The organism is Domibacillus epiphyticus (genome assembly GCF_001975785.1).
Taxonomy (GTDB): domain Bacteria; phylum Bacillota; class Bacilli; order Bacillales; family Domibacillaceae; genus Domibacillus; species Domibacillus epiphyticus.
Genome location: NZ_MSFI01000022.1, coordinates 1 through 57,671, shown reverse-complemented (window position 1 = coordinate 57,671; position 57,671 = coordinate 1). Strand labels below are relative to the sequence as shown.

The 57,671-nt window shown below is 40.3% G+C and carries 50 protein-coding genes and 1 rRNA gene (1 of these 51 running past the window's edge); 10 read left to right on the top strand and 41 right to left on the bottom strand.

Annotated features, from left to right (window positions below; genetic code table 11):
• From BTO28_RS13340 to BTO28_RS13325, 4 genes are all read right to left on the bottom strand, one after another.
• Positions 1–2,890, bottom strand: the 5' portion of a protein-coding gene (locus tag BTO28_RS13340) for a biotin/lipoyl-containing protein (protein WP_076767072.1). 299 nt of this gene lie to the left of the window's left edge; 2,890 of the gene's 3,189 nt are visible here — the first part of the coding sequence; the start codon lies at positions 2,888–2,890; its stop codon lies off the left edge, out of view.
• Positions 2,891–2,933: 43 nt separating this feature from the next.
• Positions 2,934–3,626, bottom strand: a complete 693-nt coding sequence (locus tag BTO28_RS13335; protein WP_076767069.1) for a coiled-coil domain-containing protein — start codon at positions 3,624–3,626, stop codon at positions 2,934–2,936.
• Positions 3,627–3,890: 264 nt separating this feature from the next.
• Positions 3,891–4,286, bottom strand: coding sequence for a phosphate-starvation-inducible protein PsiE (psiE, locus tag BTO28_RS13330; protein ID WP_233129885.1), 396 nt, complete (start codon positions 4,284–4,286; stop codon positions 3,891–3,893).
• A 168-nt stretch (positions 4,287–4,454) separates the two neighbouring features.
• Positions 4,455–5,327 carry an SDR family oxidoreductase gene (locus BTO28_RS13325; protein ID WP_076767065.1) on the bottom strand — a complete coding sequence of 291 codons (873 nt, stop codon included), beginning with the start codon at positions 5,325–5,327 and terminating at the stop codon, positions 4,455–4,457.
• Between the two features lie 229 nt (positions 5,328–5,556).
• Between BTO28_RS13325 and BTO28_RS13320 the strand changes: the two genes are divergently transcribed.
• Positions 5,557–5,994 carry an Rrf2 family transcriptional regulator gene (locus BTO28_RS13320; protein ID WP_076767062.1) on the top strand — a complete coding sequence of 146 codons (438 nt, stop codon included), beginning with the start codon at positions 5,557–5,559 and terminating at the stop codon, positions 5,992–5,994.
• A gap of 981 nt (positions 5,995–6,975) precedes the next feature.
• On the opposite strand, the gene BTO28_RS13315 is transcribed toward BTO28_RS13320, so the two are convergent.
• From BTO28_RS13315 to BTO28_RS13275, 9 genes are all read right to left on the bottom strand, one after another.
• Positions 6,976–7,737: an ABC transporter ATP-binding protein gene (locus tag BTO28_RS13315; RefSeq protein ID WP_076767060.1), complete on the bottom strand. Its 762-nt coding sequence runs from the start codon at positions 7,735–7,737 to the stop codon at positions 6,976–6,978.
• Positions 7,730–8,785, bottom strand: coding sequence for an ABC transporter ATP-binding protein (locus BTO28_RS13310; protein WP_076767058.1), 1,056 nt, complete (start codon positions 8,783–8,785; stop codon positions 7,730–7,732). The genes BTO28_RS13315 and BTO28_RS13310 overlap by 8 nt, the downstream gene beginning before the upstream one ends.
• Positions 8,786–8,806: 21 nt before the next feature.
• On the bottom strand, positions 8,807–9,598 hold the full coding sequence (gene nikC / locus BTO28_RS13305) for a nickel transporter permease (protein WP_076767093.1): 792 nt from the start codon (positions 9,596–9,598) through the stop codon (positions 8,807–8,809).
• A 65-nt stretch (positions 9,599–9,663) separates the two neighbouring features.
• Positions 9,664–10,608, bottom strand: coding sequence for a nickel ABC transporter permease (gene nikB, locus BTO28_RS13300; RefSeq protein ID WP_076767056.1), 945 nt, complete (start codon positions 10,606–10,608; stop codon positions 9,664–9,666).
• A gap of 2 nt (positions 10,609–10,610) precedes the next feature.
• Complete coding sequence (nikA, locus tag BTO28_RS13295) at positions 10,611–12,188, bottom strand: nickel ABC transporter substrate-binding protein (RefSeq protein ID WP_076767053.1); 1,578 nt, start codon at positions 12,186–12,188, stop codon at positions 10,611–10,613.
• Between the two features lie 114 nt (positions 12,189–12,302).
• Positions 12,303–13,181, bottom strand: a complete 879-nt coding sequence (locus BTO28_RS13290) for a DMT family transporter (RefSeq protein WP_076767051.1) — start codon at positions 13,179–13,181, stop codon at positions 12,303–12,305.
• Positions 13,178–14,482: an opine metallophore biosynthesis dehydrogenase gene (locus tag BTO28_RS13285; protein WP_076767048.1), complete on the bottom strand. Its 1,305-nt coding sequence runs from the start codon at positions 14,480–14,482 to the stop codon at positions 13,178–13,180. The genes BTO28_RS13290 and BTO28_RS13285 overlap by 4 nt, the downstream gene beginning before the upstream one ends.
• Positions 14,483–14,484: 2 nt before the next feature.
• Positions 14,485–15,318 (bottom strand): nicotianamine synthase family protein, encoded by an 834-nt coding sequence (locus BTO28_RS13280; protein ID WP_144289487.1) that lies wholly within the window; start codon positions 15,316–15,318, stop codon positions 14,485–14,487.
• A gap of 316 nt (positions 15,319–15,634) precedes the next feature.
• Positions 15,635–16,090, bottom strand: a complete 456-nt coding sequence (locus tag BTO28_RS13275) for a YfmQ family protein (protein ID WP_076767044.1) — start codon at positions 16,088–16,090, stop codon at positions 15,635–15,637.
• A gap of 325 nt (positions 16,091–16,415) precedes the next feature.
• Here BTO28_RS13275 and xerS point away from each other — a divergent pair, with 325 nt between their 5' ends.
• The gene (gene xerS, locus BTO28_RS13270; protein WP_076767042.1) at positions 16,416–17,537 is read left to right on the top strand and encodes a tyrosine recombinase XerS; all 1,122 of its coding nucleotides are present in this window, start codon (positions 16,416–16,418) and stop codon (positions 17,535–17,537) included.
• A gap of 556 nt (positions 17,538–18,093) precedes the next feature.
• On the top strand, positions 18,094–19,020 hold the full coding sequence (locus BTO28_RS13265) for an SDR family oxidoreductase (protein WP_076767040.1): 927 nt from the start codon (positions 18,094–18,096) through the stop codon (positions 19,018–19,020).
• An 88-nt stretch (positions 19,021–19,108) separates the two neighbouring features.
• Here the strand turns inward: BTO28_RS13265 and BTO28_RS13260 are convergent, their stop codons facing one another.
• Positions 19,109–20,638: an amidase gene (locus BTO28_RS13260; RefSeq protein ID WP_076767038.1), complete on the bottom strand. Its 1,530-nt coding sequence runs from the start codon at positions 20,636–20,638 to the stop codon at positions 19,109–19,111.
• A gap of 285 nt (positions 20,639–20,923) precedes the next feature.
• Between BTO28_RS13260 and BTO28_RS13255 the strand changes: the two genes are divergently transcribed.
• The gene (locus BTO28_RS13255) at positions 20,924–21,862 is read left to right on the top strand and encodes a LysR family transcriptional regulator (RefSeq protein WP_076767036.1); all 939 of its coding nucleotides are present in this window, start codon (positions 20,924–20,926) and stop codon (positions 21,860–21,862) included.
• Here BTO28_RS13255 and BTO28_RS13250 read toward each other — a convergent pair.
• From BTO28_RS13250 to BTO28_RS13220, 7 genes are all read right to left on the bottom strand, one after another.
• Complete coding sequence (locus tag BTO28_RS13250; RefSeq protein WP_076767034.1) at positions 21,857–23,071, bottom strand: MFS transporter; 1,215 nt, start codon at positions 23,069–23,071, stop codon at positions 21,857–21,859. The genes BTO28_RS13255 and BTO28_RS13250 overlap by 6 nt on opposite strands.
• 64 nt (positions 23,072–23,135) lie before the next feature.
• Positions 23,136–23,879: an isochorismatase family protein gene (locus BTO28_RS13245; protein WP_076767032.1), complete on the bottom strand. Its 744-nt coding sequence runs from the start codon at positions 23,877–23,879 to the stop codon at positions 23,136–23,138.
• 71 nt (positions 23,880–23,950) lie between these two features.
• Positions 23,951–24,988: an ABC transporter substrate-binding protein gene (locus tag BTO28_RS13240; RefSeq protein ID WP_076767030.1), complete on the bottom strand. Its 1,038-nt coding sequence runs from the start codon at positions 24,986–24,988 to the stop codon at positions 23,951–23,953.
• 17 nt (positions 24,989–25,005) lie between these two features.
• Positions 25,006–25,872, bottom strand: coding sequence for an ABC transporter permease (locus BTO28_RS13235; RefSeq protein WP_233129884.1), 867 nt, complete (start codon positions 25,870–25,872; stop codon positions 25,006–25,008).
• Positions 25,873–25,900: 28 nt separating this feature from the next.
• Positions 25,901–26,701: an ABC transporter ATP-binding protein gene (locus tag BTO28_RS13230; protein WP_076767028.1), complete on the bottom strand. Its 801-nt coding sequence runs from the start codon at positions 26,699–26,701 to the stop codon at positions 25,901–25,903.
• Positions 26,702–26,972: 271 nt separating this feature from the next.
• Positions 26,973–27,203, bottom strand: coding sequence for a DUF1450 domain-containing protein (locus BTO28_RS17945; protein WP_076767026.1), 231 nt, complete (start codon positions 27,201–27,203; stop codon positions 26,973–26,975).
• A 1-nt stretch (position 27,204) separates the two neighbouring features.
• Positions 27,205–28,173 carry a cupin domain-containing protein gene (locus BTO28_RS13220; protein WP_076767024.1) on the bottom strand — a complete coding sequence of 323 codons (969 nt, stop codon included), beginning with the start codon at positions 28,171–28,173 and terminating at the stop codon, positions 27,205–27,207.
• A 116-nt stretch (positions 28,174–28,289) separates the two neighbouring features.
• Between BTO28_RS13220 and BTO28_RS13215 the strand changes: the two genes are divergently transcribed.
• A complete protein-coding gene (locus BTO28_RS13215) occupies positions 28,290–29,162 on the top strand; it encodes a LysR family transcriptional regulator (RefSeq protein ID WP_076767022.1) in 873 nt (290 codons plus the stop codon).
• A gap of 75 nt (positions 29,163–29,237) precedes the next feature.
• On the opposite strand, the gene BTO28_RS13210 is transcribed toward BTO28_RS13215, so the two are convergent.
• The 6 genes from BTO28_RS13210 to BTO28_RS17940 form a co-directional block, all read right to left on the bottom strand.
• Positions 29,238–30,956, bottom strand: a complete 1,719-nt coding sequence (locus tag BTO28_RS13210) for an ABC transporter ATP-binding protein (protein WP_076767020.1) — start codon at positions 30,954–30,956, stop codon at positions 29,238–29,240.
• An 8-nt stretch (positions 30,957–30,964) separates the two neighbouring features.
• Complete coding sequence (locus tag BTO28_RS13205) at positions 30,965–31,975, bottom strand: FecCD family ABC transporter permease (RefSeq protein WP_076767019.1); 1,011 nt, start codon at positions 31,973–31,975, stop codon at positions 30,965–30,967.
• Positions 31,972–32,976, bottom strand: coding sequence for a FecCD family ABC transporter permease (locus tag BTO28_RS13200; protein ID WP_076767017.1), 1,005 nt, complete (start codon positions 32,974–32,976; stop codon positions 31,972–31,974). The genes BTO28_RS13205 and BTO28_RS13200 overlap by 4 nt, the downstream gene beginning before the upstream one ends.
• A gap of 64 nt (positions 32,977–33,040) precedes the next feature.
• On the bottom strand, positions 33,041–33,859 hold the full coding sequence (locus tag BTO28_RS13195; RefSeq protein WP_076767015.1) for an ABC transporter ATP-binding protein: 819 nt from the start codon (positions 33,857–33,859) through the stop codon (positions 33,041–33,043).
• 12 nt (positions 33,860–33,871) lie between these two features.
• Positions 33,872–34,831 carry an ABC transporter substrate-binding protein gene (locus BTO28_RS13190; protein WP_083711590.1) on the bottom strand — a complete coding sequence of 320 codons (960 nt, stop codon included), beginning with the start codon at positions 34,829–34,831 and terminating at the stop codon, positions 33,872–33,874.
• A gap of 799 nt (positions 34,832–35,630) precedes the next feature.
• Positions 35,631–35,759 (bottom strand): FCD domain-containing protein, encoded by a 129-nt coding sequence (locus BTO28_RS17940; protein WP_408606675.1) that lies wholly within the window; start codon positions 35,757–35,759, stop codon positions 35,631–35,633.
• Positions 35,760–36,622: 863 nt separating this feature from the next.
• On the opposite strand from BTO28_RS17940, the gene BTO28_RS13175 reads away from it, so the two are divergent.
• A complete protein-coding gene (locus BTO28_RS13175) occupies positions 36,623–37,828 on the top strand; it encodes a quaternary amine ABC transporter ATP-binding protein (protein WP_076767010.1) in 1,206 nt (401 codons plus the stop codon).
• 4 nt (positions 37,829–37,832) lie between these two features.
• Positions 37,833–39,560, top strand: coding sequence for a glycine betaine ABC transporter substrate-binding protein (locus BTO28_RS13170; protein WP_076767009.1), 1,728 nt, complete (start codon positions 37,833–37,835; stop codon positions 39,558–39,560).
• 78 nt (positions 39,561–39,638) lie between these two features.
• Here BTO28_RS13170 and ald read toward each other — a convergent pair whose 3' ends face one another.
• The gene (gene ald / locus BTO28_RS13165) at positions 39,639–40,760 is read right to left on the bottom strand and encodes an alanine dehydrogenase (RefSeq protein WP_076767007.1); all 1,122 of its coding nucleotides are present in this window, start codon (positions 40,758–40,760) and stop codon (positions 39,639–39,641) included.
• 25 nt (positions 40,761–40,785) lie between these two features.
• Positions 40,786–42,129 (bottom strand): aminotransferase family protein, encoded by a 1,344-nt coding sequence (locus BTO28_RS13160; RefSeq protein WP_198936775.1) that lies wholly within the window; start codon positions 42,127–42,129, stop codon positions 40,786–40,788.
• A gap of 290 nt (positions 42,130–42,419) precedes the next feature.
• Here BTO28_RS13160 and BTO28_RS13155 point away from each other — a divergent pair, with 290 nt between their 5' ends.
• Positions 42,420–43,844 carry a sigma-54 interaction domain-containing protein gene (locus tag BTO28_RS13155; protein WP_076767003.1) on the top strand — a complete coding sequence of 475 codons (1,425 nt, stop codon included), beginning with the start codon at positions 42,420–42,422 and terminating at the stop codon, positions 43,842–43,844.
• Positions 43,845–44,129: 285 nt separating this feature from the next.
• Here BTO28_RS13155 and BTO28_RS13145 read toward each other — a convergent pair whose 3' ends face one another.
• The 9 genes from BTO28_RS13145 to BTO28_RS13105 all read right to left on the bottom strand — a co-directional run bounded on the left by BTO28_RS13145 (position 44,130) and on the right by BTO28_RS13105 (position 53,534).
• Positions 44,130–45,107 (bottom strand): 5-oxoprolinase subunit C family protein, encoded by a 978-nt coding sequence (locus tag BTO28_RS13145; protein WP_076767001.1) that lies wholly within the window; start codon positions 45,105–45,107, stop codon positions 44,130–44,132.
• Positions 45,108–45,992: a 5-oxoprolinase subunit B family protein gene (locus tag BTO28_RS13140; RefSeq protein WP_076766999.1), complete on the bottom strand. Its 885-nt coding sequence runs from the start codon at positions 45,990–45,992 to the stop codon at positions 45,108–45,110.
• Between the two features lie 13 nt (positions 45,993–46,005).
• Positions 46,006–48,063 carry a sigma 54-interacting transcriptional regulator gene (locus tag BTO28_RS13135; protein ID WP_076766998.1) on the bottom strand — a complete coding sequence of 686 codons (2,058 nt, stop codon included), beginning with the start codon at positions 48,061–48,063 and terminating at the stop codon, positions 46,006–46,008.
• Positions 48,064–48,234: 171 nt separating this feature from the next.
• On the bottom strand, positions 48,235–49,059 hold the full coding sequence (locus BTO28_RS13130; RefSeq protein ID WP_076766996.1) for an STAS domain-containing protein: 825 nt from the start codon (positions 49,057–49,059) through the stop codon (positions 48,235–48,237).
• A gap of 224 nt (positions 49,060–49,283) precedes the next feature.
• Positions 49,284–50,048, bottom strand: coding sequence for a LamB/YcsF family protein (locus BTO28_RS13125; protein ID WP_076766994.1), 765 nt, complete (start codon positions 50,046–50,048; stop codon positions 49,284–49,286).
• A gap of 16 nt (positions 50,049–50,064) precedes the next feature.
• The gene (locus BTO28_RS13120) at positions 50,065–51,411 is read right to left on the bottom strand and encodes an acetyl-CoA carboxylase biotin carboxylase subunit (RefSeq protein ID WP_076766992.1); all 1,347 of its coding nucleotides are present in this window, start codon (positions 51,409–51,411) and stop codon (positions 50,065–50,067) included.
• A gap of 23 nt (positions 51,412–51,434) precedes the next feature.
• The gene (locus BTO28_RS13115; RefSeq protein WP_076766989.1) at positions 51,435–51,677 is read right to left on the bottom strand and encodes an acetyl-CoA carboxylase; all 243 of its coding nucleotides are present in this window, start codon (positions 51,675–51,677) and stop codon (positions 51,435–51,437) included.
• Complete coding sequence (locus tag BTO28_RS13110) at positions 51,670–52,668, bottom strand: 5-oxoprolinase subunit C family protein (RefSeq protein ID WP_076766988.1); 999 nt, start codon at positions 52,666–52,668, stop codon at positions 51,670–51,672. The genes BTO28_RS13115 and BTO28_RS13110 overlap by 8 nt, the downstream gene beginning before the upstream one ends.
• Positions 52,665–53,534: a 5-oxoprolinase subunit B family protein gene (locus BTO28_RS13105; protein WP_083711588.1), complete on the bottom strand. Its 870-nt coding sequence runs from the start codon at positions 53,532–53,534 to the stop codon at positions 52,665–52,667. The genes BTO28_RS13110 and BTO28_RS13105 overlap by 4 nt, the downstream gene beginning before the upstream one ends.
• Positions 53,535–53,853: 319 nt before the next feature.
• On the opposite strand from BTO28_RS13105, the gene BTO28_RS13100 reads away from it, so the two are divergent.
• Positions 53,854–54,714 (top strand): manganese catalase family protein, encoded by an 861-nt coding sequence (locus tag BTO28_RS13100; RefSeq protein ID WP_076766984.1) that lies wholly within the window; start codon positions 53,854–53,856, stop codon positions 54,712–54,714.
• Positions 54,715–55,561: 847 nt separating this feature from the next.
• Here the strand turns inward: BTO28_RS13100 and hepT are convergent.
• Together hepT and mntA are read right to left on the bottom strand one after the other, a co-directional pair.
• Entirely contained in the window at positions 55,562–55,966 is a 405-nt protein-coding gene (gene hepT / locus BTO28_RS13095; protein ID WP_076766982.1) for a type VII toxin-antitoxin system HepT family RNase toxin, read from the bottom strand.
• Positions 55,956–56,363 carry a type VII toxin-antitoxin system MntA family adenylyltransferase antitoxin gene (mntA, locus tag BTO28_RS13090; RefSeq protein ID WP_083711587.1) on the bottom strand — a complete coding sequence of 136 codons (408 nt, stop codon included), beginning with the start codon at positions 56,361–56,363 and terminating at the stop codon, positions 55,956–55,958. Before mntA ends, hepT begins: the two co-directional genes overlap by 11 nt.
• A 409-nt stretch (positions 56,364–56,772) precedes the next feature.
• Here mntA and BTO28_RS13080 point away from each other — a divergent pair, with 409 nt between their 5' ends.
• Positions 56,773–57,366, top strand: coding sequence for a YitT family protein (locus BTO28_RS13080; RefSeq protein ID WP_076766978.1), 594 nt, complete (start codon positions 56,773–56,775; stop codon positions 57,364–57,366).
• A gap of 90 nt (positions 57,367–57,456) precedes the next feature.
• Here the strand turns inward: BTO28_RS13080 and rrf are convergent.
• Positions 57,457–57,572: ribosomal RNA gene (gene rrf, locus BTO28_RS13075) — 5S ribosomal RNA — on the bottom strand.
• Positions 57,573–57,671 lie beyond the last annotated feature (99 nt).

Genomic DNA, 57,671 nt, shown 5'->3' with positions numbered 1-57,671 from the left:
TTTTCGCTCTTCCAAGAAAGTACTTAAACTTTGATTCGTCATTTACAATATTGTGGTCAATAACTTTTATACTACCGCCTTTTCTGCTTTGAACAAGTCCGAAGGCAACACCTGTTTTTCCCGTAGGCGCAGTTAAAATGTTATGGTTAACCACTCTGTTTCTTTCCTCTTGTTTTAAATAAGCAGCTTCCGTTCCTAGCGGTGGAAAAACTTCAAAAAAATCACCAGACACCTCTCCCCAATTTTGAACATTTTGCACTTCTTCTTCAATCCATTTATTAAACAGATTCATCACGACTGGAGATTTACTTGAATTGCCCGCAAGCAGGATAATCAATTTATTTATTTCGCTGTGTTCTGACCGAGTAAAAGCGCGTCGTAAAGACTCAAAGAAATTTTTAATTCCTTTTTCAATTCTTTCTTCAATCAGTTGCTCCAATTCATCTTGATTGACCAAAAGTTCAACATTGAGTTTTGCCTGGCCGGCTTTGTCGAACAGATCCGCCCGTATCATGCCATGTTCAAACTGTTCATCATACCCTTCTTGTCTTTCCCAAAGAGGTCTTAATTTTTCTACCAATTGTTTCATATTTAAATTCGATTCTTGCGACTCATTAATCAACGTTTCACTTCCAGGAAATTTCGTGCATTCTGCGGGAAGAGTACATGAGATATTCAATTCACGCATTGTTTTTTGGTTATGTTTAAACACTTGGAATGCTAAAAACTCCAGTATGTTTTCTCCACCTAAATAACGGTCTCCGCCCGCCCCGAAATGCTCAATAACATAGTCATATCTTCTTTCCTTTAAACCTGCCTCACGCCAAATACCAAAATCAAAATCTGTCGTTCCTCCACCAAAGTCAAATACGCCATAATACGTTTTTTCATCTTCTTCCGGTTCAAAACCATATTCTTGCAAGGCACAAATTGCATAAGCTGCTGGTTCACTTGCACCCGCTGTGACACGGAATTTTTTCATCAATTCTTCATCCTGCTGAATCGGAATGGGAAGCGTCTTTTTTAATCCCTGCTCGAAACTCTTTAGGATTTTTTTTCTTACTTCTTTTTCATATGTGACCGGGAAAGATAATGTGTAGTCTAAATAAATTCCATTGTGCTGGTTGTTGATATACAAACCGAGGTAGTAGGCATATAACTCAATCGGATTAATTTCCTGCTCTGTTAAGTCTAAAAAGGAGCGAAGCACAACGGCATACCCCTTTTTGTCTTTTAATCGGAGATGGTTTTTCTTTTCTCCAGCCCACTGCTTGAGATTATTCAAGATAGAATAGTAATGGTCACTTTTTCCATTCATCAAGCTATTAAACGCCGTGTGGGAAACGGTAACATCCTGCCATTTCGTCTCGGGTCTTCCTTCCTTTTCTAGATAAAACTCCATGAAATTTTTTAGATCAATAAACTCCATAACAGTTGGATTTTCATAATGCCAATCTTGTACTTCAGTATTATAGTAGCCAACCCCCACACGCATTGGAAGCGTAACGTCACTTTCCTCTTGGTAAACGACTACTGTACTTTTCGTTCCAAAATCAATGCCGACTACGCCATCCTCCCGAATATCCATCTTAGGGTTTCTGGCCATTATTTCATCATTCAGTTTTATCATTAAAGGTTTATCTTCATGAAGGACAGGCCATAAATCCCAATGTCCCCGATTTGGATCTGTTAACATCTTTTCATCATATGTAACGATATCCGCCCTTACTTTTTCAGAGTTTAACAGTTTCTCAATGATCGCCTTAGAATCAATACTGATGGACGGTAATTCTTTCTGGAACGTTTCATGATCTAAATCCTTTAATAGATACAATGTCAGCAAATAATCATATTCTTTTTGGCGTTCTGCGCTTAATCCGCTTGGTACTAAACCGTTTTCCAGCCATAGTTGGAGAGCCTTTTGATCACTAATTTCAAAGGCATTTTCCCCATTTAACCGGAAAACAGGAACGAAAAATCCTTTCCCCTGCAAATCAGTTTTTTGATTTACTACATCGTAATGTTGAATGTCATACTCATTGACTTTGAATGCTATTGATTTAGGAGAGTTCGCTGCTGTATTGGCAAATATTCTTGAAACAGAAGGATTTTTCCCCGAGGAGAAATCGTCTAAAGCCATTATTTTCTTAAATACAGGATGTTCTGTTGTATCAAAACTGTTGGAAGCTTCTTCATGCGTCATGGCATCACCATTAAAACCGGAAACATCCAAATGCTTTTTGTAATCAAAATCATCTTCCACCAGTGGATAGTGTTTTCGATATGGAAATAAAGCTGCAATGCTGTGATCATAAACAACATTTACATTATTCATGTAAACCCATCTAGAACGAATCAGCTTTTTAATGTCTTGAAAGAAGCTTGATTCAACCTTAAAAAAGGTTTCTTCTGCTCTCTGATATAAATGGCTGATTAATGACCTTACTTCTTTATAAGTCATGGAAATGGCAGAGACAGGAACGGTTTGTGCGTCAGGTGAAAATAATACCCGCTCGTCATTCTTTTCCATTAAGTGAATAGGACTGTCTTCCAAACTTTTTTCATCTAAAGTTGTTGTTACGCTCTCAAGAGATTTTTTAACTTCCGCTGCTTCTTGTTTTTCGATTTCCGTTAAGGATTCTGCAGAGAGAGCATCACCAGACTCCATGCGGCATATGATATCGCCAATCTTGACTAGAGTGTCTTCACCTGCAGACAATTCTTTAAGAGTGCCTTCTGTTTCTGAAAAGAGGTCAAATTCAATATCCCCACTGCTGAATTTTGCTAAAGCATCGCCCACTGAAATATAGTCTCCGGGCTGTTTATACCATTGAACAAGAAGAACTTTTTCAATATCCTCTCCAAGCTCTGGAATCGTAATGGATGTCATGTCAATTTCCCCCTAGTTATCATTCTATTTTTCGCCTGCTATATTATATTCTCACAACTGATTTTTTGATGACTTTGCCATTAATACTTACATACCCTGGGAGAAGGATTTCCGTAATGTTCCCGGATAATTTGCTGTTAAGGGTCCTTATGTACAGGTCTTCTCTAAAGACCTCGTTCATTTTCACTTCCTGTGTTTTATACAAAGGGGTGTCATATGTTTTACTGTATTCTTGAAAGAAATACTGAAAAAGAGCGAGCAGGGTTTCTCTTTCTTGTTCTCGCCCTTCCATAATCTCGTTTTTTATAAAATCCCACAAAGATGATATATTTTCATACTGTACACCACAAACAATAAATTCTTGCACTGTATTCCCTTTGAAAATTCCTTTTAAGGAGTTTCTGGTGGTTTCTGATAACTGTTGAACAGCCCTATAAAGTTCTTCTGCTTCTTGATAGTCTGCTCTTCTCTTTTCTAATTCATTGAAATAGGAATCAATTTTCTGATTTAGATAGTGGACTTTTAATTGGAAATCCTTAATTTGCTCTTTTTTAGACTCAATTTCTTGCTGGAGTCTTGCTATTTCTTTTTCTTTTTCTTTCAGCAGCTCCACAGGTTCTCTCATTTGGTTAAACAAGTTAGCTTCTGCTATTTCTTTTATCTTTTCAATAACCCTTTTGTCTTGAAGGGAAACCATTAGTGCATTAATAAAGCTGTCATCTAGTTCTTTATCCATCTTTAAACTCCTTTAAAAGATATCAACACTAACCATTCTAAATTTAAGTAAAGTGTTCTGATGAAGAACTGAAACGTTTTTTCTGCCCAGTTTCTTCTCATGTCTATTTTACAGTCTTTTTCCCTCCGTAAATAGCTTAAAGCGCTTTGTCTGCACTTTAAAGATCCAAAAGGAGGCTTTGTAAAAAGATTTTAGCAGGTCAGTAATCCCGGTCTCTATACGAAAAAAAGATAGCGGGAACCTTATCCCGCTTTAGACCTCTTATTACCTTTTCGACGAAGATTTGATTATATAGTAACCAATTATTAACACAAGTATAGCCAATGTATGCAAAAGTGTATTAACGGGATTATCATGCTCCACAATTACAAGGCGTATCATCGCTGTTATGCCGATATAAAGAAAGTAGCGCAGCGGAAAGTGATAATTCTCCTGAAAATATTTGACGATCATTGCAATGAATTCAAAATATAAAAAGAAGATAAGGATCCTCTCAAGAAGAAGATAATGTTGATCAAAATCATGTGTAAAAACAGATAAATGAACAAAATAGATGATTTCTTTCCCGAGCAAAATACATAATGCACTGGCAAGTAAGATCAATGCTGCATTTAAGGAAAACTGAAGAATTTCAGAAAGCTTGATTTTATATTTTTTCAAAATTTGAACCCTCCATAAGACAGTAGCACGCTAATTGCCATGTTTACCACAGTTAACGCAAAGTAAACCACCAATTGTATCCATCCCTTTTCCCTCTATATCCTTCATTACGTTATTTTGACGTTAAAAAACCGACCTTTCTAATTGAAGAATGGTCGGTTTTAAAGATCAAATATTATTTTTGATTCCATTAACGATTTGAGTTAATCCCTCGTTAATTGGTGCAGCTGGACGCCCGAGAAGTTTTTCGAAATCATTGCTTTCAATTTCTAATGTACCCTCTCGAATGTCTTTTTGGATGCCAACAAGCATAGGAATAAGGAAATCTGGTACGCCAGCACCTTTCATAATTTCGGCATAGGCAGAATCATTAACCTGTTGTACAAGTACTTCTTTACCCAATATAGCACCCAATGCAGAGACTAATTCATCCTGTGTCAACAGCTTACCAGAAAGCTCGTAGACCGTATTTTCGTGTCCCTCACCTGATAACACAGCTGCAGCAGCCTCCGCATAATCTTGTTGTAATGCCCAGCCCACTTTTCCAGTTCCTGCAGAAGTCACCCATGGAGCCCCTGCTAGTACACCTTGAATGCTTGAGCTTTCATTTTCCAAGTACCAATTGTTGCGGAGGAATGAATAAGGAATGCCTGTTTTTAAAATCGCTTCTTCAGTTGCCTTATGTGTAGGCGCAAGAAAATTTTTGCTTTCCATAGCATTCGCTATGCTAGTATAAGCGATAAACTTGACTCGAGCACGCTCTGCTGCAGCTACCGCATTCGTATGCTGCCTGATTCTTGTTTCATTATCTCCATCCGCTGAAATCATTAAGAGCCTGTCAATTCCTGCAAAAGCAGCATCCAATGTTTCTGGACGGTCAAAATCTCCTATGCGAACTTCAACTCCACGACTTCGTAATTCTTCTGCTTTCTCCGGGTTGCGTACACTTAAAGCCAATTGATTTGCTGGCACAGTATTCAATAAGGTTTCTACAACTTTCGTTCCCAGTTTTCCTGTTGCTCCTGTTACTAACATTTTCATATTATATTCCTCCGATTATATTGTTTAACTATCTTTCTTAAATATTCACACTCATCTTGTATTCAACTTAAATACCTGTATTCAATATAGATACTTCTTGTTATTTTGTCAATTAAATACCTTTTTAATTTTTTCCGTATTTTAAGGTATAATACGTTGTATTCAAATAAAATTACATGCTTATTCTATATAATAAATTTTGTAATCATATATAAGGCAGGTGATTGATATGTCTATCAGCAGCCGATTTACAGTTGGCGTTCATATATTAGCTCTTATTGAATTAAATGAAGGGATAAGCTCATCTGAATTTTTAGCAGGCAGCGTAAACACGAACCCAACTTTAATAAGGAAAATTATTGGCATGCTAAAAAAAGCAGGGTTAATCGAAGTACGCCCGGGTATTGCAGGCGCAAATCTGGCCAAGGAACCATCTTCTATAACATTCCTTGACGTTTACAAAGCGGTCGATGTAGTAAAGGAAAAGGAATTATTTAGTGTGCATGAAAATCCGCATCCTAATTGTCCTGTGGGCAGGAACATTCAAGATTCTATCACTCCTGTATTGGCAGCAGCTCAATTAGCATTGGAAAAGGTATTAGGAAATGTAACAATTGAAGATATTGTTAAGGATATTGTTGAAAAGGAGAAATTAAAAATAAACTAATAAAAGACATTCTAGAAACCAGAATGTCTTTTTCGTTGTTCGAAGCCATCTTTGGCCTAGCTGACCTTTGTTTAGAAACCCCGTTTCTTTTTGTTCTTCCAACTTGTACTTCTACTCCACATGCTGCTGCATATTTTGCCCACTTTTAACAGAAACACTTTATTGCAACTCCGTATTTGAATATGCAAATAAGTAAATTCCTTAATATCTTATTATGATTTAAACAATTTGAATTTTGCACATAATGTATTAAAAATATTCGAGTCCTGCCTTTTAATCTCGTGAGAAACAGCCGTTTTCTCAAAGGACGTCCATAGAGAGACTTCTTCTGCATTGAGTAAAATAGTAGAGCCAACCTAAAGAGTAGGTTGGCTCTACTATTTTACTGCCCAGCTCACTGGATCCTGTGTTTTTCACTTCTGTGTATTGCATTGGCGCGTTGTCATCTTTTATTGTAACTGCTTGTGCTACCATTTAGCAGCATCATTTAATCCATATTTATGAATCAATTCTTCTGTGTCATCAAGCCAAGCGTGTTAGGACTAGCAGGATTTTGCCAGCGCTTAATGAATTCTATCTCTTCCTCTGTGCGGTTCTCTGTCAATTTCTTAAATCTTCTAATTCTTTTTTTGTTTCAGCAGACCCATTCAGGTGCTTCTACTTTGAACGAGCTTCCGCCCTTGAATCCAACAGGTAAAGCACTAAAGCCAAAATAATCTAGTTTCGAATAGAGGCTGTTTCCGCTGCGCCTATTGATACAATAAACAAAGTAAATGGGGCTCCCCATATTCGAATGCTGAAATAATCAGAGGCAACCGTGTGAACATCATCGTCTGGATATATTAAATTAAAGACAGCTGCTCAATAGAGCCTTGTAACAAAATAAATCCCCTGTTTTGATAAGAACAGCCATTATAATTGGTCTTGTAAGAGCTTAAATTCCTTGAATATCACTGTTTGCTGATTAAAGAAATTTTTTTATTATTCTAATGCAGCATCTATAAGTTCCTTAGTGTAAGGATGCCGATCTGCTGAAAAGAGATCTTTTGTTTTAAATAAATCAACCAGCCTTCCCTCTTTTAAAACCGCTATTCGTTCACTTATATATTGTACGGTGGCTATATCATGTGAAATGAACAAATAGGACATATTGATTTCACTTTTCAAATCCTTCAGCAAATTTAAAATTTGTGCTTGAATGGATACATCTAAATTGGAAGTTGGTTCGTCAAATATAAGTAAATTGGGCTGAAGGCTTATTCCCCTCGCAATGGCCACTCTCTGCCGCTGGCCCCCGCTGAGCTGATGAGGATACCGATCAAGCAAGCCAGATTGAAGACCCGCCTTTTCAAATAGAATTTCAGCCATCTTACGTTTCTCATTTCTTACTTCTTTTAAAAAAGATGGTGACGCTTCCGGATAATTTTCAAGAGGTTCTATAACCGATTTCCAAACAGGCAGCTTGGGGTTTAACGATGCAGACGGATCCTGAAACACCACCTGTACATGGCGTCTTGCTTTTCTGAGCTCACGGCCCTTTAACTGGCTAAAATCAACGTTATTTACTATAATTTGTCCAGAATCAGACCGATCCAGCGCTAAAATCAGCTTCGCGATCGTGCTTTTTCCGCTCCCGCTTTCTCCGATCAAACCAAGGCATTCTCCTTGCTCCAAATGAAAAGAAACATCGGTCAAAACGGTATTTGACCGATACGATTTAGAAACATTTTTCACTTCAAGCATTTGTATCCACCTTCTCCCTATCTACAGCTTGACAGGCGGTCCATTGGAAACGTCCGGCAGGCTGCATCGCAGGCACCATATAGCATTGTTCAAATGACAGCGGGCATCTAAGGGCAAATGTACATCCCTCTTTAGCAATAAGACCCGGTTCTCCTGGTATGGCAGCAAATTTCTCGAGTGCTGTATAACGTAAAATTGGCCGTGCCTTCAGCAGAAGCTTTGTATAGGGATGTCTTGGATTTTCCCTGAGGCTCTTTGTTGCCCCTTTTTCGACGATCTGTCCTCCATACATAACCGCCATTGAATCTGTTCGCTTTAATACATGCTTCAAATCATGAGAAACAAGAAGGACTGCACAATTTAACTCTTTTTGAAGGCCGGCAAGAAGATCTAAAACTTTTTCCCCTGTCAAAACATCAAGAGCAGTTGTTGGTTCATCCGCAATAATCAAAACTGGTTCAAACATTAAAGCAGCTGCAAGCGAGGCTCTTTGAAGCTGTCCTCCGCTCAGCTGGTGAGGGTAGCTTGAGAAAATCTGCTCCGCTGGCAGCTTTACGCGTTCAAGCCACAAAAGGGCTTGTTTTTTTGCTTCTGGTTTACTGATTTTGTCATGACTTCGAAGCGCTTCAACAAGCTGCCTTCCAATTTTGATAAAGGGGGTAAAACTGTCCTGATAATTTTGAAAAATGTACGCAATCTCTTTCCCGCGAAGGTGGCCCATTTCTTTTTCTGACAAATTTAAAAGGTCTTGGCCACGAATCAATATTTGACCTTCTGAAACACTTAAAGATTTAGGAAGCAAGCCAAGGATAGCAGAAGCTGTCAGGCTTTTTCCGCTCCCGCTTTCACCTGCAAGACCCAGCATTTCACCTGGCCGAATGCTGAGGTTTAGCTTTTTAACCAATCTGTGTTCTTCGCCCCCTTTGTCCTCATACAAGGAAATAGAGAGATTTTTTATTTCCAGCACAGGAGAAGTTCGAAATAAAGCATCTTTCTCGTTTTCTTTTTCTGTTGCTATTTCTTTAGTAAGCGTCATAACGGCAGACATCTTAACCCTCCTGTTTCTTTGTTAACTGCTTTTTACATCAAGCTTATCCCGCAGCCCCTCTCCAATTAAATTGCAGGATAATACAACAAGGAAGATAGCCATTCCCGGATAAACCATCAATTCAGGAACGGTTTGAAAATACGCTCTTCCGTCATTTAACATTGCTCCCCATTCCGGTGCAGGAGGCTGAGCGCCTAAGCCTAGATAAGATAAAGAAGAGATAATTAAAATAACTTTGCCGACATCCAGCGCGGCAAGTACAAAAACCGGGGAAATGATCTGGGGAAGCAAATGTCTCGCAATAATCTTCCATGTTGGGCACCCTCCGACTTTGGCAGCCAATACATATTCTTTTTCTCGCTCTGACAAAACGATGCCCCTGACAATACGGGTGTAGCTGACCCACTTTACCAACACAACAGAAATCATTAAATTCATTAAACTTGGACCTAGAAAACCTGCAATCGCAATCGCTAAAATAAACTCAGGCAATGCAATGAGGCCATCTGCTATTCGCATCATGAATGAATCAAATCGCCCCCCAATATAACCTGAAAGCAAGCCAATGGGAATGCCAATTAAAAGTACTGTAATGATAACCAAAGCCGTAATCCCGAGTGTTGCCCTAGAACCATTAACAAGTCTTGAAAAAATGCATCTTCCCATATGATCTGTCCCGAAAGGATACGTTAAACTCGGGGAAGCAAGACGCTCCGCCATATTTGCTGATAATGGATCGTTCGGTACAAGAAACGGTCCAATAATGGTCATCAATATAATAATTGTAAGAAGAAATATGCCCCAAAGAGTCATCGGTCTGCTGCTTTTTAAATGCCATTGCAAAGCAAAAGGATTTTTTTGTAAAGCAAATGAGATTTTCAACCGCTTTCCCTCTTTCCTTGATTAATACGTGGATCAATTAGATAGTAGGACAAATCCACAAGCAGGTTCAATACTACGACGAGTACACCAGTTAACAAGACATAGCCTTGAATAACAGGATAATCACGGCTCAAAATGGCATCAACCGCCATGCTTCCCAGTCCTGGCCATGAAAATAAAATTTCAACCACCACTGCTCCCCCCAGCAAGCTTCCCAAGCTTAAACCGAAAACCGTCATTACAGGGATCAGGGCTGCTCTAAATGCATGCAGCCAAAGAAGCCTCCATTCCTTTACGCCTCTTGCTCTTCCAGCCCGGATATAATCCTTAGAGAGGGTTTCAATAAGTCCAGCACGAAGAAGCCTGGCATATACAGCTGCCAGTGTGAATCCCAATGTAATAGAAGGCAGTATCATTTGAGAAACCGAGCCCATCCCTCCGGAAGGAAAGATCTGGAACTTAAAAGCGAAAATGTAAATGAGCATCAAACCCAGCCAAAAACTTGGAATTGATGCTCCAATCAGGGCAAAGATCCGTCCGATTTGATCAGGCCATTTCCCTGGATAACGGGCAGAAAGAACACCCAGCGGAACGGATATGCCCACCATGACCAAAAGCGCTCCGGCAGTAAGCTGAAGGGTGATCGGCAAGCGTTCTGCTATTTCATTCCATACAGGTTTTCCGCTCATATAGGACGTTCCGAGGTCCAGTTGCATTACGCCAATCATCCACTGCCCATATTGAACATAGATGGGCTGATCAAATCCAAGGCTGCTGCGCAGCTTCGCTTGATCAGCATCTGTAACGATCATTTCATCCGAATTTAAAATGGCGAGCACCGGGTCACCAGGAGCCATTTTCATTAACCCAAAAGTAAAGATGGACAAGAAAAGAACAACCAAAACCAATTGAAAGAGCCTTTTTCTAATAAAGGACAACAACTTTATTTCACATCCATGGAGTGGGTAAGAATATAATACTCTTCCGCCGTTGGCTCCCAGTTTGTAATGCGTTTGTTTACACCGACAATAATATTGGGATAAACAGCATAGCTATGGACAGCATGTTCATTGATAATATTGGCGGCGTCCTTTGTTAAATTGGTTCTTTTCTCAGCATCATTTGTTGTATTTAATTCTTGAATAACGTCATTTAATGCCGAGATATTGATTTTCCCTACATTCAGTGCTCCCGTGTCTGTGAACGCTGTATTCAAGAAATAGCTTCCATCTCCACGTGGAGACGTATTATTGCTATAGGTAGCAAGGTCCCAGTCAGTGTTTTCTGCAAGGTGTGTATCCGCATTTTCAACGTTTTTGATCTCAACGTCTATGCCTGCTTTCGCAGCATCCGATTGAAACAGCTGGGCAATGAGTGGAAGCTCTGGCCGTGCTTTGTATGTGATAAGTTCTAGTGTAAGCGGCTTCCCGTCTTTTTCCATCGAACCATCTGCATTTTCTGTATATCCTGCCTCGTTTAGTAATGTTTTTGCTTTTTCAACGTTCAGCTCCTGAACTTTATCTGAGAGGCCAAAAGGAAGAGTGCCGTTAAATGGACCGTTTGCCGGTTCTGCATGCCCAAGCATAATATCGTCCTTGATGCTTTTCCGATCAATTAACAAATTAAGCGCTTGCCGGACTTTTACATTCGAAACATTGGCACTTTGCTGATTATATAAAATAAAATGCGATCTAAGACCCGGCACTGATTCCACCTTAAGGTTTTTATCTTGCTCAATCGCTTTCATTCCTTCAGCCGGAAGATTATACACGATATCAGCTTCTTTGGATTGTAAACCGAGGGCCCGCACATTTGCATCTTCAATAAATTGAATGGCTGCTTCGTCTATTCTAGGCTCTCCTGCCCAATAGCTGTTATATTTACTCACCTGAACTTCCTGGTTAGGAATAAAGTTTTTGACTTTAAATGGCCCCGTGCCTACCGGAGCATTTTGAAATTCTTCAGCACCTATTTCTTTTTCAGACTCGGTATTTACAATAGATGTGTAAGGATTTACCAGCTCGGAAGGGAGAGCAGGATATGGTTCGGATGTCGTAATGGTAAGTGTTTGTCCATCTGCTTCCAACGATTTAATTTTCAAAGACCCGCTAAGTGATTCATTTACATCTATACTTCTTTCCAAGGATGCTTTAACTCTAGCGGCATCAAGTTTTGTTCCATCATGAAAGGTAATATCATCACGAATGGCAAATTCCCACGTCACATTATCTTTTGTTGACCATTTTTCAGCAAGCCATCCTTCAATATGCGAATCTTTACCTACCTTTAACAGTGTCTCTGTAACGCCTGCCCGAATGGGTGTAAATACAGTATGGGGATCCATATTTGGTGATTTAAAACTGAAGATCATCTTTACGTTTTTTTCTTCCTTTGTTGTACCTTCTTTTTCTGTACTGCTGTTTTCAGATGAACAGCCCATTGCTAAAAAAATAAACAAAATAGCTAACAAAACAATTAGATTTTTTATACTTAATAAGGGCTTAACCATTTCTTTTATCATCCTCTGCTCTTTATTCGTAATTATTACGATTTAAATCACGGACCATAAAACGTAATAATTACAGTTTATAACGGATATAGTACTGTTCAATTGTTCAATAAAAAGTTAATCTGTTTATTCAACCTGTGAGCTTTTCAGAAGTTTTGAGCTTTCTGCGGGTTTCTTCTTTTTAATCGATAAAAGAACACATGATGCAATAATTAATAGACCCCCTAAAACAGTATACACATCAGGAACTTCCGCCCAAAATAAAAATCCCCACATAGCATTAAATACAATTCCTATATAGCGGGTGATTTCAACAACCACAATGTTTTCATGCGTAAATGCTTTTGTAAGAAAAATCTGCCCAAAAAGAGAAACAATGCCTATGCATATCAAATAAAAAAGTTCGAGTGGAGATGGAATCACAAAATCCGTCCACATTAATGGAATGGAAATGATCACGCCTGCAGCTAAAAAATAAAAAACAATTTCATAAGAATGGTGCATCTTGCTCAAATACTTAATGGAAGTTGCTGCTCCTGCTGCAAAGAATGCACTTAAAACTCCAGCCAGCGCATAAATAGAATAAGATGAATAGTTGAACGGCTTGACTAGAAGAATGGCACCTAAAAAAACAAGGGGCAGAATGTAAAACGTCTCTTTTGATATCTTTTCATTTAAAAAGAGAGCAGATAGAATTAGGACAAAAACCGTTGATAAATGGGCTAAAATGCTGGCATCTGCAAGTGGAATCTTAGAAATAGTATAGAAATAGGCTAACAGATACAAGGCACCAAGCAGTCCTCTTACTAAAAGCATCGGCACTCCTTTTGTGGAAAAAGCTACTTTGCTATGACGCATCATCAAATAAATTAAAACTGTTCCAATAAGGCTTCTGAAAAAGACAATTTCGGCTGCAGGAATGGTGAGACTCACTGCTTTAACCAGTGCATTCATTACACTAAACACTAGGGAAGAAATAATGGCCAGGATCACGCCGTTTTTCATAGAGTTTTCCCCCTGTCTTGTGCCAGATCTGCCCACTTCTGCTCTATCGTATAAACTGCAGGATTGTAATTGGAAAAATCCACCTGATTTTCTGTGCTAAACTTTATTACTTCTCTTTCAAATGTCTGCAAAAGTGATAAAGCTTGAGGCATTTGAATGCCAGCTGATTGGGCAAGTTCATAAATGAGTTTCAACTTTTGATAGTCCTCCAGAGGAATTCTCGGAATAACCCACTTTCCATTACTGTCTATCTCCGCTTGTTTAAATGGAACAGCAGAAAAATCAAAGTACTTTCCTTTATCGTCTGGGATAGAAAATGGATCAATAAGAATGGCTGAGTATCTTATGTATAATAGGTACTCTTGTTTTTCTTTACTGAAAGAATGAAACATATCAATATCTTCACGTGAAAGGGTTTTTTCATGAACAGGATAATTATCATCATTTAAGAATTGCAGCAGATTAATGGGCTGGGCGCCAAAACATTCAACAACAGCAGAGATTTCTTTCCAAAGACGAACCATTGCTCGTATCGTGTGCTGAGTAATGGGGCCTTCAGGGTAAATTTTATACATACATTTTAATGACTGTTCTTTTCTCAAAATTTGATTCATGGAAAAAGAATTCATGAATAAAGGAGGATGAACATACGTAGTGATACTCTTGCTTTCCGCTTCAATAGGTGACGCAGCCATTTGGCATTGAACCCCTAAGCTTTCAATAAATGTGGATACAAGTGTTAAAAAAAAGCTATTCTTTTTAGATGAAGCAAGATAAATCCGCTTTTTCAATGCTTTTGTCAGGACGGCGGTACCTTCTTTCTCACTTCTTTCATATTTTGTTGCGGCATAATAAGCCGAGAAACTAATCAACTCGATTTTTTCTAATTCTTCTTTAAAATGACGCTCAATCAGGAAGTTCGACCCTATACCGGGAGAAAGAAGGATCATTGTTTTTGCTTTTTTTAATTTTTTAAGTGAAAGGCTTTTTAGGACTTCTAGATAGCTGTCACTGGGTGTGCAAATAATAAGTGTCTCCCATCGATCGTCTATCTCTTTAAAACTGCCGTAAAAACAATCAAGATTTCCCTCTCCACTGAGTGCACGGTTTTGGCCTTGATACCTTGCTTTAAGCACTTGACCATACTTTTTAAAACTTTCTTTCAATCGGTTTGTATGAGCTCCCTCCCGATTGACAAGTCCAAGTTTATCGCACCATCCCCTTGATATATCCACAGCGATGTTGATTGCGGCGGGTCCCGCACCGACTATTAATGTGTTTCCAAAAGGCGTTGTTTTCATGTCTACACTATTTCCTTTCCTGCGCAGTGAACCTTTCCCTTTTTCAAGACGACAGTGTCGTAGAAATGATCTTTTTGCACAACATTCGTATAGTTCCATTCATTTGATAAATCTTGATCCAGAGGATAATTAAACATGGATTTGAGTCCGTTTCCGTACCTGATAATCACCTTTGCTTCTTCAGGAAGAACTGACTTTAATTCTTTCAGAACTTCAATCTTATTTTTGACAAGCGAGGCGATTATGATATGCGTAGCGCCTTTTATAAAGGACAATTCACTTACTCTTTGATTCGTAAATGAAACCTTGGATTCGAGGCCAGTAAGCTTTGCTATATTTTTGCCCATCTCAACAGCCTCCACATCAATGTCAAGACACATAATCTCAGCGCCTGTCTGCTTCGCAATTGTAAGAGCAGAAATAGGGAATGCTCCTGATCCTATAAAAACGACCTTTGATTTTCCATTAATCCCAAGAGATTCTAATTCGTTTTTTACCGATTTACATAAGCTGGATATGTATGCAGAGATATCTGCTTGATCATTGAACGTGCACGATGACTGGTATTTTTCAATTGTGCAAATAGCTTTTGAAGAGGCTTCCCGAAGCTCTGCCGAATTTTTTCTGATTTCCTCATCCTCCCCCCATTGTTTCCACCTCTCCCCATTCTTTTCACTGACAACAAATTTGGAAAGGTCATCAAGCTTGTTTGTAAGAAGCTCATAACAAGACTTGCTTTCTTTTATATATGCTGAAAGCTCATTTAATTCATGCCGTATCATTTTGATGGAAACTAAAAATTCGTACTTATCAGACATTATAAACCACTCCCTCACATAAATCGTAACTATTACGATTTAAATCGTAACACTCTCCCTCTTTTTCAGTCAATCACGTTTTATTAATCAGTTAAATTTACCTAGAAAATGAAAATATTATTATAATGCTATTGTTTATTTCTTAGGAATCCATTTTCATTTGTTTCCCAATGCTTTTTGAACCGATTATCATTTTTTCTTGTCTGTCTGGATGAGGGGGTCTTCACAGCTTGAGAGGCCTTTTCTAAAACGCAAAAAAGACAAAGAAGCCTCAAATCAAATACTTGAAAGCTGCTTTGTCTAACTTATTCAGACCGCTTTTTTTATCATCCTTTTAAACAAAATCCAATTCCGCTGTTACGGGCATTGCACGTTTTTGAAGGCTGTCGGAGCGCACACTATAGGCGATTACTTTCTTTTTGTACTGTCTGACTACATCTACGTGATCTTCATAACTATACACAAATAACTTAATCTCTTTTTTGCCCTTTTTTGTATCAATGACTAATGGAGTTCCACTATTTTCTGGATGTAAAAACAAATGCTCATTCCCTGGAAATATATAGTATTTTTCTAAAACTGTCGCTTCGTTAAAATCTTGAATTACTTGAATTTTGTCTCCATCTTCCAAACGTTTTCCGTCAAAGGTGATGATAACGTTCTCTTCGCTTAGTTTTCCATGCATTTCAAATTTACTGATAAGCCATGTCACCGCAGAGGTTGGAAGACAAGACACTACTATTTTAAAAGTCCCTATGAGAATTGCCAAAATGATAGCAGTCATTGTCATATTTCATCATCTCCGTTATAAAGTAAATATTATTATCTAAGTTAGACTATCATAGTACAGTCTTTTTTTTCTCAGAAAATCAAACCATTCTGTGAACGTATCATTTTTTTTGCGGCATAAATGAACGGAATTTTCATTTATTTGTCAATGAAATTCCGTTCTATAAAGAGCGTACTTTTAACCAGCAAACAAAACATCTACTTGCTTAACTTACAATTCTGTGAGAATCTAAAGGTACAAACGTTCGCAAAAAGAGGATTTAGATTTGGCTAGACTAATACGGACTAATGCTATAACTAAATGATTTAAAAAGGAAGTGACCTCAATGGCTTCACCACGAGAAGAACAGCTGATGAATGTAAGGATTGAAGGGCTTCTAAAGGAGATGCCATTTTATGTTGTGGAGTTTGTCCGGGCTAAATTAAGAGCCGGTCTTTCCCCCGCTACACTTTTGGATTACCTATATGATTATCTCAATTTCTTTCATTGGCTCCGCAAAGAAGGAATTGTACATATGGATGATAATGTATCGATTCCCTTTACGATTTTAGCGGAACTTCGAAAAAAAGACATTGAATATTATATCGACCACCTTCAAGGAGAATCGATTGAAGTCCGCGCCGGTGTATGGAAAAAACGGTCTGATGCCCGTGTCACACGTGTGATTCAATCCTTAAAGTCTTTATTTCGCTATCTTACTGAAGAAACTGAAGATGAAACAGGGGAATGTTATTTTGACCGAAATGTAATGGCTAAAATAAAAACAATAAAAAGCAAAGAAACAAAACGCCACCGTGCCCGTCGAATCAGCAGTGCGATTCTGAATGAATCCGAAATAAGTGAATTTATCAATTTTATGAAATGGGAATACGAACACACGCTAACTCCGCGAAGAAAAGCAATGTATCTTCGCAACAAAGAACGGGATATCGCCATTATTTCCCTTATGCTGGGTTCTGGGACCCGGGTTGGGGAAATTGCAGGCATCACTCTTATGGATATCGATGTGAAAAAGAATCAAATAGATGTGAACCGGAAAGGCGGCAAAACCGATTCCATCCATGTCCTCCCTTCCTCTATGCAAGATCTAGAAGTGTACCTGGCGATTCGTAAACAGCGTTATGGAGCAACAGATAAAGATGTCTACGTGTTTTTATCCAAATACAAGGGACAAGCACAGCCACTTTCCATCCGTGCGATTCAAAATAACATAAATGAGTATACAAGCGCCTTTACAAGCGGGAAATCGCTCAGCCCTCATAAAATGCGCCACTCTTTTGCTACGGATTGGTTGAGAAACGGAGGAAGCCTGGTCTTATTAAGAGAGCAGCTTGGCCATAGCTCTATCGAAACGACTTCCCTTTACACGAATTTATCTGATACAGACAGTCAACGCATTATGGAGAGCATTGATATTAACCGTACAGGAAGTGATATAGAGGAATAAAATAGGTTCCCCTAAATGAATATAAGGGGCAAAACCGCCTGAGATTCAAATCACATGGCGGTTTTGTTTCATAAAAGAAATAATAATAGTTATTAAAAGGGGAGTTAACCGCTTCTTTTTGCTAATCCAAGGACAAATCATAACCAAGCGGTGCCATTTTCCCCTGATGTTCCAGACCATTCGTTGATATTTTTAAAATACTTAATGGTACTCGATTACTATATAATAGGAAAATATTCCTCATACCTTGGATTACAATAATACGGAAGTCTAGGTCCTATTTTTGGCAATAGCCAGCAATCAGGATTATCATTATATAATACCTCTGCTTTTTCTTCTGAATGATTTACCAACAAAAACTTTACTTCTGGAAAAAACTCAACGCAATTCATCTAAAAGCCTCCTTAAAACTTTCTTCTTACTACCCACCTTATTCAATGTTCCATTTTTTGTCCATTCCATAAGAATTTACATCCAGCGGCGGTAACCACTCACGACAGAAGCCCATTTCCCATACAATGACCTAAAATAGTTTATTTTTAGGAGGGGATTTCCGATGCAAAATAACGAGAAGAAACCTACCGAACAAGACTATCCGATGCACCCTCATTACGGAAAAATAACGAAATATCAGGACACCCCGCTTACGGTACCCGAACAACGGCAGCTCCGCCAGCCAGGTTTAGAAGAACTAATGGTACCAAAGCCGATTATCGAAAATCCGAATTATAGAGGGAGCGGAAAATTAAAAGGAAAGGTCGCATTAATCACTGGAGGAGACAGCGGGATCGGTGCGGCAGCAGCCATTGCTTTTGCAAAGGAAGGTGCAAATATTGCAATTTCGTATTTGGATGAACATGAAGATGCATATCGAACGAAAGCAAGAATTGAAGAACTTGGGCAGCGTTGTTTATTATTGCCCGGTGACGTGAGAAAGAAGCAGCAATGCATTGACATTGTGGAAAAAACGATGGAGACATTCGGGGAACTTGATGTTCTATGCAACCATGTCGGTATCCAGTTTCAGCAATCAAGCTTGCTTGATATTACGGATGAGCAATTCGATGATACCTTTAAAGTAAATATCTATTCCCACTTCTATACAACACGTGCAGCACTTCTATATTTAAAAGCAGGAAGCTCCATTATCAATACCTCTTCCATTGTTACATATATCGGGCATAAACAATTGATTGACTACACAGCAACAAAAGGAGCGAATATTGGTTTTACACGTGCATTGGCAAACAATCTAGTAGGAAAAGGGATCCGCGTAAACGCTGTTGCTCCCGGACGGGTATGGACTCCCCTCATTCCGTCCAGCTTCTCAGCAGACCAAGTGCCGATCGTGGATAATCCGATGGAGCGGCAAGGCCAGCCTTTTGAACTCGCCCCTACCTATGTCTATCTTGCTTCTGACGATTCACGTTACGTAACCGGACAAACGCTTCATGTGAATGGAGGCGAGTGGACATCCTCCTAAGATAGGTTAGAAAAATAAAACATAAAAAAACACCTCTTGTATCGAAATAATAAAACGAATTTCGATACAAGAGTGTGTTTCCGGACTGTCACTGTGTTATCGGCGTTTTGGAACTAATCGTTTGATAAGCGTGGGCTGCTTGCAGGACAATATCGTCCTCACCCGTTCTGCCCACTACCATCATTCCAACTGGCATACCTTCGGAAATTCCACACGGTACATTCATAGCCGGATGTCCTGTAATATCAAAAGGAGCTGTGTTTTGAATCATCTCAAGCGCTCTGCCGACCACAACTTCCCTCGGTGAATCAGCAGGAGGAATCATCGTTGCTTTCATTGGCGTAGTCGGCATAATTAAAATATCATAAGACTTGAACATATCGTCATAGGCCTGCTTTAGCTGACGGGCTAAATTTTGCGACAATCCATAATATTTCCCGTTGTATTCTTCGTGCATATACTGGCCTAGCAGCATGGTCAACTTAACGGTTTCAGAATATTCATTCGCTCTCGTTTTTCTGCCTTTTCCATAAGCATCTAAAAGATTTATGCTATAATGCCCTTTCCAGTTCGTACCCATCCCGTTTTCTTTCACCATTAGCGAAGTCAGCCCCTCTATGCCAATCCCATTCCAAATATGAATCCCGTCTCGATGAAGGGGAATCGAAACTTCCTCAACCGCTGCACCAGCAGATGAAAGGCTATAGGCTGCTTCTTTAACCTTAGCGTCCACATCTTCCTCAGATATACCTTCCCAGCCAAAACCTTCCTTCAAGATGCCGATTTTTAACCCTTCCGCATGTCCTTTAAGGGCTTTGCTATATGGTTTCACCGTCAAGTTTGATTGTCTTGGATCAAGTCCGTCGTCCCCAGCTAATACCTCTAATAATAATGCAACATCTTCTACACTTCTTGCGATTGGACCAGCGTGATCCAACGTGAGTTCAATCGGCATGATGCCGGTATAAGAAACAAGACCATATGTAGGTTTTAGGCCGTATACACCGCACCAGGAACTGGGCATTCGAATAGATCCCCCTTGATCGCAGCCGATTGCCATATCCACTTCCCCTGCGGCAACCAACGCGGCAGATCCACTTGAAGAACCTCCTGTAGACCGTGTTGGATCAATCGGATTCAAAACAGGTCCAGTAGCAGAAGTATGACTGCCGCCGGACAGACAAAAATCTTCACAAACGGCTTTCCCAGCAATTTCCCCGCCTTCATCTAGTATTCTGGTAACAATGGTAGCATCCTCAGCTGGAACAAAACCCTCTAAAATAGCAGAACCGTTCATCATTGGCACTCCAGCAAGACTAATGTTATCTTTCAAGGCAATCTTTTTCCCCGCCAGTTTTCCGGTGTCTTTACCTTTTACAGCTGTTTTCCAATACCACGCATTGTACTTGTTTTCTTCAGCCGGCGGCCTGTATCCGGAGGTTCGAGGATACTTAACAGGCAGTGCCGGTTCAACCAGCTCATTCAACCGGTTATAAGATTGGAGTGGACCGCTAGAAATCATTTCTTGGAAAGAAGCCAAATCTTCTTGAGTTAGTGTTAAGTGGAACTCTTTCGCAATTTTGTCAAGTTGATCAATAGTAGGTTTTTTAACAGTCATCAAACCACTCCTCTTTATATGTTTTTTAAATACATTTCCTGAAATGAGTGTATTGAATATAAAATCAAAATTCTATTTTATTGTTAGATTTTATAACAATAAAATTAAATAAATTCTCCTTCCAATGCCTATACTGTTTTAAATACAGCGACAGCTTCTCTTTTTGGCAGTTTTATATGATTATAAGATCCATTTCTTAAAAAAATGTCAGATTATCTTCCATATAAAAAGAAAAACATGAAGGAAGCAGTTAAAATGAGAAGATGGCTGGGAGGAGGATATTCAATGGATCTTTTTGATATTGAAGTTTTTTTGGAAGTAGCCAATCGTAAGAGCATGAACAAGGCTTCAAAGGCTTTGCATATCTCCCAATCAGCTGTGAGTTCAAGAATTGCAAAATTAGAAGCAGACCTGGATACTGTACTGTTTGAACGATCTAAAAAGGGTGTATCACTTACCTTTTCAGGAAAGCAGTTTTATTCATCCGCTGAACAAAGTTTAAATGCCATCAAAAAGAAGATAAAAGCATTAAAAGAATTAAAACGATCAAATGCTATGAAAATAGGCATTACAAATTCACTGTCTCACATTATTCTTCCGGTGCTTTCCTCTATTATTTATAAAAATTCAACGTTGGAATGGAAGATTGTTACTGGAAGCTCGAGAGATTTATTACAGGCTGCCCAACTTGGCGAGATTGACATTGCCATTATTAACAACCCCCTTATCAATAATATTGGTTTAGATAAAATCACGTTGTTTGAAGAAAAACTTATGTTAATTGGGCCATCTGATTATAAAAAAAATTGGATTGATATCCAGTATTTTTTGCAAGATTCAACGTTTATATTGCCCGTTAAGGGTATGCCATTAAGAAAATTAATTGATCAAAAAATTTTCAATCCACTTAATACTTATCCAAAAAAGCTAATTGAAGTTAATTCGTGCGAAGCTATGAAGGAGTTCGTAAGCAAAGGGGTGGGCTTTGCTTTTTTGTCCTTATCTTCCCTTTGGCAAGAACGTCACATTGAAGGAAATCAATACTCTTCTGATTCGACGGGGAGGTTATTTCAACTCCTCAATTTAGAACATTTAGATGCATCGCAGCAATGCATTTGTGTTTATTCACCCATCGATAATGAAAACATCATGAATATCATCAATCTTCTTCAGAAAGGACTTCACCCTTATATTGATCGGCTTAAAGAAAATGTACCGTCATAGAGCTGTTTTCTGGAAATTAACCTTCTTTTCTTTCCTTTTTTCTGTTTCCAGAAATACTACGGTTAAAAGGCTTAGAATAAACAGAAGCACACCAGTAAGAAGAAACGCCGCTTTAATGCTGATATAAAGCGTAACAATTCCAAATAACAGGGGATCAATTAATTGAGCTAGCCGATTAGACATTAATCGCAATCCTACCGCAATGCCTCTCTCATTTTCATCTGTGTTTTCTGAAATGAGCGATAGGGATAAAGGCTGGTTAATCCCGAGTGCAACCCCCGAAAATAAAATTAACAAGACAAATCCGAAGTAATGAGTCAGAAATGGCGTGACAAAAAGCAGGCTTAATGACGAGATAAATGTAACTGCCAACAACACCTTATATCCAAGTTTTTCAATTAATGCTGGATAAATAGGTTTCACGAGAAAGGCTGAAAAAGCCCCTATTGAAATTAAAATGCCGATCTTAAAAGGGGAAAAATTTATTTCCTGAAGGTAAATGGGGAGAAACGTCATTCGAACATCAATAATGTATAACACTATAAAGGTACATAAAAGAGCAGCAACAACCCCTTTGTTTTTTAATAACCGTCCGCTATTGGCATACATCTTCTTTATGTTAATTTTCTTATCCGATAAATTGTATAGTTTTGTTTCCTTTAATTGATAAACCATCAGAATTAATAAAAAACTTATGAAGGTGTATACACCAAAACTTAACGTCATATTGTACTTTTCAGAAAGAAAACCTCCAATTAAAGGGCCGATCGTTTGGCCAACGGCATTGTAAACGGAAAATGAAGCTATACGCTGAGGCTGATTTTGCTTGCCTGCCGTAACTAGTACTTGTATTACTAACCAAACCGTCATTTGCCCAATACCTGCAACGATTTGAGCGATAATCAAAAGATAGATATTGAAAGCAGACATGTACAATAAACCACTGATAAACATAAGCAGGGCACCGATTCGTAAAACTTTTACACGCCCGATTGCATCAGCTATTCCTCCACCTGGAATTGCAAGAAAAAAAGGCAATACGGCGTAGATTCCAACGACAAACCCAATGTTTACTTCACTTATATCTAAAGATTGGGCATATAGGGCAATAATCGGCCTCGTTAAAGAATGAGCCAGCCAATAAAATAAACCTGATAATAAAATATACAGCCACATGTTGTCGCTCTTCGAAAGCTTTTTCAATAACATATCCATACCTCCATGATATCAAAAGAGCCGAAAAAAAGGCTCTCTTGATCAATGCACTCGCAAATTACTTCGCTGCCATAGCTTTAAAGGCGATTTTATCATCATACAATCCCGTTGGAAGTGATTTCAAATAGGAGGATGCTTCCTCAATATTAACAACATCTGCATACTTTGCATTCATGTCAAACAGATTAATTGCATGAGAAGCCTCACCTCGGTCAAAAGTACATTCCTCAACAATACCGACTTTAAAGTTATAGGAAAAAGCATCAATCACACTAGCGCGTACACAGCCGCTTGTTGTTGTTCCACAAATCAATAAAGAATCTATTCCTAAATCAACGAGATAGCCAAGCAGCGGCGTACCATGAAATGCACTTGGTTTTAGCTTTTCGATTACGATGTCACTTGGAATCGGTTCGATTTCTTTCATAATTTCATTGCCTCGAATGTTAACAGCTGCTTTTCCTTCCGACGCACGGCTATTTTTCCGTCTCCAGCCTCCCGCGTCAAACCCGTCATCCCTCAGGTCTTTTCCTGTCGTATATACAACGGGTATATGCTTATCCCTCGCAGTGGCTAGTAAATTCTGAATATGAGGGAGTGCCTCCCAAGCTGCCATTCCACAACTGTTGCGCCAAGTTTTAATAGATTCCAGAATAGGCTCAGGTTTATCGCCACAAAACGCGTAATTCACATCAACAATAAGGATTGCCGGTTTCTTTCCTAATCCTGCTTTTACGTCATATCCCGCTTCGCCAAAAACATCTTTGTCCTGATTTGTTAAAAACTTCTCCCAAGCTTTCAATACTATTCCTCCCGAGTATATATTTGATTTCGTTCAAAAAATTGAACGGAGATCACAGACGATTAATGGTGTTACTTGTTCACAAATGTCATATCAACAATCTCATCATATTGAATATCTGTCTTGAGCAAACCGGCATTCTTCACTACTGATAAATTTGTTTCTACTGATTGTTCAGTAACCTCACCACTGTACACCCATAATTCGTCTTCATATGACCGATCGAGTGTTTTCTTTAAAACTCCAACATCCATTGTCGGAAACTCCTTTTTGGCAATATCAAAAGATCCTTCTGGATTATTCTTTACATACTCCAGTCCTTTTTTCATTCCGTCAACAAAACGTTGTACCGTTTCAGGATCGTTTTCAATCGTTTCAAGTTTTACATTAACTGTTGAATAAGCATAGGGACCTAAGTCTGCGGGGATATTAACCATAGGCTCTGTCCAGATCCCTTCATTGATTCCTTCCGTTAAGATTGGTTCCGAAATAACGGCAACATCGGCCTGTCCTTTATCAATAATCGCTGTCATCGCCGGGTTATCAACCTCGAGTAACGTTATATCTTTTTTAACATCTAATCCTAATTGAGCTAAATAATACCTTGTGATCGAGTTTGGTGTTCCTCCATAGAAGCCCGTAGCAATTTTTTTCCCTTTAAAATACTCAGCCAAATCTTCTGAATTTGGTACTTTTTCGTCTTTGGCAACGGTAAAGTAAACATTACCCCGGTTTACCACATTTATAATGGATCTCAGATCAGCTCCTTTTGCCTTCGCAAAAGCATTGTGCTCAGGTCCCCCAATAAACCCCCATGCCTGATCCGTTAATACCGCGTTCGTATGCGCTCCCCCGCCAGTCAAGGTCGTAACCGAGACATCTAATCCTTCAAAAAAGCCTTGATCAATTGCCACATATAGAGGCAAATACCCTAAGTTGCGAACAGGTTCAGCGATAATAATTTTGCCGCTTGCCGACGCTTTCGGATCAGCAGAAGAATCTTCTTTTGGAGCAGCATTTTGATTACCAGAACAACCTGCTAATACGAGCATAAATAGACTTAGAAGGACAAAGAATGGAAAACAAAATGACTTGTTCAGCTGCTTCATTAATTCTCACCCCAGCATTATTTTTGATGTAGCATACCCGCGAGCAAAAACTTTTCTATTTGGCTTACGACCGCATATAAAAACATAGATAACAGTGATAGATTAAAGATGCCCGCCCAGATTAAATCGATTTCATATGTCTGGCCTGCATAAAAGATCATTCTACCGATTCCATGAGTAGAACCAATGTATTCACCAACAATCGCTCCAGTCAGCGCGAGACCAATGTTTATCCGAAGTGCAGAGATAATAGAAGGCATCGTCCAGGGAACCACAACCTTGGTGAACACTTGTAAACGGGTAGCGCCAAGTGAATAAATCATGCGGATTAAATCACTATCTACACGCTTTAATCCGTTATACGTTGTTAAAGTGGTAATGACGATCGTGATCGCAACAGCCATAGCGATTTTGGAACTCATCCCCAGTCCAAATATTAAAACGATGATGGGAGCCAAGGCTAATTTTGGCATGGATTCAAACATGATGATAAAAGGTTCAGCGACTTTGGCATAGTACCTAGACCACCAAAACGACAGCCCAAGCATCGCCCCCGCTACGGTTCCAATCACAAAGCCATAGACCGTTGATTGAAACGTGAAGAACGTATCTCTCCATGCTGTTCCATCCAAAATGATTTGCATCCAGGTAGCGAGAATTTCAGATGGTAAACTCCAGAAAAAAGGATCAATGATTTGAGCCCTGGCTCCTGCCTCCCAAAAAAGAATAATAATAAGGAAAACAAAAAACCGGCCAGCATTCACTTTCCACTCTGCTAGAGGTTTGTTTTCAAGATATTTCACATTCGATTTTTGCTCTTTTTTCCTTTTTGTTTTCACGTTGCTCAGGGAGGACAACTCTTTGCTTATTCCTGTATTTTCCACGAGGATCCACTCTCCTTTTCTTGCTTGATTAAATCACTTTTTTCTCAATTTGAGATGCTTTTTTTGTCTCTTCTGACAACAGTGAAAGGGCAAGCTCTTTATACTCAATGAATTTTTGTGATGTCACGATTGTTGGCTTTCTTGGTCTCGGGATATCAATGCATAAATGTTCTTTTATCCCGCCTGGCCGTGCTGACATAATGTAAACCTCATCTGATAAATAGATCGCTTCATCTATGTCGTGTGTAATAAATAAGATTGTTTTTTGGAAATCATCCCATAAATCAAGCAGCCATTCCTGCATAACGGAACGTGTTTGCGCGTCCAATGCACCAAATGGTTCATCAAGCAAAATGATATCCCGGTCATAAAGAATCGTTCTTAACAAGGCTGCGCGCTGCCGCATTCCTCCAGAAAGCTGTGAAGGATAACTATGTTCAAAACCGCCCAGCCCGTACTTCTCTAATAAGGGAACAGCAATATCACTTGCTTCTTTTTTTGATACACCTTTCAATTCCATTCCCAAAATGACGTTGTCTAATATTTTTCTCCACGGCAGCAATAAATCTTTTTGAAGCATGTAGCCTACAGTCCCTGCCATTCCGTTCACTTTATTTCCATCCACCTTAATTTCTCCCATACTCGTCTCCATCAACCCTGAGATAATGTTAAATAGAGTCGACTTTCCGCATCCGCTTGGTCCAATTATGCTAACAAACCGATGGTCAGGGATTTTCATATTGATATTCGATATAGCGGTCGTTTTTGTATTGGATCCTGATTCAAATACTTTTGTTACGCCCTTTAATTCCAGTTTAAAATCTGCCATTTGAATCCCTCCTTGTTTGTCTTAATTAGATGGTAGCAAACTAAAGAAATCTTCAGTTATCGTCTTTGCATATGAGAGGAAATCTTACAAATTTCACTTAAATCATATTTTTTATGATATATAATGATTGAAAACGCTTACCTTTCATGAAAACAGGAGCCGGCATGTTTTGTCTCCTTTTGACATAACGATCAATTTATAAATAATTACTTTAAACACAATGAAGAAATTAAAAAGGCCCCGGGCTCAATTAGAGCACAGGGCTTTACTGCTATTCATTTATTTTTTGAATTACCTTATCCACTAAGGTCTTTGCATCATCGGCTTCAATCGTTGTAAGCTGAATGCGGCAAAAGGGTTTTACCCGGCATTGCAGACAGCGTCTAAAGCAGTCCGTTTCGTAAACGTTCAGAAGATTACTGTAATTTGTTTGAAAAATGTGCTTTGCGATTTGTGATTCTGTGACTTTTAGGTTCTTTTTGCAAAATTTAATGGCACGCATTCTATTCTTGATCGTAATGAGTGAATTGAATATCAAGCGTACGCAAATAGGTTTGCAGTCCGGCATCCTGAATTGGGATGATAAAAGCTGCTTCACCTGACTCGTTGTGATGGGAGTGCCATAGTCCTGGCGGTGTAACAAACGCTTTTCCTGTGACCCAGTCGATACGGATCGGATCGATAATTTCGTTTGTCTCCGGATCAATTTGATCGCCAACTAGTGTATACGTTCCTGGTGCGGCGTAGGCAACAAAATCCAGCGCAACTGATTTATGACTATGTGGAGCCTGATTCGCGCCTACAGGAACAATGCCCAGCATCGCCCATAACACATGGGTAATCGTCAATGTCTGGTCGAATTTTTGATTGTTTAATAAGATGGAAATCCGGTTTTTCAAATGTGCATCCGGTGCATTTGCCACTTCATCCAAATGTTTCTTTGCCTCTTCGGCTGTGTAAAGAGTCGGTTTAAAACGTGCTTCCGTCGCTTTAACGCCTAAATAATCAAGAAGAGGTGTATCTAAAATATAATAAATTGTGGCGTCTTCTTCCGCTGCATGCAGACTGACAGACCCTGATGGCAGCGTCAAAAAGTCTCCTTTTTTCCAATTGATTGTCTCTCCATTTACTTCTGTGCTCCCGGCACCTGAAATAATGTAGTAGAGTTCACTTGTTGCATTCGGCTCAGTTTTAATGGAGTCGCCTGCATTAATGCGAATAAATTGGGCAAGGAGAGAAGGACTTGTCGCTTGATAGTCTGTTTTTAATTCTTTACTGAGGTCGAGTGTTACTATTCTAGTTTCGCCTGAATTGTATAAGTCCGGTTCAAATTCTTTCGCTGGAATCGGGCTAATGATACCGCTTCCAATCGGATCCGCAGCATTTGTGTATTCAAAGAATTGAGCGTCTCCCGTCCAGTTTTCAGCTACTTTCCCTACAGATAATTGACCAGCTTGTGCATTAGTTGACATTTATACCCCTCCATTCGATTGTTACGTTTATTTTATCTTGATGCTTATCGTTCGTAAAATATATAATTTAAATAGCAATGATATCGTTTTCAAATAATTGAATTGCAGGTGACCGAATGGAACTGAGACAGCTTCACTATTTTATAGCCGTAGCAGAAGAATTAAATTTTAGCCGTGCTGCAAAGCGGCTGCAAATTACACAGCCTCCTTTAAGTATGCAGATTCAAAATTTAGAAAAAGAATTAGACATTTTGTTATTTTACCGTAATAATCGGCGTGTAGAACTAACTGAAGCCGGGAAACGTTTTTACGAAGACACAATTAAAATCGTCAGTCTTCTTGAAAGTTCTGTTGAAAACGCAAAACGCATCCATAAAGGAAAGCTTGGACATCTGCGGGTTGGATTTGTCGGTTCGGCTACATATGATATACTTCCATCAGTTTTGCAAGATTTCCGGCGCTTTTATCCTGACGTGCAAGTACACTTATCTGAATTGTCTACACCTGCCCAAGTAGAAGCACTACGGCAAAACGAAATTGATGTCGGTGTTTTAAGACCCCCTGTTATTGACGATTCTCTTTGTACAGAAATTGTATCGATCGCCCCGTGTATGCTTGCAGTTCCAAAACACCATCCTTTGCTAGAATTGGAGAACGTCACACTTGCTGATATGAAACCGTATCCATTCGTTTTATTATCACCTAAAACGTGGCCGGGTCTATATCATGAGATTTTAGGTCTTTGTAATCCGATTATTCAGCAAGAAGCGCTGGAGTTCCAAACCGTCATTGGTCTAGTTGCTGCTGGGATGGGGCTCGCCATCGTTCCCCGTTCAGCGATGAACCTTCACACACAGGAAGTCGTCTATATTGATGTGAAACAGCTGCCTCTTGCATCTATGGGTATCACATACCGATGCAACGACCGTTCTCCTCTTGTCAAAACGTTTTGTGATCTTGCACAGAAAGAAACAGCAAAGGAAACGTAAAAAGAGCCTCCGGAAAAACGGAGGCTCTCTTCATTATAAAAATACTGCAAGGATTTTTTTCTGCTTCGAGAGTAATTACACGTTTCCAAATTGCGCTTCATGAAGACGGCGGTAATGTCCATTTCTCTGTAAAAGCTCATGGTGACTTCCCTGTTCTTCAATTCCAGAAGGCGTCACAACGATAATTCTGTCAGCCTGCTTAATCGTTGCTAAACGGTGGGCGATCACAAGTGTCGTCCTGCCCACGGCAAGCTCCGACAATGCCTGCTGAATGGCAAGTTCTGTTTCAGTATCAAGTGCCGATGTGGCTTCATCCAAAATTAAAATCGGCGGATTCTTCAAGAAAATGCGGGCAATCGCAATGCGCTGTTTTTGTCCGCCCGACAGCTTCACACCGCGTTCTCCAATAATCGTATCAAGCCCTTCAGGAAGTGACTGAACAAATTCCTCTAGCCGGGAGCGCTTCAAGGCATTCATTATCGCTTCATCCGAAGCGCCAAGATCCCCATATAAGATATTGTCCCGGATCGTTCCAGAAAATAAGAAAACGTCTTGCTGAACAATCCCGATTTGACGGCGGAGAGAGGCAATTGTCACTTTTTTTATGTCAAGCCCATCAATTGTAATAATTCCTTCATCAACCTCATAAAAACGCGGCAGCAAGCTGCACAAAGTGGTTTTCCCAGCACCAGACGGTCCAACAAAGGCGACCGTTTCACCCGCACGGATTGATAAACTGATATTGTTTAACACTGGCGTTGTTCCGTCATAACCAAATGTTACATTTTGAAAACGAATATCACCATTAACCATATCAATATCAATTGCATCAGGTGAATCGGCGACATCCGGTTCTGTTTCCAGCAGCTCAATATATCGTTTAAATCCGGCAATGCCTTTCGGATAGCTTTCGATGATCGCATTTATTTTCTCAATCGGGCGGAAGAAAATATTCGACAACAAAATAAAGCCAACAAATTCACCGTATGTGAGTTCCCCGTTCATGACAAAATATGTACCGCATATCAGCACAAACAGCGTAACAACGCGCATTAGCATATAGCTAATAGACATATTCAGCGCCATAATTTTATACGAGAGCAGTTTCGTGACACGAAAACGGTTATTGTTTTCATCAAACTGTGCTTTTTCATGTTGTTCATTGGCAAATGCCTGCACAACGCGGATGCCGCCCATGCTGTCTTCGATGCGGGCATTAAAATCAGCAATATCGCCAAATAATCGATGAAAAGCACCGGTCATTTTTTTGTTGAAATGAACAGCAAGCCATAAAATTATCGGGATAATGATGAAGGTTAAAACAGCCAGCTTCCAGTTAATATAGAACATCAAGGCGAAAGCCCCTGTCAGCGTCATCAGCGCAATAAACAAATCTTCGGGCCCGTGATGCGCCACTTCACCGATTTCCATTAAATCACTCGTCATTCGTGAAATTAAATGGCCTGTTTTTGTATTATCAAAAAAGCGAAAAGAAAGCTTTTGAACGTGGCCGAATAATTTTCGGCGCATGTCCGTTTCAATATTGATGCCGAGCATATGGCCCCAGTAGGTGACGACATATTGGAGACCGGCGTTTAAAATGTAAATAAACAATAAGCCGATGCAGGCCGCGATAATGAGATTCCAATTCCCGCCTGGAAGCAAATCATCAATAAAATAGTTCACGACTAGCGGAAAGGCCAGCTCTAATAGACCGGCCAGCACCGCGCAGAAAAAATCTAGAAAAAATAACTTTTTATACGGACGGTAATAGGAAAAAAATTGTTTTAGCAAACGACCACCTACTTACTTTTCATTAATAAGTACAAAAAATACGGAGCGCCAATGCAAGAAACGACAATACCGACCGGAAGCTCTGACGGCATAAGAATCGTTCTGGCGATCATATCGGCAAATAATAATAACAGCGCTCCAATCAATGCACTAATCGGCAAAAATCGTTCATGCTTCGGTCCAACAAGCCGGCGGGCCACATGGGGCGCAACTAATCCAGCAAACGCAATGCCGCCTCCTGCTGAAACAGAAGCTCCTGTTAAAGCCGCAGCCACAATGAGCAGTTTTTTCCGCTCACGCTCGACGTTGATGCCTAGACCCATTGCCGCTGCGTCTCCAACATGAAGGATATTTAAATAGCGTGACTTGTAAATGGCAAATGGAATCAGAATCAGCAGCCAAGGGAGCACCGACCAAACATAACCCCAGTTTGCGGAGTAAATACTGCCCATTAGCCACACTAGAGCTTTATTAAAATCACGGTCTTCCATACTCAACTGAAGCACAATTAACACAGCGGATAAAATGGCCTGCATCGCCACTCCGACTAAAATAAGCCGAAGCGGCGTGACCCCGTTCTTCCATGCGAATAGATAAATCAGACCTGCCGTTAAGATGGCACCCAGAAATGCCAGAAGCGGCAACATAAAGACAGATAGACCGCTTACTTCTTCCAGTACACCACCTGTTAAAAAAATAAATAAAACAACAGCAACACCAGCACCAGCATTAATTCCGATAAGCCCAGGTTCGGCCAGATCATTGCGTGTAATGCTTTGAAAAATGGCACCAGCTATGGCGAGTCCTGCCCCCACACACATGGAAAGCACCATTCGCGGCATTCGAAAATCGAATAAAATCAATTCGTTTTCACTTGATCCTTTCCCCAATAAGGCATTAAATGTATTCATTGGGGATAACCGGATGACCCCTGTATTTAAACTGGCAACAAATACAGCCAGAATCAAGATTACAAGCAAGCCCGCAAGAATCCAGGGTGATTTTTTAAATAGTATCATAGAATTTTCCCGCCTTCCCGGCGAGCTAAATATAAAAAGAACGGCCCGCCGATCAATGTCGTAATGGCACCCAGTGGTGTTTCGAATGGCGGTTGAATCATGCGCGCCGCAATATCAGCCAAAACGACCAATATCGCGCCGAACAACCCTGAAAAGAGAATAAGCCACCGGTAATCGATTCCTATCAGCGAGCGGGTTATATGAGGAACAATAAGGCCGATAAAAGCAAGTACACCCGCTACAGAAACAGAAATCCCAGACAAAACAAGAATAATAAAAACGCAGACAATCTTGACAAATTTCGTACGCTGCCCGAGACCTTTTGATACCTCTTCCCCCAAACTAAGAACGGTCAAAGACTTTGAAATAAGAAGGCCAAGAATGAACACAGGTCCTCCGATAAGCAAAAGCAGAACAACCTCCATCCATTGAACACCATTGACACTCCCCGCAAACCAGAAGTCAATTTGTTTCGCCACATTGAAGTGGATGGAAATAGCAGTTGACAATGAAATCAGCAATGAACTGATTGTAGCGCCTGCCAATGCCAGCTTTACAGGTGTCAAACCGCCGATTGAAAGGGCCCCAACGCCAAATACAAGCGAAGCACCGAATGCTGCGCCAATAAAGGAAACCATCATCAATTGAAGACTTGTGGCTTCCTGAAGCCAGACAAATGCAATGGCTATTCCAAAAGCGGCACCGCTAGTAATGCCCATTATGGATGGGTCTCCGAGTGGATTTCTAGTCATCCCTTGCATAATGGTCCCCGCCATCGCAAGATACGCACCAATCAAGGCTCCTGCAATGGCACGGGGAATCCGGACTTCCCGAATAATTTGATGGTTTGTATCTGCCGTATTAAAAGCAAATAAGCTATCTTTTACTGTGGATAGCGAAATATCGGCCGCTCCGAGACAAATAGAAGCGGCCATTGCGGTGACTAGCGCAAAAAAGGACATCGTTGCCCAAAATGGTTTTCTTTTTGATAGCATTGCCATATCTTTCCCTCAATTCTACAAAAAAAGCGGTGTTCTCCCCACTAAAAGGAGATCCCGCTGACAATTAATAACCCGTTCCTGCAAGTGACAGTTGTGATGATTTAACCAGATCGTACGTTAAACAAATCGGCTTCCCCGAACGAGGATGCTGAACTATTTCTGCATCGATGTTAAACACTTCTCGCAAATTTCCTTTTGTCATCACGGCATTGGGCGTCCCTTCAGAAACGATTTCCCCATTCCGCATTGCCACAATGTAGTCCGCAAATCTTGCAGCATGATTTAAGTCATGCAGCACCATGACAATTGTCCGGTGTTCCTCTCTATTTAAAGACTGCAGAAGCTCAAGCACTTCAAGCTGGTGTGATAAATCCAGATAGGTTGTCGGCTCATCAAGCAAAATCAATTCTGTTTCTTGCGCAAGTGCCATAGCGATCCAAACGCGCTGGCGCTGGCCGCCGGAAAGAGCATCCACTTCTCTATTGCGGAATTCCGATACAGAAGTAACATCCATTGACCATTCGATCATTTCACGATCATGCGCTGTCATGGTGCCGAATCCACTTTGATGAGGAAAGCGTCCGTAAGATATAAGCTCGTAAACAGTTAAACCAGACGGGGCTTCCGGCGTTTGAGGCAGAATCGCCATTTGTTTTGCAATTTCTTTCGTGGCCATCTTTTGAATGACTCCCCCATTTAAATACACAGCGCCACTTTTTGCCTCTTTTAATCGTGCCATTGTTTTCAAAAGAGTCGATTTACCGCAGCCGTTCGGTCCAATAATCGTCGTTACTTTGCCGGCTGGAATATCGACTGTTAAATCACGGACAATATCCGCTGCTCCGTAGCTAATGGTTACCTGTTCTGCGTGTAATTTACTCATTTGTTGCACCTCTTATCGTTGATGGCTTTCGATAATTTTTTCCGTCATCATGTCAAGCTGTCCTTCCAAAGCATACGGGTCAGCATAATACATATCTTCAAAATTCATGTCATACACTTTGTTTTCTTTAACTGCAGACAAGCCGGTCCATATCGCGCTTTTCTTCAATTCTTCCGTTTTTTCTTCATTTGATCCTTCGCCGCTCCAGGTTGTTACAAACATATTGTCTGCTGCGTATTGCGGCAATGCTTCAAGCGATAGTTCTTTATATTGGGTGCCTTCTTTAATCAGTTTTTGCATTTCTGCCGGCGGGCTTAATTGAAGCTGATCGTAAATGATTTGACCGCCCCGGCCCCAGTTATCGCCAAAAATCCAAAGTTTGTCGCCTTGAAGCTCATACAAACCAAACGTTTCGCCTTTCTCTACAAGAGGTGCCACTTTTTCGCGGGCTGCCGCTCCCTTTTCTTCAAATGACGTAATCCATTTTTCTGCAGCATCTTTTTTGTTCACGAGATCTGCAATTTTACGGAATTCGCCATAGAAGTCTCCTTCAGATGCGTATGGAATAACCACAGTAGGTGCAATTTTTGATAATTGATCATAATTCTCATCTGACTCCATAATGATTAAATCCGGTTTTAATGCGAGTACTTTTTCCATTGAAACCGGTGTGCCAATATTCTCAATGCCGTCGATCATTTCTTTCGTATAAGGGCTGTTCAGAGGAAAATCCGTTGATCCAAGCGGCTTCACATCAAGGGCGAGTAAGTCTGCTAAATAGAAATCTGTTACGACGCGTTCTGGATTCGCTGGAATTTCCACCTCTCCTTTGGATGTCTCAACAATTCTTGTTGCCTGCTCTCCATCTTTCTCCGTTTCCTGTTCTGCTGCACGATCAGGTGATCCTCCGCACGCCGCAAGCAAGAGCACCATCATCAAGCTAATAAAACCAAAAACCTTGCGTTTCATCATCTATATCCTCCTAAATGCTAATGATAATCAATTTCATTTAAAAATTTATCATACATTCATAGAGGCTGTCCATACCTTTTTTAAAAAAGAAGCCATTTTTCCGAGACCACTGAAAAAGTCCATCTAGTGTTAATTAAGCCAGTTCGCATGTTTAAATATTTCCCGCTCAACGTCATTTTCGACTTGTCAGATGCGGTTGTCGCTGAGCGCTCAAAATATGATATGGCCTTCAAATATCCTCTCTTTGTTTTTGCAATATTTTTTAAAATCCTCGTCTTTTCTGAAACTCTTTCTATTGGAGCAGATACTATGTAGAAAATAAATGGTTATTGCAAGAAAAAAGAATTAAATTGTATTGCAAATAACTTGAGATCCTTTTTGCTGACAAAACGAAAGTAAAAATAGATAGACCACCCCGGGCCAGACTGTTAAGAGAATTAAGCAGAAAAATAAAAAAAGAACCTTTGTTTAAAAGGTTCAATTGAGCGGCAGCCAAGAGGATAACTTATTTTAAGTAAATAGACCGGAGGCGGGATTTTCGCGGGTCCACGTATCCGCCGTTTATTTGGTGTCCAATAGAACTTACAATTACTGCCGCTGCGAAAAGAAGTAGTAGCTTCTTCAATTTAACAATCTTCTTTCTATTTTTTTATTTTAAAGATTACACCTAGCTATTTCTTTCTTCAATAGATATTCAAAGATGTCGAAAAAATGACACAAAACACACCGGAAAACTAGGTCTATTTCTTTTTAATTGTTTATTAAAAAAGACTATATCAATAGTAATGTTATTGTGCTCTTATAGTGAGGATAAGCTTTCCATCGTTTGTACCATAACTGGATTATGGGCGGACTGTATCAAAGAACGATGAAACGCAAAATCTGCTTCTACACCTGTCTTATCAGCAGAATAAAGGTCATCTTGAATAATTGCAGTACCTTATGCATATTCTCTACATCTTCCGTCGTTCGTCTAAGTGCAGCTAGATAAGCCGCATCTGGCTCTTGTATTTGACGCATTTTAAACATATATTTTCTTTCTTTAGACAAATTCTCATGTGAAGGTTTGGAAGGGCAATTGCAGCGACAGCCCCTTTTTATATATAAAATTTCACTATTTCAAAGCAACAATCTATTAGAAAAACAGCTTTATTAAAATACATAATCCACGTCTTATAAATAAATAAAATATTATTTTTTAATAAATTCTTTCATCTAATAATTAAGTGAAAAGCCCTAAATAACTGGGTTATATGAAGACTTTATATGAAGAAATTGGCGCAACTCTTGAATTTAATTCGACTCTCTTCATTTGAACTTTAATCCATCTTTTGTTAAGGTTGTAAAAGTACTTCAGAATTTTACGTTTAGACCATTGTAGGAAATAAACCAAATTCAAAAAGAAAAAAAGAAATAAACTACCAGTTTACAATCTGTGTATACTCGTTCCCTCAGTTGTGATTCCTCTTTATCCTGCTCGGATTGCTCATTTAATCACAAACTTTAGAAAAAATTTCTCTTATTGGACTCTTTTTTGAATTTTGATGTCTAGCACAAGTTGACACTCCCCCGCGAGTCTTGTTTAGCTAATCAGACGTGATTGTAGAGGACAAAAGGACTTGGCAAAAAACAGTTCTTCTTTATCCGCTATGGAACATCGACGTTGACTACAGGTCTTTGCGAAGTTTTAGTCTTTGCTGCTCTGTTTAGGATAAATCTAAATCCGCATAAGAAGAGCAACAAAGCGGCAAAATGAATATGATATAGGCAATCTTATAGTGAGGTGTTTTGGTGGATCCATATGTAGAAGTCAGGAATGTTTCGAAGATTTTTGGAAAATCTCCTCGAGCAGCCATTGAATTATTAAAACAAGGCAAATCAAAGAAAGAAATTTTAAAACAAACCGGACAGACTGTCGGCGTAAATAATGTTACGTTCGACATTTATCCCGGAGAAATTTTTGTCATCATGGGGTTATCTGGAAGCGGCAAATCAACATTAATCCGTATGTTTAACAGACTGATCGATCCTACAATTGGTGAGATTTTAATTGATAATGAAGATATCGTAAAGATGAATGCCGCCAGACTGAGGGAAGTCAGGCAAAAAAAAATCAGTATGGTATTTCAGAACTTTGCTTTATTTCCTCATAAAACAATACAGGAAAACACCGAGTATGGGCTGGAAATTCAGAAAGTTCCTCCTAATGAACGGCGGGAAAAAGCGTTGAATGCGCTTGAAGTCGTCGGTTTAAAAGGGTATGAAAATCAGCTGCCCTCCCAGTTAAGCGGCGGGATGCAGCAAAGGGTCGGCCTTGCACGGGCACTCGCCAGCGACACCAATATCTTATTAATGGATGAAGCTTTCAGTGCCTTAGATCCGTTAATCCGTAAAGATATGCAGGATGAATTGCTTGCCATTCAAGAACAATACAAAAAAACGATTATTTTTATTACCCACGATTTAGATGAAGCACTGCGAATTGGGGACCGAATTGCGCTGATGAAAGACGGCAGTGTCATTCAATTGGGAACACCCGAGCAAATTATGATGAATCCAGCGAATGAATTTGTTGAGAAGTTTGTAGAAGATGTTGACTTGTCAAAAGTACTTACAGCTTCCCACGTAATGAAACGGGCAGAGAAAATCGGTGCAGATCGAGGCCCAAGGGTTGCGCTGGAGATTATGCGTAAGCAGGGTTATTCAAGCATCTTTGTTGTAGACAGAAAGCAGAAATTACTTGGGGCGCTGACAGCAGAACAAGCACGCCAGGCAATCGATCAGAACCAATCTATTTCTGACGCAATGACAACCGATATCCCGACGGTTACTGAGGATGCCTTACTCGGAGATCTTATGGACGAAATGGCCACGTCAAGTCTGCCCATTTCGGTCATCGATGATGAGAGAAGAATGAAAGGAATCGTGATCCGCGGAGCCGTTATTGGCGCTTTAGCAGGCAACAAAGATTCCTTGAATGAATTGGAGAGTGAGTAATTCAATGAATATGCCGAAAATTCCGCTTGGAGAATGGATCGATTCTTTAGTCGATTGGATAACGGTAGCGTTTGCTGGATTGTTTTCACTTCTAACCAGTTCTATTGAGGGTCTCTTAAATATTTTGGTTGATGTTTTAAGTGCTGGCCCCCCTATCGTCTTAATGGTTGTTTTAGCTCTCTTGGTTACATATACAAGCAAATGGCCATTAGGTATATTTACGATTGTCAGCTTGCTGTTAATCGATAATCTTGGCTATTGGGAATCAAGTATTCAAACCCTTGCTATCGTGATTTTATCAGGATTGCTCACTGTCGTAGCAGGGATCCCGATTGGAATTTGGTGTGCACAAAGGAAATCGGTGAGAAACATCGTTACCCCTATTTTAGATTTTATGCAAACGATGCCTGCTTTTGTTTATTTAATTCCATCGATTTTATTTTTTGGAATAGGCGTAGTGCCAGGCATTATTGCTTCGTTTATTTTTGCGATTGCTCCGACAATCCGCATGACGAACTTAGGAATTCAAGAAGTGCCTAACGATTTAATTGAAGCATCGGACGCATTTGGCTCAAGCAACAGCCAAAAATTGTTCAAGGTTCAATTGCCTCTGGCAACTCCGACGATTATGGCAGGGGTTAACCAAAGTATTATGCTTGCTTTATCTATGGTTGTGACAGCTTCATTAGTTGGTGCACCAGGACTTGGAGCAGATGTTTACCGGGCTGTCAGCCAAATTAACGTTGGCCAAGGCTTTGAAGCTGGATTATCCATCGTCTTCATAGCAATTATTCTCGACCGGATTACACAAAACTTGCGAAAGCCAGCATATGAGCATATTATTAGCCGAAAAATTGTTTTTTCATTTTTAGCGATTCTTGTGGTGGTCACTGCACTCGTTTTAGGATTTGCAAAAGAAGAAGCGGTTCAAGAAAATCCTAGTGATATCGGTGCACAAACGGAATATAAAATCATCGGGATTGAGCCTGGAGCTGGAATTATGACGCAGGCTAGAAATGCGTTAAAGGATTACGGGCTGGAGAATTGGCAGCTTGCTGAAGGTTCGTCGGCTGCTATGGTGGCTGAATTGAAAAAAGCCTACGATCAGAAAGAACCAATCGTTATAACAGGATGGTCTCCTCACTGGATGTTCTCTTCATTCGATTTGAAATATCTAGAAGATCCAAATAAAACCTTTGGTGGAGCGGAGAATATTAATACAATCGCAAGAAAAGGTCTAGAACAGGATGCTCCTGGCGCATACAAAATACTGGATCAATTCTCTTGGGAAACGGCTGACATGGAAGAAGTAATGGTCCTCATTGAGGAAGGGATGGATCCAGCTGAAGCCGCTGAAAAATGGATTGACGATCATCAGGACAAAATAGCCGAGTGGACAAACGGTGCCCAAACAGGCAATGGAGAGCCGATTAAGCTTGTTTATGTTGCATGGGACACAGAAATCGCCAGTACGAATGTGGTTGGCAAGGTTCTTGAGCAGAATGGATACAATGTTACAATGAGTCAAGTTGAAGTCGGTCCAATGTTTGCAAGTATTGCCAACGGCAGTGCCGATGCAATGGTTGCTGCATGGCTGCCAAGCACCCATCTCGAGTATTACAATACCTATAAGGATCATGTCGTTGACCTTGGACCAAACCTTCAAGGAACGAAGAATGGATTAGTGGTCCCTGAATATGTCGATATCGATTCAATTGAAGACTTAAAGTAAAAACATCGTACGTCTGCGAAATAAACTAACACCGTCTATAATAATAGACGGTGTTCTTTTTCATGAGGCTTTGTAAAATTATTTAATTCCCAGCATATCATTGATTTTTGTATAAGGATAACCATGTGCTTCCGCTACAGCTTTGTAGGTGACGGCTCCATTGACTACATTTATTCCTTTTGACAGAGCTTTATTTTCTAATGCCGCCTGTCTGTATCCCTTGTTGGCGATTTGTACACCATATGGGATGGTTACATTGGTCAGCGCCAAGGTTGAAGTTCGAGCCACTGCACCTGGCATATTGGCAACGGCATAGTGGACCACACCATGTTTTTCATAGGTAGGATCTTTGTGAGTAGTAATATGATCAACGGTTTCGATCGAACCTCCCTGGTCAATCGCAACGTCCACCACAACAGACCCAGGCTGCATAGTTTTAATCATTTCCTCTGTCACTAACTGAGGGGCCCGTGCTCCAGGAATGAGAACGGCTCCAATTAGTAAATCTGCTTCTTTAACTGCCTCTGCTATGTTATAGCTGTTCGAAGCAATTGTTTTAACCCGACCCTGAAATAGATCCTCCAGCTGGCGGAGCCGGTCGATATTTACATCCAAAATCGTAACATTCGCGCCTAGACCTATGGCCATTTTCGCCGCATTTGTTCCGACAATGCCGCCTCCGATTATGACGACATTCCCCGGAGCAACGCCAGGGACGCCACCGAGAAGAATCCCTTTTCCTCCCTTCGAATTCTCCAAAAATTGAGCGCCAATCTGTACCGACATTCTTCCAGCCACTTCACTCATAGGAGTTAATAAAGGCAGTGCCCCGTTGTCCAGTTGAATCGTCTCATAAGCAATCGCCACTACTTTGTTGTCAACTAATGCTTTCGTTAGTTCAGGTTCTGGTGCAAGGTGTAAATAAGTGTATAAAATTAATTCCTCACGGAAAAAGCCATATTCCCCTGGCAACGGTTCTTTTACCTTGATGACCATGTCTGCTGCCCATGCTTCCTTTGCCGATGATGCAATATTGGCCCCTGCTTCGATATAGTCCTGATCCGTATAGCCGCTCCCTAACCCGGCTTGTGTTTCAATCCAAACCTCATGACCACTTTTACGAAACGCTGTTACGCCAGCCGGGGTGATCCCTACCCGATTTTCGTTATTCTTGATTTCTTTCGGCACACCTATGATCATGTCATTCTTCACTCCTTAGATTTTTTTATTGAATGTTCCCTTTCATCATTCCTTTTTCAATAGCCTGGATAGAATCATTTAGGATTTCAATTAATTGGCTCATCTCTCTTTTGTTGATGACAAGCGGCGGGGCAAAAACAAGCGTATCTTGTCCATCAAACACAACTGAACGGCAAATGAGCCCGCGTTTTGCTGCCTCCGCTACAATCTGCGGAACTAATGGTGCCTGAAATCTCTCTTGCGTGTGCTGATTTTTCACGATTTCAATGCCACCCATTAATCCAAGTCCTCTTACTTCCCCTACAATTTCCCTCTCACTCTGGATCCACTTGAAGCCATTTAGCATCTCTTCTCCCATTGCTTTTGCATTTGCGATCAAATGCTCCTGTTCAATGATTTCAAGGTTTCTTATTGCTACAGCGCAGGCCGTTGGATGTCCGCTATACGTATATCCATGCAGGAGTGTACCTTTGGACAGCTCTGTGAATTCTTGATGAATCCGTTCTGAGAGCATTACGCCGCCCAGTGGAACGTAGCCGCTCGTTACCCCTTTTGCGAAGCACATCATATCAGGTGCTGCCCCATAATGCTCCATGCCAAAATACGTTCCTGTCCGTCCAAATCCCGTAATCACTTCATCCGTAATAAACAAAATGTCGTACTCATCGCAGATAGCTCGAACTTCTTTAAAGTAGTTTACCGGCGCCACATGAACGCCGCCTGCCCCCTGTACTGGTTCTGCAATAAACGCCGCAATCGTCTCGGGCCCTTCCGCTTCAATCACTTCACGCAAAGACTGGCTGGAGGCATGATCCACATAACAGAAATCAGGTGCCAACGAGTTGGTAAAATCCCGAAAAGGTTTTAGACCTGTAGCACTTGTTGCCCCCATTGCGACACCGTGATAGGATTTCGTCCGTGAAATAATTTTTTTTCGGTTTTCTTGTCCTTTTAAAATCCAATAATGCCTGGCAAGTTTGTAAGCTGTATCATTCGCCTCTGAACCGCCAGACGTGAAAAATGTGGCACTCAAGTCACCAGGGGCAATGTGCGAAAGCTTCTCCGCCAGCCGGATAGCAGGTTCATTGCTGAATGTGGCAAAACAGGAGGTGAACGCTAATGTTGACATTTGATCCATAGCGGCCTGTCCTAACTCTTTTCTGCCATGCCCGACATTTACATTCCAGAGGGAGGACATGCCATCAATGACTGTATTTCCCGCTAGATCATGAAGATGAACTCCGTTGCCTTCTGTAAAAATAAAGGCTGCCCCCTGTTCTTGCTGCTGTTCAATTGGCGAGGTTGGATGAAGAAAGTGCTTTTTATCTAACTCCGTTAACTCTTGAATTAATTTCAAGTTTGTCATCATTAACACCCTTTCCATGTATAGAACCTATGAGATGAATTTCTATTTGATTTCTCTACAGTATTTATTGCAATTCTCGTGCCAACTTACTTATAGTCGAAAAAAAGCAGAGAAATCGATATAGTTTGCAAGGATTGATTAACTATTTGATCAAATAAAAGAAGATTGATTCATTTATTGATTATTTCTATCTTTTTGATTTATATTTTAATTATATTTAGAAGGAACTGTCTGTGAATTGATGCAGCGTGTAGTTCGAATCTCTCATTATTTCTTGTTAGGTGGGCTTATATATGGACAATATAACGCTTGAAATGGAATTACAGAAAATAATTGAAACATCCAACAATAACATCACCATAACAGACGAAAAGGGCATTATTTTACGATCTCATCCTGACCATTGGTCTATTTATGGGATGAAACCGGATCAATACATAGGAAAATCTGTTTACCAGCTTGAAGAAGAAGGGCTTCTATCTCCTTCGATCAATGCGATCGTTCTAAAAGAAAAAAAACCTTCCCGCATTATGCAGCATACGAAGACGGGCCGTGTTGTCATGTCAACCGGCTACCCAGTTTTTAACGAAGAAGGAAGCTTAGTTCGAGTCATTAGTTACAGCCAGGATCAAACCGAAATTTGGAAATTACAGGAGCAATATAAGCAGCTGGAACGAAAAGTAAAAGGGTATCAAACAGAAGTAGAAGAGCTTAGGGGAAAAGAATTTGTCCAGCACTCTATTTTGGTTAGAAGCGCTGTGATGCAGCAAATTTTAAAGACTGTACATGGAGTAGCAAAAACAGATGCAAACATTCTGTTATTAGGACCATCCGGAGTAGGGAAAAGTACGGTTGCCCGTTCCATCCATAAAAAAAGCAACCGGGAGAAAGAGCCGTTTATTGAGGTCAACTGCAGCACGATTCCTGAAAGCTTGTTTGAATCTGAAATATTTGGTTATGAGCACGGTGCTTTTACAGGGGCCGCCAAGAATGGAAAACAAGGTTTAATAGAGCAGGCAGATGGAGGTACGTTATTCTTAGATGAGGTCGGGGAACTGCCGATGGCGATGCAGGCAAAGCTGCTAAAGGTGATCCAGGAAAAAAAGATAATGAGGATTGGCGGGAAAAAGGAACAGCATATTGATTTCCGTTTAATTACTGCGACAAATCAAAACTTAGACAAAATGGTCGAGCAGGGAACTTTTCGACTGGATTTATATTATCGGTTACACGTCATTCCTATACAAATCCCAGCATTGAGCGAGCGGAAAGAAGATATCCCGATATTAATTCAGCATTATGTTCAACATACTAATGATAAGTATCAGATGGAGAAAACGTTCCATCCCTCTACTTACGATATTTTGGTGCATTATGAATGGCCAGGGAATATACGAGAATTAGAAAACTTAGTCGAACGATTAATTTTAACGACAGAGGAAACCACTATTTATCCGAAGCACCTCCCTTCTTCCATTCGAGGTATGGATAATGGAGAAAATCAAGAACGATGGTCAATCGAACAAGAGGCTGAGGGAAAGCAAGATTTGAAAAAAACACTTGAAGAAGTGGAAAAACGCTTAATTGAGAAAGCGTATCAACAATGTAAAACCACGTACGAAATGGCTGATTATTTAGGCATCAGCCAGCCTTCTGTCATTTACAAGTTAAAGAAATATAAAGATCACTTTGGAGACACGAAAACGAATCCTTGCTGAACATGGAGCCTTTTAACATCGTTACTCGTAATAACTAATCATACTTCGTTTTTTTGGGGGATATCCATGTTTAAATTAATACCAACATGTACTGAATGTGATCAAGAAGTAAAAGAGAATGATGGAGTTTTCGGAAAGATGCGTTACCAAAGCGGAAAGGTATGGCTGAAATAAAGGCTCATTTGCAAAATGAAGGAAAATTCATTTGTGAGTACTGCATTCACCGTCCGAAAAACCGGACGGTGTGATGTGTGGTATTAAAACAAAAACAAAACAACTTTCTTGTTACCGACCCAGCAGCTGAACCAAGTGTTCAATCTTTTTTCTTCTTTCCGTACGTATCTGAATAGCCTGGTCAATTGTTACCGTCACAAAATGACAGGTTGAAAATGGTCTTGACTGCGCTACCAAATCCATGTCCTGGCTAATGACCGTGCCAATGGTGACAAATCCTCCGCCTGTTGTGGCATCATTGTGTAAAACAATCAGCTCCTCTTCATTCGTAAACATAACAGATCCAATTGGATAAGCAAAATCGACCACGTTTGAAAAACTGCTTCCTGCGCCAAATGGAGGGTGATGTTCGGTAAAGGATAAACGCGGACCTTTATAACGATATGCTAAACGATTCGATTCGGGTGAAACCGTCCACTCTGAACTAAGAAACGTTTTGACACCGCTGTCGCTTACTAAATAACTTGATAACCCAACGATGAGCCGCAGTTCTTGAAAATTAGAAAAGGCAGGAACGAATTCAAGCGGAACAGATTTCCCTGCCTGTTTAAATGCCCCTGGAAGAGGCTCATGAATGTTTAGCATATCACCAGTGACTAGCTTTCTCCCGTAAAAACCGCCAATACGGCTTAATTCGTAGGTTGATTTGCTTCCAAGAACCTCTGGAACATCGATGCCTCCGGATATACAAAGATAGCTTTTTACTCCTTTTGCACACGAAGTTATTTTCAAAAGGTCTCCTTCTTTCACTGTAAACGCTTGCCAAAAAGGGATCGGCCGTTCATTTAAATAGGCATCCATCGGCGCACCGGTTAAAGCAATTAATGTTTGTTGTTGAAAAAAGAACGTACCGCCAAGTAATGTCATCTCAAGCGCGGCGAATTCAATTGGATTGCCGACAAGAAGATTGCCAATCATATAGGAATATTTATCGGCTGCCCCAGATGGCGGAACGCCCAGATGGTACTGTCCGACTCTTCCCATATCCTGTACCGTTGTCCACAAACCGGCTTCTTTCACTTCGAGCATTTAGAAATCCTCCATCAGTTCACGTATGTATGTTTCGCCCTTTTCGAGATATTCAAGGGGAGAGAGCATAATGTTTTTCATTTTGTAACGATACCCTCCCTCTTCTGTCTCCACTTTAATTTGATTGTACTCCTGCTCAGTTATCGGCCGGTACTTCCATATATCTCCCGGCCGGGCCAGAAACGATGTTTCCATTAAGTCTGCCAAACGTTTTGTTGGATCCACTACTGGAACAGCTGAACGGCCAATCAACTGGTAACTTCCTGGTCCATTGACCGGATAGATTACATTAAAAGCTCCGCCAAGCCCAATTGCCCGTTCAGGCGTATCTGTACGGGGGCTATCGTATTTTGGTGATTGAATGATATTATTTTGATGATGCGAAAGCGGGAAATGCCAGGCCGTTCCCGGCAAGAAGCCAACCATTGTAATCAAATACGGTGTTTGGGAATGCCGCTCAATGAACGCTTCTTTGTCTGTAAACCCGTTTACTTTCATCACATACTCAAAATTGGATAATCCCGGTTCCGGATGTCTGTTTTGAAAACGGCGGGAATATTCCTGTGTAACCGGATCGTCGTACCATGTCGGTATTTCCACGATTCGCACAGGTAAATGCAGCCTAGCCGGATCACTTTTCGTTAAATCAATCTCTTTTAAATAAACTAGCAAATCTCTAGCTGAAATAACATCCGGATTATAGCGGACGAGATAGGATGCATTTGAGGACACAACGTCAATAATACCCGGAATGTTCCGCTTTCTTACTTCTTCTGTAATGGCAAGCGCTTTAAAGTTGCTTTCCACTCTCATGTCACGCGAAATTTCAGCGTAAATATATTCATCTCCTCCAAAGTTAAAACTCGTTTCAGGCAGGTTAAACAATTCATTCCCCCCTTTACCCTTGCTGCTTTTTCTTCATTCGTCTGCTAATTGTGGCCGGACTTACGCCCAATACTTCAGAGACTTTTGCGGCCGTTCTGTACTTTTGAATTCCTCTTTCGATTAATTGGGTTTCCAGCTCTTCCACCGCTTCTTTCAGAGGCATCAAGTCATGAACAAACAGCTGTTTTTTTCTTTTGCTCTTTTCTCCGTAAAGAGACTCCAAAACGTGCTCCCTATGCAACCATTCGTCCTCATTCAGCACAATCAGCCGTTCTATAATATTTTGAAGCTCTCTTACATTTCCTGGCCAGCCGTAGGTTTCAAGCACATCAAGTGCTTCAGGTGTGAAGCTCTTCTTAATATCATACATTTGTTTAAAATGTTCAAAAAAATGGATGGCTAATGGGAGAATGTCTTCTTTTCGATCCCTCAGCGGTGGTATTCGAAAAGGAATGACATTCAACCGGTAGTAAAGGTCTTCTCGAAAATCTCCCCGCTCCACGAGTTCCTTTAAGTCCCTATTAGTTGCTGTCACAATCCGTACGTCGACTGGAATCGTCTCAACCCCGCCAATTCTTGTTACTTCTTTTTCCTGTAGTACACGCAGGAGTTTTACCTGCATATTAAATGGGAGTTCTCCGATTTCATCCAGAAACAGCGTCCCTCTGTGAGCTACTTCAAATAATCCCGCTTTTCCCTTTTGACTGGCGCCTGTAAAAGCGCCTTTTTCATATCCAAATAATTCACTTTCGATCAGCTGTTCCGGTATCGCCCCGCAATTCACCCGAATCAACGGTTGATTACTGCGGGAACTTTCCATATGAATGTTATAGGCAAAGATTTCTTTCCCGACGCCTGATTCCCCTTCTAATAAGATCGTAGAATGCAGCTTGGCCACTCGTTTTAAATTGGCCAGCAGCTTATCGATTTTTTGGGAACGATAAACGAGCTGTTTTTCTTTATCGTTAACTCCCTTTTTTCCATTCTCCTGCGTCAGCATTCTGGTTGACTCTTTTTCTTCAAGAAAGGATGGCTCTTCCTGTGTTATATCTCGTGAGAGGATCACCACTTTCTCCAAATTCCCTTCATGATAAACAGGTGTAGCGACCGACCAGATTCTTCTGTCACTGTTCGATTCCTGGATTGCGGTCACTTTTTTCTTTTGTTTCACACATAGGTCAAAGACGTCAGGCTGAAAGAGATTCTTTTTGGAAAACTCACTTATATCCTTTCCGATAATATCTTCAGGTTTGTCCACTTGCCAGAACTTCTCTAAAAATGTTCCGGCCGCACGAATAATTTCCCCTGTGTTATCAATGACAATAATCTGTTCCTGGGAAGAAGCATAAACAGCCTGTAAATCCGAGTACAAGTTACGAACAAAGTCCAGTTCCTGTACCGCTTCTACAAACGTTTCCCGCAAAAAGAAAATATGTACGAGACCGGTAATTTTCTCACCTATCTTAAGCGGGTAAAAATTACCGCTCATCTGTTTAAAGTTCAGGGAACTGTTAACGCTTACAATTGTTTCGCCATCCATTACCTTATCTAAATCTTTATCAATCGTTAATAGAGTTTTATAATTTCTAGATAATAGAAACGATTCAGGCAACCCTAGAATGCTTTCTGCCTCTTCATTAATGAATTCAATTTCGAACTGTGTATTCGTCCGAATCATCCCTACTCCTGCACCGTTCAACAGCTCATTTAAGCGGGTAAATTTTAATTCGTTTAATTTTTTGTGAGCATGCTCAATGGTACTATACCCTGTAATATTTTTTTCATCATCCTCCCCAATAATGAGTGAAACATTATGAAAAAATTCTACAGGAGAGGTCTGTGGGACTTTTAAAATATCATTTTTATATGGGATCTCCAGCTTAAAATCATGTGTTTCGATTAAACGATCCGTTAATAATTTGATTGTCGTATACCCAACCAATAATCCGCCATCCATTACCAGCGCCGTACTTTCTCCCTTATCGGTCAATTTTCGCATAGTGTCCCCGATGGTTTGATGGATATCGACAGCAGCTGATACGGACTCGAGAATATCTTTCCAGATGATCAAACTACCACTCCTATCCTATAAACATGTCCCATTTATTCCATTATAAAAGAGCATCTTGTTTTATTTAAACTTTTTTCACATTTTTTCAAACTTATCATTGGGAAAAAAGCCCCCATTAGAGGGAGCTTTAACGGAACTGTCATACTTATCCAAATAAGGAATGCTGAACGTTTATATTATTAAGTATTCATTTAATGCTTGCTGAAGCGTGCCCAGTGTTTTTGTCTTAGGATCGAATGTTATTCCGAGTTTTATCATTTTCTTCACTACTTCTGCTCTAAATCCTGTAATGACCGTGTTACATCCCATCAAGGAAGCAGCATCGATAATTTTCATTAAATGGTCAATGACCTCGGCTTCCATATCCGCGATTCCTGATAAATCCATGATCAAGGTTTGGATGCGGGATATCCCAATCTCATTCAGAACCTTTTCCTCAAGGATAGAAGTACGAAAAACATCAACAGAACCAATCAAAGGTAAAATACAAACAGAGGTATTGATCGGAATGATAGGAACGGACAGATTTTCAACTAACTTTCTATGTGCCATAATCAGGGAATCTTTATATGTAGAATAACTAATAAAAAAGGTATTTAAAAATGCATCGACCCGCGTATTAATTTCCTTTTCCAGCTTAAAAAAGTTCAGGGGTATCTGTTCATTTACTAATGCGTTATACTGTTCTAAGAAATTCCACAGCGTCCTGCGGATGGCTTGTACCCACTCCAATTTGAATGATAGGTCAATGGAATGGCTCGCCCACGCTATTCCTTCTTGTTTTGCAAACAATTGTAGTTCTTTTTCTTTCCCGTCAATTATATAAACAACCAGCTTATGGGCATTATTGACAAGGTCGATATTACCAATGGCTAGAATCTCATCAATTTTATCTTTTACATTGACAGCCTCTGATAATAACTTCTTTTCAAATTCCCGACTATTTTCCCCAAAAAACTCCTTTAGTTTAACAGAATGTTGAGATGTGTCTTCCAATTCAAACTCCCCCTTGTTTATGTACGTGCTGCTATCTTTTATTAAAACATAAAAAGTAGTAAATTTAAATTTGTATTTTTACATATTTTGCAATATAGGGGGTATTTTTGTACGGATCCTCATTTAACTAATGAGTTTTAGAAGAATCAAAAATAATGAAAAGGAAAAAGCATGTTTTGATTTCATTTTTCAAAACATGCTTTTTCATTTATCGGAATTCGATTTTAAATAATATTTTTAATAGCTGCTACCTCTACACCAGCCGTTTTTAAGGCTTCTACAATTGCTCTTGCAAGGTCGGGGGCTCCAGGCGTATCGCCATGAATGCAAACCGTCTCTGCTGTAACGGAAACGTCCTGTCCGTTATTTGTAAGCACTTTCCCCTCTTTAACCATCCGGACTACACGCTGAGCCATCGTTTCATAATCTTGAATTTGAGACCCTTTTCTCGTCATCACAATAGACCCATTTGCCGTATGCTCCCGATCAGAATAAGTTTCCTTCGCAACAGGGATTCCCATTTTTATTGCTTCTTCCAGCACTGCCGATTGGTTTAAAGCATAGACAACCATTTCCGGATCAATATCATGAACGGTCTCTAGTATGGCACGCGCAAGTTCTTTATCCTCCATTGCTCTCATAAACAAAGCACCGTGCGGCTTGCAGTGCTGAATTTCACCACCTGCTACTCGGACAAATTCACGTAACGCACCGACTTGATACGTCAGGTAATCCTTGACTTCCGATGTTGTACAAGCCAATTGGCGGCGCCCAAATCCCAGCAAATCCGGGAATCCCGGGTGAGCTCCAATGGCGACGTCATATTTTCTTGCTAACTCAACTGTTTTCCTCATTACATGCGGATCCCCGCCGTGATACCCGCAGGCAATATTTGCAGACGTGATATATGGCATCATTTCTTCATCGTTGCCTAATTCATAAAGGCCAAAACTCTCACCCATATCACAGTTCAAATCTACTTTATACATCAAAACCCCACCTTTCTTAACTCTGTACTTTTTGTTCTGCTAATAACTGTGTTGTATAATCTCCTGCGGTAAAAAGATCATTTTTCATGATTCGTTCAAGAAGAGGCAGATTAGTTGTCAGGCCTTCTACTTCTATATGTTCGAGTGTTCGCTCCATCGTTTCAATCGCCGTTTGCCGATTAACTCCATGCACAATGATTTTTCCGATCATCGGGTCATAAAAAGGGGAGACCACACTTCCCTCTGCAACAGCAAAATCTAGCCTGATATTCTGTTCAGGCAATGCAAGCCGGCTGATCGTTCCCGGTGAAGGAAAATAAGTATTTGGATCCTCTGCATAGAGTCTGCATTCTATTGCATGACCTGTCATTTGAATTTCCTCTTGAGAGGCAGGAAGTTTTTCGCCAGCGGCGATTTTCAACTGCCACTCTACTAAGTCTATACCGGTAATTTCCTCCGTGACAGGATGTTCAACTTGAAGACGTGTGTTCATTTCAAGGAAATAAAAGTTTTGATTTTCATCAAAAATAAATTCCATTGTCCCAACATTTGTATAGCCGATTTCCTTTACTCCGCGTACCGCTGTCTCCAATAGTTCTTTTCTCAAGTTTTCATCAAGAAATGGAGAAGGGCTTTCCTCCACCACCTTTTGGTTTCTGCGCTGGACGGAACACTCCCGTTCGAATAAGTGCACCACATTCCCATAAACATCTGCCGCTATTTGTACTTCGATATGACGTGGTTTAGATATCCATTTTTCAAGAAAGACCGCTCCGTCATTAAAAAAAGAAACCGCTTTCTTAATTGTTTCATCAAATGCTTTTATTAATTCTTCCCGATTTTCAACGAGCTTCATACCGATTCCTCCGCCGCCAGCACTTGCTTTCAGCATGAGCGGATAGCCGAGTTCTTCCGCCACTGTAAGGGCTTCTTCAATTGAGCCAAGGCTCGTATCAGAGCCTGGCACAACTGGAACACCCGCTTTTTGCATTTGAATACGTGATTCCAGTTTGCTTCCCATCAGTTTCATCTTTGCTGCTTCCGGACCGATAAAAACAATGTTTTCTTCCTGGCAGCGAATGACAAATTCCGGATTCTCGGATAAAAATCCATACCCCGGATGGATCGCTTCCGCCTTCGTTTCTTTTGCCGTTTGAATAATCTTTTCTATGTTTAAATAACTTTTTTTCGCCTGTGCTGGACCGATGCATACAGCTTCTGTCGCTTCATTTACAAAAGGGGCTTGCGCATCTGCCTCAGAATAAACCGCTACAGTATGAATCCCCAATTCATGGCAAGTGCGGATAATTCGTCTTGCAATTTCCCCTCTGTTTGCAATTAAAACCTTCTTGAAATACGTCATCTTTTTCCTCCATCCCAAACTAGTTATTTCTCAATCAAAATGGCAATCTCTTGGCCAGAATCGAGCAGCCCTTCCTCTTCCACAAGAAAGCGTTCAATCACTCCATCTGCTTCCGCCTTGATTTCATAGAAATTTTTCATTACTTCGACTAGTCCAATCACATCGTCCGCTTTGACCTGATCGCCTTCTTTTACAAATACATCTTTATCTGGAGCCGGTCTGCGGTAAAACACACCCGGGATTGGTGATACGATAGATTTAGCCATTCATTTGTCCCTCCAAGTTTCCTTCTATATGCTTTTTCATTTGAAGAATCTTCTGTTTATGTTCCTTTCTTGCCTGAAGCGCTTCTTCGATGGCAACGGGAATGAAGCGGACCTTTTCATTCGTTTTTATTTGAGCCATCTTGTTTAAATCTGTGCTGATAATTGTACATACCGTCGCATATCCACCGCCCGTAACCGCATCGTTTAATAAGGCGATCGGTTCTATGCCATCCGGCACCTGAATGGATCCAATCGGGTATCCCAAATCAACAACGTTAGATGGATTGCTTCCGGCCCCAAACGGCTGCTCGCGCTCCACAAAGTTCAGCCGCTCACCCTTAAAACGATATCCAACCCGGTTCGCTTCCGGCGTAACGGTCCAATCGATCGAGAAAAACCGCTCCTTGCTTTCTTCCGTCAGCCGGTAGCTGCACAACCCGATGACTACACGGATTTCGTGCCGTTTAGAAAATACAGGAATGAGCTCTTCTAGAATGCGTGTGCCCGATTTCACCACGTGATGGTGATCGGTGCCAACTTGAAGCACATCCCCCGCTTGAAGGGCACGCCCTTCAAGGCCGCCAATCCCGCAAAGTGTATATGTAGACCGGGAATCCATAATTTGTGGAACATCAATCCCCCCTGCAACAGCAAGATATACCCGTGCCCCTCCCTTCACAAAATCAAAGGACAATTCGTCCCCCGCTTTGATGGACAATGTTTCCCACATAGAGACCGGTTCCCCATTTATTTTTGGAGGAATTTCACCACCTGTAATGGCAATGACTGCATCCTGCTGAAATTCAAGCACCGGACCGAGATAGGTGACTTCAAGCACTGCCGCGTTTTCATCATTTCCAACTAGTAGATTGCTAGCCGTGTAAGAGTACTTATCCATTGCTCCTGAAGGGGGCATCCCTACTTCATAAAAGCCGATCCTTCCATAGTCTTGAACGGTTGTTTGAAGACCCGGATTTTTTACTTTTATCATGAATACAACCTCCTTAACACATCATCAGAAAACGCCTTAGGATTTTCGAGAACATCTTGCGCTTTAAACGTAATATCTTTCGTTACATAACGGAACGTACCCTCTTCTACCTGCTGACGGATTGAGTCATACTCTTCTCTCGTAATGCTTCTATATCTGAAGATGTCCCCCTGCCTCGGAAACGTCATGTCTTCTTTGAAATCAACCAGCTTTGAATCTTTTTCGAAAATAGGCGCCGCCGCAATGCCAAACAATTGATAGCCCCCGGCACCCTGTACAGGATAAATAACGGCAAATGCACCGCCAAAACCAAACGCTCTTTCAGGAGTGAAAGTTCTCGGGCGTACATACTTCGGTGCTTCAATCTGCTTTTCACGAGGAACCATTTGATAACACCATGGCAGACCCGGCACAAAACCGATCATCGATACAAGATAAGGATAGTCCGTAATCCCTTTAATTAAGGCATCTGTCGATTCAAATCCATTTATGCGCGCTACATATTCAAGATCGGTTGACTCCGGATCCTGGTGACGGTCCCTAAACCGAATAAGTGCTTCATGAGTCCACGGATCTTCGAATAAAATCGGAACATCCACGAGCCTAGAAGTTATTTCAAAATCATCCATTGAAACCGATTTCTCTAATTCTTTCAGTTTTGAAATAAGGGCATCCGGATGAATGCTATCCGGGTTAAACCGAACCATATAGGATGCATTTGATGGACAAATGTCGAGTATGTCCGCTGCATTTTCCTCTCGAAGCTTCTTTGTAATTGCCATCGCCTGAAAGTTGACTTCCAAACTCATTTCTTCTGCCAATTCAACAAAAATAAACTCATCACCGCCATATTCGTAACGGGGCATCAACATTCACCTCACTCATTTATATAGAACATTTCATCCTTCTTTTCCTTAATTGCAATATTCGTGCCAAGATTAATATCTGTAATTTATTCGACTTTTCCAACTATTGAAAGCGCATTACAATTTTTAATTTCAAAATTGAAACTAGTTATTTCAATGTTGAAATTTAGGTTCGTGTAATAATTGAGAACAAATATAGCCTCAGCCTTCCTCACCATCTGTAGAAAAGCAATTGGTAATGAACTGTCTTTGCACGTATAATTATTGATTTTCTTCAAATAGTAAGAAAGTGAAAATTGAATGTTATGGAGGATGACGCATGTATTTTTACAAAGAAGATCTCATCAATTTGATTGTGCCGGATGGTCCGGATCCGGCAGCGGCAAAAGTTCTTCAAGAAATACTTGGGGGCCGTTTTGGTGAAATGAGAACGATGATGCAATACTTTTTTCAAAGTTCCAATTTCCGTGGGAAAGAAAAGCAATACCGGGATTTATTAAGAGGCGTTTTTGTTGAAGAAATCAGTCATGTTGAACTCGTTCAAACAACCATCAATCAACTGTTGAATGGATCCGGGGAGCCTGGTGTCGGAAATGAAGCACCAGATGGCGCACCGCTGAATGAAGCGGTTTTGCATGATAATGTGAATCCGCATCATTTTATCATTGGCGCTCAATCTTCTTTGCCCGTTGATGCAGCCGGAAATCCATGGTTGGGGAGCTACGTGTACAGCCACGGCAATCTAATCGGTGATCTTCTTGACAACTTGGTGCTGGAATCGACAGGAGTTCTTCAAAAGAGCAGAATTTACGAGATGAGTACAAATAAAGCATTTAGAGAAACGCTCGCTTTCCTCATTGTGCGTGATAATGCCCATCAAAACGCTTTTGCGAAAGCGCTGGAAACATTAGGAGTCGATTGGGCAAAACTTTTCCCTGTCCCTAATTATGATATCAACAAATACCCTGAATGCAGAAAGTATGGGGAAATGGGCTTTCACAACGCTCAATTTAATTTCAGGCTTGACTCGACACGCATCGCCGAAATCTTTCAAGGTGAATCGCCAAGCAGAAACGGCGGCACATTACAGGTAGTTGACCCTCCAGAAGGGTTCCCGGTGCCCGAGCTTCCTGAAATGCCGAATGAACATAGCCCAGGCCTTAAAGATATGGACCTCTAATCAACATTACAGAAATTACAGTCGGTATATTGAGTGAATCACTCCTTTCTACTTAAAAAGGGAGTGATTCTAATAAAAAAACACTCAAACCATTTGCAGGCTTTTATTCAGTCCTGTGTTGAATGTCGATTCATTCATTTTCAAGAGGATTAATTGGCGCTGCGTTTTATTTAGGATAGTTTAACGGGTCCAAAAACAAGCGTGGAGATCAATCTGTTCTTTACAACAATATGAAACATACGAACAATTCCTGCGAATATGTAATTGAAAATGTTTCTGTGTTAAGTGGAATTATTCAAGATATTGAAACAGATATAAATTATGAAAATGGCTGATTTTCAGAGAGCTCGACAAGTGTTTAGAACTATCTATAGAAACAGAAGCAGAAGCAGAAGACGGCAATTAATCCATTGAAGGAAAATTTACATCAAATGAGGTTTATTCATGATTAGGTTAACGAATTAAATAAAGTAATTGGCTTGCTTTCTGAACGTTCACAAGAAATCAACTAGTGTAGAAGAAGTATACTATACAACTCGGCAAAAGATATTTCCACGTGTTCACAGACGAATGCTTTCTGGATATAGCAGCCTTCTAGACAGGAACAGCTTGCGTCTATGGCAGAAATCAATTCGTCCGCATATGCCATTGCCTCAATGGCAGAGGAGTTCAAATTCAATTTTAAATCTGAGATTCCGTTTCATCAGAGAACTGGATTTTTTAAAGAATAATAAAAAAGGATGCAGCAAGAGTCTGCATTCCTTTTCTGTTAATCGTTTATATGATGATTACCTCCATAGGTTTCATTGGATACTATTTAATATTTACATAATATTATTATGGTTATTTAGTATTTAAGAATCTGTTTCGTATATTGCGTAAAATCCCCCAGATGCTTATCAACAATTTGCTTTAAAATGTCTAGGTTGATTGTTTGATAATCATGGACTGCAATGTTTCGAAAACCAACCATCGCTTTTAGCCGTCCGGCTGTTTCCTCATCAATAATAGATTTAGAATGCAGCATATCAAATGCTTCTCTGCTCGTTTGAGGAAGTCCGAGCCGCTCTACAGCCACTATATGCATAGCAAGGTCAATTGCCGCTTCACATGCTCTCTGGATATTTAAAACGATCGAATCCTGCTTTGTAAAATTCTCCAAGTTGACTGGATCGTTTTCATACACTTCCTGAATTCTTTTTAAACATCGTTCAATGACACTGACTTTATTTAGGATGACATCATTTTTCATAAATAGACCCGCTTTCATCTACATTGTTTAAAATTGGCATTCGATCTTCATTTAGCTTTGCGTACATGCTCAGAGCGGTCATTTGCATGTTCATTCTTAAAGTTTCATCCTCGCAAAAAATGACTTTTCCCGTTGAGAAAATTTGCGCCTGGAAAACGGTGGATGCCGTTCGAAGATTGACAAGATCCACCTCTATTTTAAGTAAGTCAGCCAGTTCCTGCGCCAACATAAATAGCTCATATGATGTCGGGGAATGACCCTTGCAGTAAAATGCAATATCAATATCGCTTTCTTTATGTGTTGTTCCTTTTGCATAAGAACCAAAAACGATAATAAACGACGGATTTATGTGTTTGATTAAAAAGTTTTGGATGGTTTGAACTAATTCTGAATGCAAGAAAATCACCCCCAAAGAATAATATACATTATACCCAACTTTTCCCCTAACGTCCGCAAAGATCGCCTTCCACGTTACATATTCGCTGCAAATGAAAAGAATAAGAAGAAAGCTAAAACAAAGATCACGACTACTTTTGAAAATTTTAAAAGCTTCTTATTTACAAATAGTTTATTTAATAAATAAAAGAATCCTAAAACCCAAACGCCGTTTTGAAAAAAAGTGAACAAAATATTATTTATTACATTCAAATCAAAATAAAAACTCAATATCACTCTCCCCTTTCATTTTATTTTACGAAAAAGGATTAATATGTTGATTAGAAAGAACGTTGTTAAATCTTCCATCACTTTATCAATAGACAAATCATATACATCAAGAAAATCACAATTCTAAAAGGTGGGGTTTTATGATTTTTTTACATAAAGCGATTTCCATCATCATCGGCAGTATTTTATTAGCGATTGGTGTGAACTTTTTTCTCGTACCTTCTGAATTATTAGACGGCGGCACGATTGGAATTGGACTCATTTCTCACTATTTGACAGGGGCACAAGTCGGTTTAGTTGTTATTTTAATTAGTACGCCTATTTTTATCTTCGCATGGATTTATAACCGCCCTTTTTTTTATAACAGTCTTCACGGCATGATTTTTTCATCTTTTATGATCGATTTATTTTATCCATTGCATTCGATTGGAGAGCTGTTTCATGCCCCTTTTTTATACGCTGTTGCTGGGGGGATCACTGTCGGTTGCGGGATCGGGATCATGCTTTTGTGTAATACGAGTGTCGGGGGGACAGACCTGCTTGCACTCATGCTCGCTAGGCGTACAAATGTAAACCCCGGCTATATTATTTTTGGCATTGATTTTTTCATTGTTTTCACAGGGAGCATGATTATTCCTAATGGAAATGTTTTGTTGTCATGTATCACGGTTATATTTGTTGGGATAGCAACAAGCTTAATTTCAGCAAAGGGACTTACCTATGCAATCGTATAAAAAGTAAAATTATGCTTAATGATGCTAAGGTTGTAAAATTCCATACTTAAACAAACAAAAAAAGAACAGCTTCCGCTGTTCTTCTCGTATGCCTGGCGGCGTCCTGCTCTCACAGGGGGAAACCCCCAACTACCATCGGCGCTGAAGAGCTTAACTGCCGTGTTCGGGATGGGAACGGGTGTGACCTCTTCGCTAATGCCACCAGACTGTATGAAATTGAAAGGAATTGTTCCTTCAAAACTAGATAATCCTCGTAAAAGTAACCGGCAAACCACGCCATGTCGTTCCGTTTGGAAAACCGTTAG

Bases quoted from the DNA above. Each gene is read 5' to 3' on its own strand.
- BTO28_RS13335 (WP_076767069.1), bottom strand. From the start codon at position 3,626: ATGGATAAAGAACTAGATGACAGCTTTATTAATGCACTAATGGTTTCC.
- BTO28_RS13325 (WP_076767065.1), bottom strand. From the start codon at position 5,327: ATGAAAATGTTAGTAACAGGAGCAACAGGAAAACTGGGAACGAAAGTT.
- BTO28_RS13320 (WP_076767062.1), top strand. From the start codon at position 5,557: ATGTCTATCAGCAGCCGATTTACAGTTGGCGTTCATATATTAGCTCTT.
- BTO28_RS13315 (WP_076767060.1), bottom strand. From the start codon at position 7,737: ATGCTTGAAGTGAAAAATGTTTCTAAATCGTATCGGTCAAATACCGTT.
- BTO28_RS13310 (WP_076767058.1), bottom strand. From the start codon at position 8,785: ATGTCTGCCGTTATGACGCTTACTAAAGAAATAGCAACAGAAAAAGAA.
- nikC (WP_076767093.1), bottom strand. From the start codon at position 9,598: ATGACTCTTTGGGGCATATTTCTTCTTACAATTATTATATTGATGACC.
- nikA (WP_076767053.1), bottom strand. From the start codon at position 12,188: ATGATAAAAGAAATGGTTAAGCCCTTATTAAGTATAAAAAATCTAATT.
- BTO28_RS13290 (WP_076767051.1), bottom strand. From the start codon at position 13,181: ATGAAAAACGGCGTGATCCTGGCCATTATTTCTTCCCTAGTGTTTAGT.
- BTO28_RS13285 (WP_076767048.1), bottom strand. From the start codon at position 14,482: ATGAAAACAACGCCTTTTGGAAACACATTAATAGTCGGTGCGGGACCC.
- BTO28_RS13275 (WP_076767044.1), bottom strand. From the start codon at position 16,090: ATGACAATGACTGCTATCATTTTGGCAATTCTCATAGGGACTTTTAAA.
- xerS (WP_076767042.1), top strand. From the start codon at position 16,416: ATGGCTTCACCACGAGAAGAACAGCTGATGAATGTAAGGATTGAAGGG.
- BTO28_RS13265 (WP_076767040.1), top strand. From the start codon at position 18,094: ATGCAAAATAACGAGAAGAAACCTACCGAACAAGACTATCCGATGCAC.
- BTO28_RS13260 (WP_076767038.1), bottom strand. From the start codon at position 20,638: ATGACTGTTAAAAAACCTACTATTGATCAACTTGACAAAATTGCGAAA.
- BTO28_RS13255 (WP_076767036.1), top strand. From the start codon at position 20,924: ATGGATCTTTTTGATATTGAAGTTTTTTTGGAAGTAGCCAATCGTAAG.
- BTO28_RS13250 (WP_076767034.1), bottom strand. From the start codon at position 23,071: ATGTTATTGAAAAAGCTTTCGAAGAGCGACAACATGTGGCTGTATATT.
- BTO28_RS13240 (WP_076767030.1), bottom strand. From the start codon at position 24,988: ATGAAGCAGCTGAACAAGTCATTTTGTTTTCCATTCTTTGTCCTTCTA.
- BTO28_RS13230 (WP_076767028.1), bottom strand. From the start codon at position 26,701: ATGGCAGATTTTAAACTGGAATTAAAGGGCGTAACAAAAGTATTTGAA.
- BTO28_RS17945 (WP_076767026.1), bottom strand. From the start codon at position 27,203: ATGCGTGCCATTAAATTTTGCAAAAAGAACCTAAAAGTCACAGAATCA.
- BTO28_RS13220 (WP_076767024.1), bottom strand. From the start codon at position 28,173: ATGTCAACTAATGCACAAGCTGGTCAATTATCTGTAGGGAAAGTAGCT.
- BTO28_RS13215 (WP_076767022.1), top strand. From the start codon at position 28,290: ATGGAACTGAGACAGCTTCACTATTTTATAGCCGTAGCAGAAGAATTA.
- BTO28_RS13205 (WP_076767019.1), bottom strand. From the start codon at position 31,975: ATGATACTATTTAAAAAATCACCCTGGATTCTTGCGGGCTTGCTTGTA.
- BTO28_RS13200 (WP_076767017.1), bottom strand. From the start codon at position 32,976: ATGGCAATGCTATCAAAAAGAAAACCATTTTGGGCAACGATGTCCTTT.
- BTO28_RS13195 (WP_076767015.1), bottom strand. From the start codon at position 33,859: ATGAGTAAATTACACGCAGAACAGGTAACCATTAGCTACGGAGCAGCG.
- BTO28_RS13190 (WP_083711590.1), bottom strand. From the start codon at position 34,831: ATGATGAAACGCAAGGTTTTTGGTTTTATTAGCTTGATGATGGTGCTC.
- BTO28_RS13170 (WP_076767009.1), top strand. From the start codon at position 37,833: ATGAATATGCCGAAAATTCCGCTTGGAGAATGGATCGATTCTTTAGTC.
- ald (WP_076767007.1), bottom strand. From the start codon at position 40,760: ATGATCATAGGTGTGCCGAAAGAAATCAAGAATAACGAAAATCGGGTA.
- BTO28_RS13160 (WP_198936775.1), bottom strand. From the start codon at position 42,129: ATGATGACAAACTTGAAATTAATTCAAGAGTTAACGGAGTTAGATAAA.
- BTO28_RS13155 (WP_076767003.1), top strand. From the start codon at position 42,420: ATGGACAATATAACGCTTGAAATGGAATTACAGAAAATAATTGAAACA.
- BTO28_RS13145 (WP_076767001.1), bottom strand. From the start codon at position 45,107: ATGCTCGAAGTGAAAGAAGCCGGTTTGTGGACAACGGTACAGGATATG.
- BTO28_RS13125 (WP_076766994.1), bottom strand. From the start codon at position 50,048: ATGTATAAAGTAGATTTGAACTGTGATATGGGTGAGAGTTTTGGCCTT.
- BTO28_RS13120 (WP_076766992.1), bottom strand. From the start codon at position 51,411: ATGACGTATTTCAAGAAGGTTTTAATTGCAAACAGAGGGGAAATTGCA.
- BTO28_RS13115 (WP_076766989.1), bottom strand. From the start codon at position 51,677: ATGGCTAAATCTATCGTATCACCAATCCCGGGTGTGTTTTACCGCAGA.
- BTO28_RS13110 (WP_076766988.1), bottom strand. From the start codon at position 52,668: ATGATAAAAGTAAAAAATCCGGGTCTTCAAACAACCGTTCAAGACTAT.
- BTO28_RS13105 (WP_083711588.1), bottom strand. From the start codon at position 53,534: ATGCCCCGTTACGAATATGGCGGTGATGAGTTTATTTTTGTTGAATTG.
- BTO28_RS13100 (WP_076766984.1), top strand. From the start codon at position 53,854: ATGTATTTTTACAAAGAAGATCTCATCAATTTGATTGTGCCGGATGGT.
- hepT (WP_076766982.1), bottom strand. From the start codon at position 55,966: ATGAAAAATGATGTCATCCTAAATAAAGTCAGTGTCATTGAACGATGT.
- BTO28_RS13080 (WP_076766978.1), top strand. From the start codon at position 56,773: ATGATTTTTTTACATAAAGCGATTTCCATCATCATCGGCAGTATTTTA.